Raw genomic sequence first — 57,113 nt, 5'->3', positions numbered from 1 at the left:
TGCAAGGCAGCGGCACGTTTTCGGTCGAGGCGGCGATCGGCACGCTCGTGCCGCGCGACGGCCACGTGCTGGTGCCGAACAACGGCGCGTACTGCGCGCGCCTCGCGAAGATCTGCCGCGTGCTCGGCCGCACGCTCACGACGATCGACTACAGCGAGGACCGCCGCGTCGATCCGGCCGACGTCGAGCGCGCGCTCGCGGCCGATCCGACCATCACGCACGTCGCGCTCGTGCACTGCGAAACCGGCGCCGGCGTGCTGAACCCGCTGCACGACGTCGCGCAGGTCGTCGCGAAGCACGGCCGCGGGTTGATCGTCGACGCGATGAGCTCGTTCGGCGCGATCGACATCGACGCGCGCACGACGCCGTTCGATGCGGTGATCGCCGCATCCGGCAAATGCCTCGAAGGCGTGCCGGGGCTCGGCTTCGTGATCGCGAAGCGCAGCGCGCTCGAACGCTGCGAAGGCAACAGCCACTCGCTCGCGATGGACCTGTACGACCAGTGGGTCTACATGCAGCGCACGACGCAGTGGCGTTTCACGCCGCCGACGCACGTGGTCGCGGCGCTCGACGCGGCCGTTGCGCAATACGTCGACGAAGGCGGGCTCGCCGCGCGCGGCGGCCGCTACCAGCGCAACTATCGCGCGCTGATCGACGGAATGCTCGCGCTCGGTTTCCGGCCGTTCCTCGATCCGGCGATCCAGGCGCCGATCATCGTCACGTTCCATGCGCCGGACGATCCGAACTACGACTTCAAGCGCTTCTATCAGGAGGTCAAGCAGCGCGGCTACATCCTGTATCCGGGCAAGCTGACCGAGGTCGAGACGTTCCGGGTCGGCTGCATCGGCCACTTCGGCGAAGCCGGCATCCCGGGCGCCGTCGCCGCGATCGCCGACACGCTGCGAGCAATGGGCGTGCGTCGCGTGTCGGCGGAAGCCGCCGCCTGACGTGACGCATTGCGACGTGACGTGATGGTCCCCGCCGCATGCACGTTCGCATGCGGCGGCCGATTTTTTGGCAGTGCGCGGCACGGCCCCTTTTCGACGAACCCTCCCATGCGGCCCTTCTGGATCGAACAAGCGCTGTTCAACGACGGCGATCTCGCCCCCGCACTGCAAGGCGAGACGCGTGCCGACGTGTGCATCGTCGGCGGCGGCTTCACCGGGCTCTGGACCGCGATCCAGGCGAAGCAGCAGGACCCTGCGCTCGACATCGCGATCGTCGAAGCGGACCTGTGCGGCGCCGGCGCGAGCGGCCGCAACGGCGGTTGCCTGCTCACGTGGTCCGCAAAATTCCTGACGCTGCGACGGCTGTTCGGCGAGGCCGAGGCGATTCGGCTCGTGAAGGCATCCGAAGCGGCCGTGCAGCACATCGCCGATTTCTGCCGCGCGCACGACATCGATGCCGAGCTGCGGCTCGACGGCACGCTGTACACCGCGACGTCACGCGCGCAGGTCGGCACGCTCGTGCCGGTGCTCGACGCGCTCGCCGCATGCGGCATCCACAGCTACGAACCGCTGCCGCCCGCCGAAGTCGCGCGCCGCTCGGGGTCCGCCCGCAATCTCGACGGCGTCTACTCGCCGATCGCCGCGACCGTGCATCCCGGCAAGCTCGTGCGCGGGCTGCGCCGCGTCGCGCTCGCGATGGGCATCCGGATCTATGAACGCACGCCGATGCTCGATTTCACGCCCGGCCGGCTCGCCGTCGTGCGCACGCCGTCCGGCAGCGTGAGCGCGGGCAAGCTCGTGTTCGCGATCAACGCATGGATGGCGAGCCGCTTCCCGCAGTTCGAGCGCACGATCGCGGTCGTGTCGAGCGACATGGTCATCACCGAGAAATGCCCGGCGCTGCTCGAAAAGACCGGGCTCGTGGACGGCGTGTCGGTGCTCGATTCGCGGATCTTCGTGTACTACTACCGCACCACCGCCGACGGGCGGCTGATGCTCGGCAAGGGCGGCAACACGTTCTCGTGGCGCAGCCGCATCGCGCCCGTGTTCGACCGGCGCTCGCCTTACGAAGCGCAACTCACGCAGAGCCTGCGCGAATTCTTTCCTTCGCTCGCGGGCGTGCCGGTCACCGCGAGCTGGAACGGGCCGTCGGATCGCTCCGTCACCGGCTTCCCGTTCTTCGGCCGCCTCGACGACGCGCCGAACGTGTTCTACGGCTTCGGCTACTCGGGTAACGGCGTGGGGCCGACCTACATGGGCGGGCAGATCCTGTCGTCGCTCGTGCTCGGCCTCGACAACGCGTGGACGCGCAGCCCGATCGTGCGCGGCCCGCTCGGGGCGTTCCCGCCGGAGCCGATCCGCTATGTCGGCGCGCACGTCGTGCGCAATGCGATCCGCCGCAAGGAGCGCGCGGAGGACGAGAGCCGGCAGCCGGCGGCAGTCGACACGTGGCTCGCGAAATTCGCGAGTGCGGCGGGCAAGGCTGACAAGGCGTGACGATGTGTCGACCTGCAGGACCTGCAGGACCTGTGTGACTTGAAGACGCAATGAAAAAGGGACGCTGCGAAGCGTCCCTTTGCTTTGTGCCGCGCGCGGCAACCCGCGCAGGTGTTGCCGGGCGCTTACGCGCGCACGGGTTTTTCCCGCGCCGCCTTGCCCGCCGCGGGCAGCCCCTGCTCGTGCGTGCGGCGCATGCGCTCGAGACCGTGCGACAGGTGCTCGCGCACGAGTGCCACGGCCTGCTCCTCGTCGCCGCTCGCGAGCGCCTGCACGATCTTGTCGTGCTCGGCCGCGGACACCGCGATCGCATCCTCCTCGGCCTCGATCGCCGCCTGGCGCAGCAGGCCGAGCTGGCGCACGAGCCGGCGGTAGGTATCGGTGAGATGCGTATTGCCGACGCCGACGACCATCGCGTCGTGGAACTGCACGTTCAGCTCGGTGTAGCGCGTGACGTCGTGCGTCTTCGCGGCGTCCTTCATCGACTGGATGATGCCCTTCAGCACCTTCAGCGTGTCGGGCGAGATGCGCTTCGCGAGCGCGCGAGCGACCGACTCGTCGAGCATCGCGCGCACCTCGTAGATCTCCTCGGCCTCGCGCAGCGGCACGACGCGCACCGTCACGCCGCGGTTCTTCTCGTTGCGCAGCAGGCCGGCCTGTTCGAGCGCGCGGAACGCTTCACGCACGGGGCCGCGCGACACGTTCAGCTTGGTCGCGATCTCGACTTCGTTGAGCTTCTCGCCAGGGGCGTATTCGCCGGAGACGATCGCGCGCTCGAGCATGTCCTGGACGATCATCGCGAGCGACTGGCTTTGCAGGAGTTCGATGGCGCTGAGCGCGTTCGGGGCTGTCATGGTCGGGCAGGCAGCAAGGCTGCGGTAGAAAACGAGGGCGCCATATCGGCGAATGATCCTTGTATACCCTCGCCCCGACACATTGTCAACAGTCTTCAGTCTCCAAAAACCAATTCCGCCCGCCGGAATGCAACCGAAACGCAGCCGGCAGCCGGCGGTCGCGCGTCGGGCCGACCTCGCCCGCGTCGCGCGACGCGTGCCGACCGTCAGGCCGTCGGGTGCTTCACCGGCCCCGGATCGCTCTGGCTCGGCCGGCCCGTCTCGACGTGGCCCGCGAAACGGCGCACGACCTTGTCGTCGCCGCCGCGCAGCGTCGTCGCGGTGATCGTCAGATCGTACCAGCCGTGGCTCGACGACAGCTCGAAGTGATCCTCGACGCGCTCGCCCGGCTCCAGCGTGTAGGTCCGCGCATGCTTGTGGCTGTATGCATTGTCGACCGTCACGCGGCACGTCGCGCGCCCGCTGTTGCGCAGTTGCAGGTACACGTGGCGGTTGCGCACGTCGTAGCCGATCCGCGCTTCGGGGTTCGCGTGGCGGCCGTCCGCCGCGAGCCGCGTGTTGCCCTGGAACTCGCACAGATAGCCGTTCGGGCCATAAGCCGCGAGATGGTAATCGCCGCGTGCGGCCGACGTATTCCACGTATCGACGAAGCGGTCGTGCGCGGACACCGCATAGCGGCGCGGCGGCGTCGTGGGGTTGCGGCGGTCGTACACGTAAAACGCGGCACCTGCATCACCGGTGTTCGCGAAGTCGAGCGACACGGCGTCGTCGTGCCCGCTCACGCGGCTGTGCACGAACAGCTCGTACGGCAGCGCACGTGCCGGGCGCGTACCGGGCTCCTGTGCCGGCATCGACTGCTGCGCGGGCACCTGGTACGCCTGGCCGGCCGTCGCGATGTGCTGCGGCACCGTGAAGCTCACCGTGCGCGTGTCGGGGCGCGCGGAGAAGTCGAATGCCGACGTGAGGTCGCCGCAGATCGACCGGCGCCACGCGCTGATGTTCGGCTCCTTCACGCCGAAACGCGCTTCGAGGAAACGCAGCACCGACGTATGGTCGAACGTTTCCGAGCAGACCCAGCCGCCCTTCGTCCACGGCGAGATGATGATCAGCGGCACGCGCGGACCGAGGCCGATCGGCTGGATGCCGCCCGGGTCCGCACCCGGCACGAGCGGGCTCATTTCGCCCGGGTACTTGTTCAGGTCGAGCAGTTCGTCGCCGAGGTTCGACAGCAGGTTCGACGACACGATGCCCTGGCCGCCCACGCCGCTCGTGACCGGCGGCACCGGCGGCACGACGTGGTCGAACAGCCCGTCGTTCTCGTCGTAGTTCAGGATGAACACCGTCTTCGCCCACACTTCCGGGTTCGACGTGAGCGCCTCGAGCACCATGTTGATGTAGAACGCGCCGTCGGTCGGGGAAGCCTGCGGGTGCTCGCTGTACTTGTACGGCGACACGATCCACGACACCTGCGGCAGCCGGTTCGCCTGCACGTCGGCCTTCAGCTCGGCGAGCGTGTGGTCCGATGCGCCCTTGTCGACCAGCGGGCCGCTCGCGCCCTCCTTCACCTGGAAGCGCTTGAAGAACATCAGCGAGTTGTCGGTGTAGTTGTCGGTCGGGTCGCCCGGGATGCCCGTGCCGCCCTGGTACACCTTCCAGCTGATCTTCGCGTTCTCGAGGCGTTCCGCGTAGGTCGTCCACGTATAGCCGTTCACGTCGTCGCGCTCGCCGATGCCCGGGCCGTTCGGCGGGTTGCCGTAGATGTTGCGCGGGTCGACCGTGCCGGTCCACAGGTAGATGCGGTTCGGTGCGGTGTCGGCGTGCGCGGAACAGAAGTACGAATCGCAGATCGTGAACGCGTCGGCCAATGCGTAGTGGTACGTGAGATCCTGGCGCTTCAGGTACCCCATCGTCAGCACGTCCTGCTTCTGGTTCACCCACTGGTCCCACTGGCCGTTGTTCCAGGACAGGTGGCCGCTGCTCCAGCCGTGATTGGTGCCCGGCTGGAATTCGGTCGTCTGCTTCGGATCGAGGTAGAACGGCAGCACGTACGGCGCCGACGGATCGAGGCCGCGCGAATGGTAGTTCTTCGTGAACACCGACGCGGGCGGCTGTTGCCACACCGGCGCACCGCTCGGCAGCAGGTGCGGACGCGGGTCGTTGAAGCCGCGCACGCCGCGCAGCCCGCCGAAGTAATGGTCGAACGAACGGTTTTCCTGCATGAAGATCACGACGTGCTCGACGTCGCGGATCGTGCCCGTGCGATAGGCGGCCGGCATCGCCAGCGCATTGCGGATCGCGGGCGGGAAGCCCGCGTAGGCGGCCATCGCGCCGGCCGACTGCGCGGCGAGCCGCAGGAAATCGCGTCGATTGTTCGAGGACATGAAGAGAACCCTGTTGTCGGTAGGAGTAGGGGCGCCAGTCGAGCGGGGCCGGCGGTTTGCGTTGCCGTTATTACCCCGCACCGGCATGTCCCGGGCGTGACCGGTTACCGCAGGTTTCTTTGGGTTACCCACAGGAATTTTTCCGAAGCGGCGCACGACGCGCCTTTCATCCGGCCGACATATGCATGCGCTACGCTGACGCGCGATACAGAGGGGAGAAGCCGAGTCGTGTTCGATCAGCTGAAGGCGTTCCACGCGACCGTCCGGCAGGGCAGCATCACGCGCGCCGCGCGCCACCTGGGCGTGAGCCAGCCGACGATCGCCGCGCAGATCCGGCAGGTCGAGCAGGTGTACGGCGTCGAGCTGTTCTACCGGAGCGGCCGCAAGCTCGAGATCACCGAGACGGGCATCGAGCTGCTGCCGCTCGTCGAGAAGATGATCGCGCTCGAGGCGCAGGCCGACATCATGCTGCGCAACGTCGGCGGCCTGTTCGAAGGCCACCTGCGGATCGGCGCGACGGGGCCGTACTACATCATGGATGCGGTCGGCCGCTTTTCGAACGCGCATCCGTCGATCGCGCTCACGTGCCGGATCGGCAACTCGGAGGAGATCCTGCAGGCGCTGCAGGAATTCCGCATCGACCTCGCCGTCTCGTCGCAGCGCAACGATGCCGACGGCCTCGAACGCAAGGTGATCTCGACCGACCCGCTCGTGCTCGTCGTGCATCGCAACCATCCGCTCGCGCGCTTCGACGCGATCGAGCCGGCGCAGCTCGCCGACGTACGGTTGCTGATTCGCGAGGAAGGCTCGGTCACGCGCCGCTGTACGGAGACGATTCTCGAGGCGGCAGGTGTCGCGGCCGTATCGGTTGCGGAGATCGGCAGCCGCGAAGCGATCCGCGAGGCGATCCTGCACGGCGTGGGCGGCAGCCTGTTTCCGCTCGGCGAGGCCGAACGTCATCCGGATTTGCGCGTGATCGCGCTGCGCGGCGTCGACACGACGATCGACGAATACGTGTACTACCTGAAGGCGCGGCGCCAGAGCCCCGCGATCGACGCATTCCTAGCGTGCATCCTGCCGGCCGGCAGCGACGCGGCCGGAACGGATGACGCCGGACGAACGGCGCGGCGGGTGAACGCGCGCTGAACTGCCGCGCGCTCACCGGGTCCGCACTTTGCTGGCGCTTTTTCCGCGCCTTCCCTCGTTTTTCCTCGTGCCTTCCTTCCGTCGTTGCGCTCACATCATTTCGGCAGTGCCGGAATCATCCACGTCAGCACGTGTTGCTGGAGGAACACCAACACGCCGAGCAGCAGCGTGAGAATCACGCTGTGCCAGAAGGTGCGCGCAAACACGACACCTTCCTGCCCTTTCAGGTCCGTCGTCGATACACCCGTCGCGATGTTCTGCGGCGAGATCATCTTGCCCATCACGCCGCCCGACGAGTTGGTCGCGGCCATCAGCACCGGATCGAGGCCGAGCTGCCGAGCGGCCACGACCTGCAGGTTGCCGAACAACGCGTTGCCCGACGTGTCGCTGCCGGACAGGAACACCGCGATCCAGCCGAGCGACGCGGACACCAGCGGGAACAATGCCCCCGTCGACGCGACGCCGGTGCCGAGCGTGTAGCTGATCCCCGAGTAGTTCAGCAGGTACGCGAGCCCGACGATCATCATCACCGTGACGATCGCGATCCATGTCTGCCGCCAGGTCTTGACCACGCATTCGAAGAAGTCGCCCACGCCGGTGCGCGTCAGCGCGGCCGTGATGATCGCCGAGACCAGGATCGCGGTGCCCGTGCCGAGCGGCTGGAAATCCCAGATCGCCGCATACGGCTTGTGGTACAGCGACACGAACACCGCGTTGTGCAGGCCCGGCCACTTGATCTTCACGTCGCCGATCGCCGCGATGTTCGCATGCACCCACACGATCACGACCACCGACACGACCAGCCACGGCAGCCAGCCGCCGAAGCCCGCGCGTGCGGCGCCGGCCGTTGCCGGCACGCTGCGCGCGAGCGCGTATTGCGGATCGGGCTGCGGCTTCCACACCTGCAGGAAACCGATCGTGACGATCAGCGACGTGAGCGACGACAGCACGTCGGTGAGCTGGTAGCCGAGGAAGTTCGACGTGACGAACTGCGCGATCGCGAAGCTGCCGCCCGACACGAGCAGCGCCGGCCACAGCTTCGAGATCGAGCGCAGCCCGCCGTACGCGCCGACTACGTAGAACGGCAGCAGCAGCGCGAAGAACGGCAGCTGGCGTCCGACCATCTGCGCGAGTGTCGCGGGCGGCAGCGACGTCACCGCGCCGAGCACGGTGATCGGCACGCCGAGCGCGCCGAACGCGACCGGCGCCGTGTTGAACAACAGCGTGTAGGTGAGCGCTTCGAGTGCGGGAAAGCCGAGCGCGATCAAGAGTGCGCTCGTGATCGCGACCGGCGTGCCGAATCCCGAGATCCCTTCGAGCAGGCAGCCGAACGAGAACGCGACGACGAGCAGCACGAGGCGGCGATCGTCGGGCAGGTTGTCGAGCATCCACTGCCGGAACTGGTCGAAGCGGCCCGACTTCACCGCGATGTTGTACAGCAGCAATGCGTTGAAGACGATCCACATCACCGGCACGACCGCGAGCGCCATGCCCGCGCCGACCGCGTTGAACGCGAGCCCCGCCGGCATGCCCCATGCGCCGATCGCGACCGCCAGGCCCGCGACGAGCCCCGCGAGCGACGCCTGCCACGCGGGGCGGCGCAGCACGCCGAGTGCGATCAGCGCAACCGCGATCGGGATCGCGGCGACGAGGAAGGACAGCAGCAGCGAGTTGGCGACTGGCGTCAGCGGCTGTGCGAAGACGATGCCGGGCGGTAGGGCGTCGATGGGGTTCATCGTGTCTCCAGAGTCGACCCGAGCTGGCTACTGGATGCCCCGGGTTCGGTACAAGGCGATGTCCTGCGGTCACGACCGGGATCTAGCGCTTGCGCACGCAACGACGTCGCACGCCCAACCGATCGGTTGCTTAAAAGAGGTTAGGAGGCGCACGGCGCTTGTACAAGGGGGGACAAGCCCGATGCGTGCCGACCCGATACGCCCGCGCCGCCGCCAGCTGACCGGCAGCAGGCAGCCTGCTGTCGTATTCGACAGAAAGCTCCCCCGCGCAATGTTGCACATGCGGCAAAGGTGCCTGACGGCGGGCGGGATGTTTCGTTTGGCGTCCGAAGCCTAGACTGGTCGCATCGATTCCGCCCGCGCCGGCCACGGCAGGCACGGCACCGGAACTTCACGGAGTGAACACGATGAAAAAGATGAAGCAGGCTGCATGCGCGTTCGTGCTGATCGGCGTGGCCTTCGCCGCTCACGCGCAGGCCGCGTCGACGCTGACGCGTGCCGAGGTCCGCCAGGAACTCGTGGAACTGCAGGCCGCCGGCTACCGGGCGAACCTCGCGAGCAGTCCCGACTTTCCGGACCACATGCAGGCGATCATGCGCCGTGCCGCGCAGGCGCGCGGCGAGGACACCGGCTACGGCAGCGAAGGCAGGGCAAACGTGGAATCGGGCAAGCCGGCGCAGCCGCACGCAATCGACCGCGGCACCTACGCGCATCACTGACATCGGACTCAACCGGATCGAGCGCACCACGGTGCGACCCGACCGGCGACGGAGAGACGCATCGCGCACCGCGCCGACCGACGCGATGCACGTGCGCAGACATCACACGCTGAAGCGGTTCAGCGTATAGGCGCGATAGGCGGCGACGAACGCGTCGAACGATCCGGCCTCCTTCGCTTCGAGCTCGGCCTGCTCGGCCAGCGATTTCGCGGCGAGCGCCTGCTCGGTGCGCAGCGTCTCCGCCGACGGCGGACGCGCACGGAAATGCGCGGCATGCGCTTCGCTCTGCGCCAGCGCGAACCCGAGGAACGACTGACCGCGTTCGCGCATCGTGCGCAGCACGCGCGCGGACGGCGTGCGCTCCGGATCGGCGAGCTTCTCGCGTTGCGCGGCGATTGCACGCGCATGCTCGTCGCCGCCGCGGATTTCGTCGAGACGGCGGCCGACGGTTTCGATATCGGCCATCAAGTCGTCTGCCCACGCCTGCAGCGTGACCGTCTCGCCGTCGCGCTGCAGCGTGAGCCCCGGCTTGCGCCCTTCCATCGTCACGCTGCCGAAGTTCGCGTTCGCTTCCTTGTACGCGGGGCAATCGAGCGCCGGGCTTTCGTCGAGCGCACACGCGAGCAGGAACGCGTCGATGAAGCGCGCGGTTTCCAGCGCGATGCCGGTCGGCTCGAACGGATCGATGTCGAGACAGCGCACTTCGATGTACTGCACGCCGCGCGACGCGAGCGCATGCAGCGGCCGCTCGCCCGAATACGTGACGCGCTTCGGCCGGATCGTCGAGTAGAACTCGTTCTCGATCTGCAGCACGTTCGTGTTGATCTGGATCCACTCGCCGTCGCGATGCGTGCCGATGGCCTCGTAGGCCGGATACGGCTCGCTCACGGCCTTCGACAGCGCGTCGAGATAGCCGGGCAGCGTGTTGTAGTCGACGTGCAGCGCGGCCTGCGCGGTCGTGTTCGAGTAGCCGAGATCGCTCATCCGCAGGCTCGTCGCATACGGCAGGTACAGCGTATCGGCATCGAACGTGTCGAGCCTGTGCGGCTTGCCGCGCAGGAATTTCGTGTCGAGCGCGGGCGATGCACCGAACAGGTACATCAGCAGCCAGCTGCGGCGGCGGAAGTTGCGGATCTGCGCGAGATAGCGTTCCGACTGGTAATCGACGAGCGTGGCCGTCGAGCCTTCTTCCGCATGCAGGCGCCGCCACACCTCTTCGTGCAGCGAGTAGTTGTAGTGGATGCCGGCAATGCACTGCATCGTGCGGCCGTAGCGATACGCGAGGCCGCGCCGGTACACCGTCTTCAGGCGGCCGATGTTCGACGTGCCGTAGTCGGCGATCGGGATCTGGTCGTCGGCCGGCAGCAGGCCGGGCATCGAGTCGTTCCACAGCATCTCGTCGCCGAGTGACGCATAGACGTAGCGATGCAGATCGTCGAGACGCTCGAGCGTGATCGCGGCGTCACCTTCCGCGGGCGTGATCAGCTCGATCAACGCTTCGGAATAGTCGGTCGTCAGCGCCGGATGCGTGAGCGCCGAACCGAGCGCGCGCGGATGCGGCGTGAACGCGATCATCCCGTCGCGCGTCACGCGCAGGCTTTCCTTTTCGATGCCGCGCAGGCCGTCGGGCAGATGCTGCCGCGTCGGGCCCGAGCTCAGCGCGTCGAGGCGATTCAGCAGCAGTTCGGACTGGCGGTGAGTCATGGTGTTCGACATGGAGACGCAAGTGCGTGACGGCCGCGCGCAGAACGCCACGCGCGGCCGGCTGGATTGTTGGTCGCTTCGTTGGTAGCGGGCACTTTAACATCTCGCCGAAACACGCGCTTGAGGTGGCGCCGGGCGCGCTGCGCGGGCCGGAGCGGGCCGCCGGGCGGGCCGGTCGCGGCGGTCGCCGCATCTGCGGCCGGTTCCATGCGGCGGCAACGGGCACGCCGGTTACACGAATTCGTCAGACGGAACGTGATGCGCGAACGGGTGGCGGCAGGCGCAACCCTGCCGCCGAACCGATCGCGGAAAGCGGGGTAAGTGGGCATCGTGCGCACGGCATCCGGCCGACGACGGATGCGCGGAATTGCCGTGACGGCCGGTATCCGGTGTCCGGTCTCCGGCGGTTAGCCCTGCGCATGCCGGCACGACCCGCGCAACGAGTTGCCTCGCAGCCTCGCCAGGTCACACCCGGCCGCGAGCCTCGGCGATCCCCGCCGCCCTCACCCGCCGCGCGCGCCGCCCGCCCGGTCGGCCACTTCGTTCCACAAATGCAGCGCCGCATAGGCACGCCACGGCCGCCAGCCTTCGGTACGGTGCTTCTGGGTCGCGAGCCTGTCGAGCGCCGGATCGCGCGCGGCGATCGACTGCATCAGCACGAGATCGGAGGCCGGCCATGCGTCCGGGTCGCGCCATGCGCGCATCGCGATGTATTCGACGGTCCACGGGCCGATGCCGGGCAGATCGAGCCAAGCGCTGCGCAGCGTCGCGAGATCGGCGTGCTCGCGATCGACCGGAACGTCGCCGGCCGCCACCGCGCGCGCCACGCCCGTCAGTGCCGCCACCCGCTTGCCGGGCATCCCGATCTTGTCGAGATCGCAGGCGGCCAGCGCGTCGGGCGTCGGGAAGCGCCATGCGGGCGCGCCGTCGTCTTCATGAACCACACGCTCTCCGGCCCGCTCGACGAGCCGGCCGACGATCGTCGTCGCGGCCTTCACGCTCACCTGCTGGCCGACGATCGCGCGCACGGCCAGCTCGAACCCCGACCATGCGCCCGGCACACGCAGCCCCGGCGCGGCCTCGACGAGCGGCGCGAACCACGGATCGCGCGCGAGCCCGTCGCCGATGGCGGCCGGATCGGCGCCGAGGTCGAACATCGTCGCGACGCGCATCGCGAACGCATCATCGACATGACGCGCGACCGCGCCTTCGACCGTCGCGACCAGGCAGTGCTTGCGCGGATGTTTCGCGACCGCGAGCCGGCCGGCATCGCCATGCAGGTCGACGATGCGGCGATACACGCCGTCCGCCACCTGCTCGACACCCGGAATCGCGCGCCCGCTGAAGAAGCGCAGCACGCGCGCCCAGTCGTAAGGCGCATTGAAGCGCAGTTCCATTTGCGCGGACGGCGGCACATGGCCGCCGTTCACGATGGAGGTGATGGTTGTCTTTGCGATGCTCAAACTGCACTGCCCTCCGCAACGGATTCGGTTTGATCGTCGTGCACATGACGCGCCTCGGACGCGAGCAGCGTCGCCTTGCGGCGCACGCCCCAACGATACCCGGAAAGCGCGCCGCCCTTCTGGACGACGCGGTGGCACGGGATCGCGAGCGCAACCGGATTCGACGCGCACGCGGACGCAACGGCGCGCACCGCGCGCGGCGCACCGAGCGCCTCGGCGATCTCCGAGTAGCTGCGCGTTTCGCCGTACGGAATATGCGTCAGCGCCTCCCACACGCGCTGCTGGAATGCGGTCGGCGCGATGTCGAGCGGCAGGTCGAACGCGTGCCGTGTGCCGTCCAGGTACGCGCGGATCTGCGTGACGAACGGCGCGAGTCGTGCCGATGCCTCGACCAGCTCGGCACGTGCGAACGCATCCTTCAGCTCGCCGACGAGCGCGGCCGGTTCGTCACCGAACGCGATCCGGCAGATGCCTTGTTCGGTTGCAGCGACGAGCACGGTGCCGAGCGACGTCGACGCGGTCGCATAGTCGATCCGGAGACCCGCGCCCTGCCGGCGGAACGCCGACGGCGCCATCCCGAGCTCGCGCGGCACCGATGCATAGAGCCGCGACGGCGAGTTGAAGCCCGCGTCGACGGCCGCCTGCGTGACCGGCTGCCCGCTTTGCAGCGCCTGCCGCAACGCGGCGCCGCGTTGCGCCGCCTGGTACTGCCGCGGCGATACGCCGACCACGCGCTTGAAGAGCCGCTGAAGGTGAAACGGGCTCACGTGAACGGCATCGCTCAGTTGCTGCAGCGTGAGCCGTTCGGCATGTGCGTCGAGCACCGCGCACGCGCGGTTGACGATCTCGAGCTCGCGCGGCAGCCCTTCCGGCTGGCAGCGCTTGCAGGGCCGGAAGCCGGCCGCACGCGCGGCGGCCGTATCGGCGAAGAACGACACATTTTCGCGACGCGGCAGCCGCGACGCACAGGTCGGGCGGCAGAACACGCCGGTCGTGCTCACGGCGTAGAAGAACGCGCCGTCCGCATGCGGATCGCGCTCGGTGACGGCGCCCCAGCGGGCATCATCGGTCGGATAGGCGGTTTTCATCTGAACCTCGCACTCTCTAGTGTAGATGGTGCCTACTCTAGACATCGGCACGTGCCGTCGCGCCCTGAATCTTGCTCTGTGATTCTTGCTCTGACTCGCCCCGAACAATCGGGGACGCATCGCTCAAGAACAAATCCGACAAAATGCGTGCGCCGGCTGCTCAAGCGCGGATTTCGTCATCGTCCCGTCACCCTTTTGCTGCACTGCGGATGCGACAAATCGCCGTTCTGACGTTTTTTTGCATTCGGAATATTGCGTCGCACCATCGCCGTGTGTATAGTTGGAACTGTCTCCTCCATGTCTCCTCCTGATATGGATTAAGCCCGTTCCGCTCTGCGTGAACGGGCTTTTTTTCGTCTGTCGATTGTGCCGCGTTCCGGCCGGCGTCGCAGGCGCGATGCGTCTACACTCGATGCTCGTGCGCTGCGAAGGAGTGCCTGCCCATGAAACCGACCATCCGCGCGATCGATCACATCGTGCTGCGCGTGACCGACATGGCTGCGATGACGCGCTTTTACTGCGACGCCGTCGGCTGCCATGTGGAGAAGGAACAGCCCGATCTGGGCCTTGTACAGCTGCGCGCCGGCGACGCGCTGATCGACCTGCTGTCGGTCGGCAGCCCGATCGACCGTCCCGACAGCGGCTCACCCGGCACGGGACGCAATCTCGATCACCTGTGCCTGCGCGTCGAGCCGTTCGATCCCGACGCCCTGACCGCCCATTTCGCCGCGCATGGCGCACGGCCGGGCGCGCCCGCGGAGCGCTACGGCGCCGGCGGCTACGGGCCGTCGATCTACCTGTTCGACCCGGAAGGCAACATGCTGGAATTCAAGGGGCCGCCGGCCTCGATCGGCTGAACGCGGCCCGCGCGTGGGCCGTCACGCGTCCGCGCGCGCCTTCAGCACCGTCCACTCGACCGCCACCGGATCGTGGTCGGCGCTCGAGATCCACGCGGCGCCGTCCTGCACCGTGCATTGCAGGCGCATCGTGCGCTCCGCGAGTTTCCCGAGCGCGGCTGCGACACCATCGTTCAACGACAGCACCTGCACGTTGCGCAGCCGCTCGACCTTGCTGCGCACGCCCTGCCACCAGATATCCGACGTCTTGCCGCCGTATGCGATCACCGTGACCTGCCCGGCGCGGCCGGCCGCCTTCGAGATGCGCCGCTCGTCGGGCTGGCCGGCTTCGATCCAGACGTCGATCGCGCCCGTCAGGTCCTTCTGCCACAGATCGGGCTCGTCGACGTCCGACAGCCCCTTGCAGAATTCGAGCCGCTCGTGCGCGAACAGCGCGAACGCGACGATGCGCACCATCATCCGGTCGTCGGTTTCGGACGGATGGCGCGCCACCGTCAACGCGTGATCGGCGTAGTAATGCCGATCCATGTCGGCGATTTGAAGTTCTGCTTTGTAGATCGTGGATTTCAGCGCCATGCGGATGCGGCCCGGGCGGGCATTCGGTTCGGTCGGGCCGTGATGATACCGAATGCGCGCCGTCCGGCGCGTGTCATGCGCCACCCACAGCGCAACGGCCCGGCATCTGCCGGGCCGTGTTCGGTTCGCGCCGCCGGCTCATCGGGCCGGCGCGCTCGCGCGTCGTGTGACGGCGCGGTGAAGGGACGGTTACTGCTTGACGAAGCGCGAATCGGTCCAGAGACCCTGCTGGTCGCTGTTGTCGGCGCTGACGAACTGCACGTCGCCCTGGTCGACCGACACCACGCGGAAGCGCTGGCCTTCCGGCACCGACAGGCATCGGTAGTCGTCGAAGTATTGCTGCTTCGCCTGCGACTTGCCATCACGCTCGTGACTCAGTACGGAGTCCAGATTGTCTTTCGACAGGCAGCCCCATGCGTTCTTCGTCAACTGGATTTCCTGCTTCGGCTTGACGGCCGAATCGTCGCCGGCTTGGGCAATCGACACCACGCAAAATGCGCCGACGAGGGCAAAAAGGATACCGGTACGTTTCATCATGTTCTGTCTCCAGGCTTGCGGGCACCAGGCTTCGGTTAGCTATGTGTTTAAAGGTGATCGTGAACCCGCGTTTTTCACTTTAGAAGACCGGCAAGCGATAGCAAGCACATTTGTTGTGCGACCGCAATAGCGGCGGATTGTCGCACCCCGTGCGCAGCCCGTTTTTCACACCCCGCACCGGCACGACGACGCGCGCCGTCCGGCGAACAGGCTCGCGCCGCCGAGCGGAAAGCGTTACTCAGCAAGACTTTCATCAAAGTTACAATACGGCGATTGAACGGTTTGGATAATCCATTTCGCTATCCGGATCATTTTGATGCGCCGCACATAAAGTCATCCGAAACGATTCGACTTTACCGCAGCGCGGAATCGCATTTACCTGATACAAGAAAAATGCCAGGTATAAGCGCATCCGTATTTATCCGTACTTCGCCGCATGGTTTCAGCGCCCGCGAAAGCCCCGCCGCAAGCGCCTTTCGCCAGCGTGTTTACCCTGCTTTATCCAGGGTGACTTGCTGGCGCTCGAAATAATCGCGCTGAAAAATGCACATGCGATAAGCGTTGTGATACGCGCCGTTTCCGAAAAATTCTTCCTTCAATTCGGCCTCGTGCTGGAATCCGCATTTTTCGTACACGTGAATCGCCGCCGCATTGGACGTATCGACGATCAGGTACAGCTTGCGCATGTTCAGCACCTTGAACGCGTACTCGATCGCGAGACGCGTCGCCTGGCCCGCATAGCCGCGCCCCTGGCGTTGCGGCGCGATGATGATCTGGAACTCGCCGCGGCGATGAATGTAGTCGAGCTCGATCAGCTCGACGAGGCCGACGAGTTCGCCTTGCGCGTCGACCGCGACGAAACGGCGCTCGCGCTGGTCATGCACGTGGCGGTCGTACAGTTGTGACAGTTCCGAGAAGGTTTCGTACGGCTCCTCGAACCAGTAGCGCATGATCTTGGCGTCGTTGTTCAGTTCGTGGACAAAGCGCAGGTCCTGGCGCTCAAGCGGCCGCAGCGCGAGCGTGTTGGTATCGTTCTGGAGTTGCATGTTCATGTCCTTTTGATGCCGGCGCATGTGCGACAAGGCCGCATCCGGGCCTGTTTCGCACTGTAAGAAATTGAACGCGGGCGAAGTTCAGAGCCTAGAATGGGAGCAAGGGTTCCTGCCACCGCAAGGAGGCTATCGTGTTCGAGCAAGTCATACTCGGAATATTCCTCGTGCTGCCGCTCGTGATCGTCGCGGCGCTGTTTTCCGACGAACTTTGGCAGGAACATCGGCGCCAGCATCCGCGCGACGAAAACGCACCGCACATCGACTGGAAGCATCCGTGGCGCCGCGTGCGACGCGGGCATTGAGTCGATTGCCGTTCAGTCGCGGGATGCGCCGGCCTGGCCGCCTCGGAACGCGAACGCGTGACGCACCCTGTTCAGCACCCGAATTTCGCCTCGATCCGATTCCCACTTGATCCGCTCACTCCGCGAGACGCCGCCGTGAACGACCAGCCCGCCCAGCCTCCCCATGACATTCCCAGCGAAACGATCGACCTGCAGATTGCCGACGTGCTGGCGGCCGTCCGCTACCCGGCCAACAAGGATGCGATCGTCGATGCCGCGCGCAACGCCGGCGCCAGCAACGAAGTGCTGTCGATGCTCGACGGCCTGCCTGAACAGGACTATGCGGACGTGAACGCCGTCACGCAGTGGGTCGCCGGCAACTTCGGTCCCGGCCTCGGGGTTTGAGCGCGCCCCCATAACGCGATAGGATCGGGCCGCAGCCGGTCGCGCAGCGACCGGCTGCGTGTCGCCCGGCGCAAGACCGGGCGTTTCCGCCTACGTGCCCGGGGAACTCCATGGAAGGCATCCTGATCCAGCACACGACACGCCGTCAGCTCTGGTTCGGCGCACTGACGGCGCTCGTCATCGTGCTCGCGCTCGGGATCGCCGCGCCGCACGCGAACGTCCCGCTGCCGGCCATCGAGCCGTTCATGCCGATGTGCGCGCTCACCGTGTTCACCACCGCGAGCATCGCGGCGTTCTTTCTCGGCGCGCAGTTCACCGTGACGCGCCAGCCGGTGCTCGGCGCGCTCGGTGGCGCCTACGCGTTCACCGCGCTCGCCGTCGCATTGCAGCTGCTCACCTTTCCCGGCGTGTTCGCGCCGCACGGGCTGTTCGGCGCGCAACCGCAGAGCGCCGCGTGGATGTGGATCTTCTGGCATGCAGGCTTCCCGGGTTTCGTGATGGTCGCGCTGCTCGCGCGCGAGCGGCTGGCGCGCGGACCGATCGGCGCGCAGCAGACACGCAGGTGGACGGTCGCGCTGATCGGCGGGCCCGCTGTCGTCGCCGGGTTGCTGTGCCTGTTCGCGCTGAACGTGTCGCTGCCACCCGCGTTTCATCCGCCGGGCGACGCGGCCGTGCTGCCTGTCAACGCCGTCGCGCTGATCGTGTGGCTGCTCAATGCGCTGGCGCTCGTGGCCGTCCTGGCCACCGGCCGGCTGCGCACGACGCTCGACCTGTGGCTCGCGATCGCGGTGCTCGCGTGCCTCACCGACACGACGCTGAACCTGATGAGCACCAATCGCTTCACGGTCGGCTGGTACCTCGCGCGCGTGTTCAGCATGTTCGCGCCGGGCGTGCTCGTGTGCGTGCTCGCGTGGGAAGTGACGATGTTGTACCAGCGGCTGTTCGAAGCGCACGCGACCCTGATCCGTTCGTCCGCACGCGACGGCCTGACGGGCGCGTTCAACCGCAGCCACTTCAACGATCATTTCCACACGCTGTTCCTGCAGGCGCGGCGGCAAGGCGAACCGCTGTCGCTGCTGATGGTCGACGTCGACCACTTCAAGGCGTACAACGACGCGTTCGGTCACGTGAAGGGCGACGCATGCCTGATCGCGGTCGCGAATGCGCTGGCCGGCGCGGTGCGGCGGCCGGCGGACATCGTCGCGCGTTACGGCGGCGAGGAGTTCGCGATCGTGCTCCCGAACACGGGAGCGCGCGGCGCGCGGGTCGTGGCCGAGGAAGCGCGCGAAGCGGTGCTGCGGCTCGATCTCGCGATGCCGACGTCACCCGCGGGGCGCGTGAGCGTGAGCGTCGGCTGCGCGACCGTATCGGCCGATGATCTGTCGACACCCGATGCGCTGATCGAAGCCGCCGACTCCGCGCTGTATCGTGCGAAGGATACGGGGCGGAACAGGGTCGTCACCGCCTCATAACGTCTGCTGTTTGGCAATTTGTTACGGTCATTGTGACCGGAATAATCCGCCGTTACGGATTGCGGCGCGGGGAAACGATCGCTTACAGCCTGGGCCGGAGCCGCTCGCTATGCTGGGTTTCATATTGAACCCGAGCAGGTGAACGCGATGAAGAAGACCCTTTTGCTGATTGCCAGCGTCGCCGTGTTGTTGAGCGGCTGTATCGTGGTGCCTGACGGCGGCGGGTATTACGGCGACGGGTATTACCACCATCATCGTCATTGGGATTGAACGTCCGGCCTCGCATCGACGGGCCTCCTCACTTCGTCATCAGGCTTGATACCGACGCAGGATCGGCCTGATGACGGCGAGGACAAAGGCACCCTCTGCCCGTGTTAACATGCCCCGCTGCATACCGATTCAAGGGCCCCGGCCTTTCGATACAGAAGCAAGAGAAAGCTGTCTACCCAGTTGTGAATTTAAAGCATTTTTATGAATTCGCTTTTAGTGCTTGGACATAAACTTGGACATAAAACCAGACGGCTTTCAGTGTGCTTCGGTAGAGCTTGATAGGCAAGAAACCTAGTATTCATGCGGGTTTCAAGGGGTTTAGTGGACCTTGATGGAGCCCGGTGGACGTCAGGTTACGATACAAAACCTAGCAAATTCTCCACAAGCCTTTACCGGCAAGGCACCCAGAGACAGAACAGCAATTTGTGTACCGTCTTGTGTACCTAAAACACCATGCGTCCAAGTTATCCACAGGGCACTTGATATCGCGCGATTGAGTGCTTGCACTACAGCTTGACCTGCTCAAATCGCCCTTTTCCGGAAAAGCTATAGGGGACCTTGAACGCCGCGCCGCCTTGCATCCCCTCCGACTGTTCGATGATCCTCGGCCACCAGCGCACGATGTTGTGGGCTATGTCCCAGAAAGTGCGCTTCGACCAACTCTTGTCCAAAAAGAAAACAATCAGCCCGGCACGACTCAGTACTTCGCGCTCCAATCCCTTGTTCAGCCTGTCATGTGTGATCACCGACCAGCCGCCTTCTGTCGATAACGACTTGATCCAATCCTCGTCCTTGCAGCCCTGGTCGAATTTCTCGCGCAAATGCACCACGGGGTGTCCGCGGGAGTCGCTCAATGCATGGAGGGCCCTTGCCAGGGCGGGAGGAAGGTTGTTGTCGACGAAGAACTTCACGCAGCCAGACTTTCTTCGAAGGCGATCGCCGCATCTACTGCGGCAACGGGCACTTCGTAGAGTCTTGCTACAAGGTTCTTGTCGCCCTCCACGTTGAACGCCTCGGACAGGATCGATGTCCTGACGGAACCGTGCGTGACAATGGGCTTACCGAACGCGATCGCAGGGTCTAGCACAATCGCCTTGCTGCGCGGAGATGGGTACCACCGGGAAGCCAACCGGTCTGCGCCGAACTCGATACCGGTGCGCAGCGATGGCTCAATGATCTTCCGGAACGCGTACTGCTGCTTCACCAGATCGAGCAGCTCTGTTTCCCCAGTTTCCTCGATGGCCGATGCAAAAATCGTTCGGCCATCCGTGCGGAACTGCTGTGAGGTGAACGGGTAATCCGTATTGAAAAGCTCGCGTGCACGCTGGCTCGCGACGCGAATCGTCTGCAGACTGACACCGTGCTCGCGGAACGCATGTACGAACCGAACTTCCAGGAGGTCGTGAAAGCTGATGCCGTCGAGGTCATCGCCGGCAAGTGCCGTTTCCCAGAGCGGGTCAACGGAAATCGATTCGTGCTTCTTGTCCCGGTAGGAATATCCGTCCAGCCAGCGGCGTAGGTCCCTGACCGGTATTTTCGTCAGCAGAGCCGCCTCATGGAAGGTGTACAGGCCGATGCCAGTAAGCTGCATAACCCCTCCCTCCAAAAAGTTGACCCGCCGGGAGATACCCGGTCCCTAAGCAATCCAATTCTACCTAAATTCGCCGACCGCTCTTCCGCCGCACAACCAGCATCGCTCGCTCTGGCCATCGCGCGAGCGTACCGACGCATCGCCAAACGCAGAGGGTCACCTTGCCGCGTCCAAAGCCTGGCAGGCTGCCCGCAAAGCCGCAGTCTCTTCGGCGAACGCGCTCGCAATTACAACCCTCTCTGCCCGGTGAAATGCCCCAACAATCTCATCCGAGGCAAGCATTCCTGCGATCTTTCTCATAGCTTCAATCGCAGCACTCACCTGCCGCACCGCATCCGCCGAATCGACCTCATGTAACGGGATCTTGCAGAGCGCATCGAATGCGAACCGGACTTTCTGGAGGTCGAGTGATGCGAACAAGTCGAATTGCTCGAAACCTTCCGGAACCTCCAAGCGTTGCGTCACCGACTGCACCGCGAGCTCGACGACTGCCTGAATCGCCCGGAGCCGACTTCTCCGCTGGAGCCCGGCCTGATAATGCAGTAGCCAAGCGCTAGCGCCAATCGCGGCGATCGTCCCGAATGCTTGCACCCACGCCGCCCAATCTGAGCTTGAATTTGGTGTCCAGCGCCCAAATGCCGTGGCACCAACGCCCAGAAGCAATGCCCCCGCAAATATCGCGCTGCCCTTCAGCATCGCGCCTCCCGAGTTTGGTCGGTAGCCTCCTATACGGAGGCCGTTCCACGGTCAATTTGATAGACGATGTAGGCACATTGGGCTGACCCAGCAGCGCTTAGCCCGCTGGCCTTTTACAGGCAATCACCATCGAACGCTCGTTGGTCTTCGCTCCGAACAAGCCTCCACCACCGGCCCCAACGGTCGCGGCGCTTTCGTCGCTTCGATCGAGCACATCGTAGCCGGCTGTCTTGCAGAGATTGCCTGCAGCCTCAAAACACTTGTCCCACCCTCGCGCAAGGCCGCTGCAATTCAGCGTGTAGGCGGGACGGCCATCGGGTGCGTAACTCTCATGGACAGAGGCACAGGATATGAGCGCCAGACACAACAGGAGGGAACACGTCCTTTTCATTATTTCCCCGCTTGATTCGACAATCATGGTGTCTCAAACTGCCGCGCATACCGTATCAAAGCTGACTGATGACCTTGGCCTTGATGGTTTCGTATTCGGAATCGCTGATGAGCCCTTGATCGAGCATGGCCTTGGCCTTTTGTAGCCGCTCCGTCGGACTTTCACCGGCCACGGCTGCAGAGTCACCGAAGCTCCCCTGAAACCCGCCGGATTTGGCACGCATCTCCTCAAGCTCGCGCTGCCGGCGCTTTTCGCGCCACGCCTGCTCCTGCGCCTGGCAGATACGGTAGATTGCTTGTGCCTCTGCTTTGCGCAAGCCGGAGAACTGGAACCCACGGAGGGCGCCACCACTTGCCAAGTCAGGTTGAGTCAGGGCCGTAACGGTCAGTGTGCTACCGAAGATACCAGCCTTGATATGGGCTGTCTTGATGTCCTGCCAGCGAAGGTCAACGGGCGAAAAACCTCCCAACAGGCCGCGTGTCATCCCGATTAGCCGACCGGACGTCGCTGCCACAAGCGCGCGTCGATGCAAAAGCGCAAACAATCGGCGCTGCACCGTGCTCTCCTGAACGGCCTCCCCGGTAACGAGCATCGAGTCCAGATACGACCATGCTTTCGGCATCTCGGCGGCAAGGCCGGTTGAATTGTTGTCTGCCATCGCATTCCCCGAAAAACGTGATTGTGTTGCCGCAGTCATCGTGCTGCGGTTTGGAAAATCCTAGCAGATTTAAGGGACGACGCCCCGCCAGCCACCACTAGTTCAAAGTCCTGCTCCCCTATAGGGCACGTCCTTGCGGACCTGACGCCCATCTCCAAGATTGCCATCAAGGCAGATCAATCTCCTTGGCTCTGGTTGCGTCATCCGTCCAGCAACTGCTGATGTTCCGCTCTTTGCACCGCACATAGGCCTTCTCACCTAGCCACTTGCGCGTCTTTTCGAGATTTTCCTCCGTCACGTGTTTACCGGACGTCGTGTTGTCCCGCCAACCGCAGAACCAGATTTTTTCCGACTCCTCGACGTTTCTTCGATACGGAGCCAAGTCGCGCGGCGCGGCGCGACGGAACCTCACTCCTTTCATTGCTTCATTCACATGCGCCAGGAAAGCGCTTGGAGTGAACCGAGGCCCCGATCGGCCCAGCCCAAGAATCTCGCAGAGCTTGTAGTACACGTCTGTTGCAAACACACCGGGCGTCTCAAGCGTTCGCGGATTGACCGGCACCTCAAAGTAGAAATTCTTTCCGATGGCACCAAACGCCAGAACATAGGGATCGACGTCAATGAAGACGAACGCATCGAACTCTCCCCGATGTAGCCCGAAGCGAAAGTGACAACGATCGACCTCGACGGCCTCCATCCTGGGGAGAAGTTCAGACAACGAGGTTAGTTTGAAATATGCCATTGATTACTCGCTCTTCTTTCATGTGCATGAACCGGTTACCTATACATCGGCAGCTATCGAAACTATCTGAAGTCCCCGTAGTGCATCGGGTCCCTCAGATACGCATGGATCTCGTTGTTCTTCCACACCGTGCACCGCGGAGATAGTTGAATAGGCCGAGGTGCCCGTCCGGCCAAACAGAGCTTTCGCCATGTCTCACGGCATACGCCCACGAACGGCGCGATTTGCCTCCAGCGCGAGTGGCCAACCTCTGGCAGCGTGTCGACGTGCTTATGCATGCCCCACCTCCGCACCGGCCAGCGCCTCACGCCCATAGACGCGTTCCACCCATGTCCCGCGTCCATCCCCGTGGCCTAGCCACGTTGACACGCCGGCAGCCGCTTCTCGGCGCGATACGCCGGCTGCCTTCTGCCGCTCGAGGTGTTCGGTCGCATACGCATATCGGAGGCTATGCGGTGCACGCTCATCGGTCATTCCGACCTTGCGCACGACATAGTGGTAACGCTCCATCGCTCGCTTCAGATCCGGCTTGCGGACCAGCTTCCCGCCGTACTCGTTCGACAGTCCGATCGCCCGCTCCACCAGCTCAGCAGCGCACTGCCGATCCAACGGTGGGCTCCGACGCGTCTTGCCTCCCTTCGTCCCGTGGATGATGGTCACGAAGCCATCCCCAATCGAGCTCGAAAGCGCGCGCCGCCATTCAGCCAGTGACTTGATGCTTTGAACCGCCTCCCTGGCACGCAGTCCCAGTTCGAGCTGTAGCTCGAGCACAATCGCAATGCCCGGGTCGATCGCAGCAACGGCGGCGCGGTACGGTTCCAACTCATCACGCATCATCGGCCGCTTCGTGCCGGCCCGACTTGCACCCGACAAACCGAGCGCAGCATTGCTCATCTTGTCGGCAAACGGTCGGCGACCGATCCCTTCGAGCGCCGTTCGGATGTGGGTCATGTTGTTGATTGCTGTCCGCTTCGAACGCCCGCGCGCCAACATGTCGCCCGACCATGCGAATAGATGCTTTTCCTTGAGCTGGCCGGTTGTGTGAACCTGAAAGCCCAAGTCCCACAGAAACCGAGCGAAACGCGCGAGCGACTTCTCCCGACCGTTGGAGGTCGAGTTTGCCTGTTTGCCACGCGCCCCGCGCGCAGCACGGCACAGGTCGGCCGTGAGAGATTTGTGCGACATGCGTACCCCGCATCCATGACGTGAGGCTCGACCCCCAGTTGCCTCCCTATCCGCTGGACGGAGCCGCTCAAACGCAGCTGGGAGACAACAAACGGGGGCACGAGCCTCGGCCTGGTGAGATTGGGAGCGTTCTACGCCAGCAAGCTGGCGCAGCCCGGCGCACATCAACCCGATGAGGGTCGGCACGCGGCGGGAGGACGCTTCCCCCGTTTGATCCGTGTTTTGGCTTTGCGACCGATCGGGGGCGCCAATGCCCCGACCGCGCGAATTGATGCGTGCCGAGCGAGTCGACACGAGATTCCAGACGCCGAGGCCGAGCGCGCCGCCAGTCGTCACGAGGACGATTGAGACGGACGCAGCAAGGCATGGCGTTAGCGCTGGGGAGCGCACGTCACGGATTGATTGCCGCGGGAGCGGCATACGGGGATTGCACATCGCGCCTTTCGCAGGAAGCAAAAGGCGATGGAGGGCTTCACCTAGCGGCGAAGCAGTCACGAGCCCATCAGGAAACGATGGGCGGATTTTGGGCGTAGGCCCTACTCAGTTCATTCGGTGATCAAGTCACCGTGCCCGCAGAGCGAGCTTTTCAAACAATTGCCGATCAGTTTCGGCGCACTTCGGTCGATGCCTTACCCAGGCGGGGTGTGAAGCAAGATTAGCGACGCCTGCACCGCTTGGCAACAGTTTTTCGACGGTCCCCGTCTTGCACTGAAGAATGGTGGTCACGTCTACAGAGTGACGCACGCAACATCTCAGGATGCGCCTCGCTTTGCCAGCTGATTCGCAAAGTGACGCCGCGGTCGACGACGAAATTACACGTTGCAGTTTCGACACCGGCTTCGCTGTTATTTTGCTGTTACCAGCCAAACGGGGAAATGCGCCGTCTGTTTTCTCTCTGTTATCAGACGGCGCGCGGTACTACCATTTGCTGCGTTAGCGGCCACCGGTCACATGTGCATGTACGGCTGCGTCGACTGCATCGGCGGAGCTTGAACGGCAGGTCGCCCGAATCCGAATGGAGCGACGGGCGCGGGTGCTGGCCCTGCTTGCTGCCGATTATGAGACGCGGCGAGGAGGCCGAGACCAGCAAGACCCGCTGCACCGAGCATCCAGGGCGCCGGACTGAAACCACCCATCGTTGCGCCACCAATCGGCGCTGCGCCGTTCACCGCTCCCGAGAGGCCGCCGCCGAGCGCGCCGCTTTGTGTTGCACTCATCCCGCCACCAGGAAGGAAACCGCCGAACAGCCCCGTAGGCGCGAAACCGAGCGCGCCTCCGAGATTGCCGCTCATCGCTGAGTTGAGCGCCGAGCCGTTCGGCGTAACGCTTCCCGTCAGGCCCGTATCGCCGTACGCAGCGGGGCCGTTGAAGAATCCATTGAGCCCGCCAACGCCCGGGCCGGATGTTGGGTCGCTTCCAAAACCAAAGATTGCCATTTCCAAGCTCCTTATCGCCGAAGATCTTCCCAGGTCGTCCCTTCGGGGACTTCCTCAAAACCACTTTGCCCAAGACGCCAAATGAGGCGGGGGGTGTTTTCCATATCCTCCAGGCCTGTGATCACAATGGTGTCCACGGCATACGACTCAGGCTGCCGTTGTTCGAGGCGCTCAACGCGCGTTCTGAGGTTGATGTTTGCCATTGCATTGCTCTCCAATGATCATGATTCAGCTTGTCGTCCCGCGTTGGTTACGGCAGCAGCCCTCACCTTGCGAACGAGAAACCTGCCTGGCACACGTTGACGCTTGATTTCCGCGATCAACTGTTGCTCCAATTCGGATGCAGACTGACCGGCCGCGCACGGCATATAGGCCCCATTGACCGTAACGCCGTCAAAACCGCTTTCGTTATCCGAAGCGATAATCCGGCGAATGATGATCGGCTGGTCACTCGTGCCCAGTCGTTGTTCCAAGCACGCAACACGTGCCTTAAGATTGCTGTTGCTTGTCATCGCCGTTGCCCTCCAAAGCCTCGATGCGTTTCACAAGATCATCGACCTCGACAATCCTCATCTGCGCGGTAACGACCTGCATCACCGCGGCTGCTTCGTCGGGCGTAATCTCTCCCGCCGCCATTGCCCGCAAAACCGTTTCGCCCATCTGTGCTGGCGAGCCATTCAAGCTCTTGAGGCTGATTGGCTGATCCTTTGCCTTGATCGCCGGGATGCACCGGTCGATGCAAATCCGTAGCGCCGTCGTGTCGCCGGCCAGCGCGAGCTCCACGGCCTTCTTCACCAAATCAGCGGCGTGCGGCTGGAGCAACTCGCGCAGCGCCGTGCGCTTGTCACGCGTACCCTTCGGTTTCCCGGCCGGATTGCCGCTCTGCCCTTTCCTGAACTGGGTCATTGCCCTGATTTCCTCCTGCTAAATTCAGCCTCGTCGCTTCGCGTCATTACCGACTCCATCCCTGCTGCCAACTGCTCGAGCTCAAGTCCAGATATCGCGCGCCGCCAGCTCGTACGTCGCGAAACTGCAAGCTCGCCGCGTCGAACCAGAGGCGCACGGTGCCTTCCCATGTGTGGTGTCGTTGCTTCGCACAGATCAGCGCTGTATCGGCCTGCTGCTCGGCCTCCTCACGCTTCTCGTCGGAGATCGTCTCTTTACGCAGCAGCGCCTCTTTGGTCTTGTTCCGATGCACGATCAGCACGTTGTCGACCAAGTCCGTGATCTCGCCGGCACCCTTCATATCGAACTTGTCCGGCACGACGGCTTCCTTCTCGCCTTTGCGCGCGTGGTGTACGAGGTGGATGTGCACGCCGGTGTCGCGCGCCAGCGAGCACAGCGCATCGACGAAGGCCTTCTGGCCGGCGTAATCGTCCGGGGCGATACCGCACTTGAGCAGGCTGTCGATCACGACGTGGTGCACGCCAAGCTCCTTGCGGCAGTACCGCGCGACGGCGAGCATGCGCGTACGCTCGACCGTGCCGACGTGGGCGTACAGCCATAGCCGCTCGTCCGTCCAGCAACCGAAGCTGCGGATGAATTCAGGCGCCGGCTTATCGGTGGCCGCTGCCTGGCGCGCGAGGCGCTCCATCGTCGCGATCGGGCGCATTTCCATCGACGCGATGCACACGCGGTCGCCGGCCGACATCGCGTGCAGCATCACCTCGCCGAGGACGGCAGACTTGCCGTGGCCGTTCACGCCGCCCCAGAGCGTCACTTCGCCCTCGCGGAAGCGGAGCGAATCGCCGACGCTAGTCCAAGGCGACTCGGTACCGGGCGCGACTTCCTTCGGACTGTGCAGGTGCTCGACCAGGCTCTCGATGAACTCGCTCGCACGGCGCACGTCCGCGCGGCCGTCATCCTCGTCTCTGGCGTAGGCTGCCCAGTCGATCGAATCGGGAATCGTTCGGGCCATCAGGCCACCTCCTTGGCATTCTCATGAGCTTCGGCGACCACCTGCATTGCGAGGTTGCAGGCGTCGTCGTACGGATTCGGAATCGTGTCGCCCAATACGTCAATCAGACGTCGAGCCAGTACGTGCGAGGCCGGCCAACAGATCGGCGCAATTGCCATGGGAAACCAGTCAAACAGCGCAAAATCCTGTCCCGGGACAACATGTGCTTCACCGCAGTGAACGCGCGGACCTTCGCGAAAGGTCAGCACGAGCGTTTCAGGAACCGCTGCGGCAATATCCGACAGCGTGCGCAGGAGGTCGCCCCAAGGCACGTTTGCCGAGGCGAACACCTCGACGTCGAGCGCAGTAATCGGTCGCCAGTCGTAACGGCCACTTGCGGTCGCGCCAAGCGTCACGTTTCCCCATGGCAGCGGGCCGGCAAGCGTGACCAGCACCGGGAGTTCCGGAACGTTGCCGCTCTTGCGCATGGCGATCAGTTCGGCTGAGTTCCGCGGATAGCGTAGGTTCATGGTCATCATCCGAAAATCCCCTCGGCCTGGTGCCCATTAGCGCGTCCGGACGGCTCGCCCAACCACGATGCGTTAAAGCCTCCCCATCCGCGAATCACGCAGGTACGCAAAGCGTCGGCCATCGAGATCCCAGCCTTGTCGGCCTCGGCCTTGGTGTCGTCGAATGCCGTCGCCGTCGGTGCCAGACGCTTAGCTTTACGCACCGCAAGCCAGTCCTTCGCGATCTCAGGCGGAACGCCGAAAGACTCGAGATGCGCCTGCGCATCGAAGCGCGGAGCGCGTTGTTTTTGTTTGTTTGAAGACGAAGATGAAGATGAAGATGAAGAGCCGTCATCTAAGCGGGGCTTTGGTGAAGCTTTGGTGCCATCACCCAAGGGGGGCTTTGGTGCTGCCTTCGGTGCGTCGTCGTCCTCGCTTTGGAAGCGCGAGGATTCACCCCGAACCGAACGCACATGCTCGTCCTTTACCATCCGCGACGAGTACCAGATCGGGCCCTCTTGCTCGGCAACCAGCGTCACCGGCTCGCCGTCACGACGGCCGGATCGCGGAACGTAGATGCACGCGGCGCACGTCTGCCCGTTGTCAGCCCCCTTCAATACACCCTTGCTGGTGATGGCCTTGAGCATCGACAGCGGTGCACCGATCGCCTGCGCGATCTCCTTGAGCGGCCAGCGCAATACGCCGTATTCCGCCGAGTCGTGCAGCAGACACATCACGTCGATCCACACGCCCTTCTCGGCATGGGTACAGCGCCGCAGGTTGCTGTTCGCCTGCCAGTCGCCTGGGTAGAACTGGAACGATGGACGCGTCATGCCGCCACCTCCCGCATCAGGTGGTAGCGCGCAACGCGATGCCAACCACCTTCGGGCGTAGCTTCCTGAGTCCATATGGTCGAGATCTCGACCCCGATGCGCCGCAGTTCAAGGATGCGCGCAGCCGGATGCAGGACGTCAATTTTGTGTCGCGCATCTAACGTCGATAGCGAGCCGTATTGGCGCAGGAAATCGAGAATTCGGTGCCGTTGAGCCGCGGCATCGTTGCTGCTATAGTGAACTTGAGCTTTGTTTTTAGCCGCACCTTCAAGGGTTGCGGCTTTTTTATTGCTTGTCATCGACGCCCCCTTACGCAGCCATCGCTTGCGCTTGGTAGGCGGCTGGATTTTTCATCCAGCGGTGCACTTCCTCATTGCTGTAAACCGTGCACCGTTCAGTCCAGCGCTGCGGCTGCGGAGCGCGACCTTCTTTCACCAGCTTGCGCCACGTTTCACGGCTGACCGGAATGAACAGCTGAAGCTGATTCCAGCGCGAGAAGCCGACCGCGGGAAGCGTCGCGAGGGCCTTGTTGGTTTCGGCATTTGCACGCATGCTTTGTCGCTCCTTGGCGTCGTTTGCATGCTTAACAAGATGTCAGACTCTATTCGGGCGATGAAGTGAGGGAACTTCACATTCCCTATCGAAGCCTTGCCAGACAAGGATCAGCTGGCGACGATGGGGATTCTGTGAAGTTTGGTGACGTCGATAGCCGGATGCCGGTTTGAATACCGGATGGACGCAAGGTACTCTGCGCACCGCTCCGCACCTAGCAAGAATTTGACGAATTGTTGCGGATCACTGGCATTCGGTCCGCGATCGGTCGCCGCGTTTATGATCAGGTGCGCCATCCAGAAATGCAGGACGGTGGCAAACTCGCGTTTCGCATCTTCGAAGTACTTTCGATCCATCTGGTCCGAATCTAGGTCTGGGTAGACATCCGTAAGACGCTTCTTCGTGTCCGCGTAGTTCGCCCGCTTGAACTCTTGCGCTTTGCGATAAGCCTTCGCAAGCGACGGCTTGGAATCGGCGGGGGCCTGGAACATATCTACAAACGGCCAAGCGGCCGCCATGCCACGTCTCGTTGCCTTCTTAACTCGCTCCAATATCTCTGGGCGGGACACCTGAGAGCAGGAAGTTAGAAAGAGGTAGTCGGCCGCAGATAACTCGACACTCTCCCCGCGGAGTGCCGCCCGATCGTGACGAAGGTATAGACCGAAGGCTCTACGCGCTGCGTCATCAGCGGGAAAAGCCATCAATGCGGCGAGATCATCGGAATCGACGTTGGCTACAGTTGCACGCATGCGATCACCTAGTATCGGTCATCGTTTGCTGCTTCGCGAACCTCGAAGCGCCGCATCTGCCACCCGCGGATCTGCACCAGAGCGCGAGCCCATTGCGCCGGGGAAAGGACGCGCCAACCAGGTTCGGGGCGGGGCCACAGACGCTTTACGCGGAATGCCATGATGTCCGACCAATTGGGGTTGGCTGGATTCGCCGCATCGGATAGCGTGTATAAAGCGACGTAGGCGGGCACATCGGCAAGCTGCGCGAGATGCTGGATTACGCCGGCAGGCTTCTCCTGTCCGATGTCGCGAGCCACTTCGACCAACGCCAATGGAACCTTGGCGCCGTTGTCGTACTCCGTGAACAGCACCGAATCGAGGTCGACCATCGTCAGCGATTCGGCTTGAGTCGCCTGCAAATATCGGCGAATCGACGGCGCACGGTGCCACACACCGTATGCACGGTCGCGCACTTCGTATTGCTCGAGCCTCATAACCGGCTCCTCAAATGAAAACGGCGCTCAAAAGCGCCGAGGTAACGGGTTATTGTTGGAAGGTGTCAGTACGCACCGCTGAAGGGGCCGTGATTTTGATGCCGCGTTTGTCCAGCACGTCATCAAACGAGCCGCACGGACTACCGCCCATCGCTCCCAAGGCCGCGTCTAGCTTGCCACCGATTAACGGCAGCAGCTCATGCATCATCTCGCAAGTAGCCCAATCCGTTCCATTGTCGAGAGCCTTTTCGACTATGGTCCACAAGGTGTGCAGGCTGCTCACTGCATCGCTTACGCTTCGTGTAGCGGCGGCGACAAGCTCGGTAGAATTGCTGTTATCCATGATGAACCCCGCTTACGTCGAAGCCTGCCTTTACGGCCCTCTCGCGAATCCCATCGATGTCGTTCGCCTGCAGGTCCGCTTGCAGAGCGCCGTGCTCACATAGAGCCCTAATTTCGCGGTCGTCCGTCAGCCGAGAAATGCTGCGAAAGATTGCACTCATCGCCTCAGCCTGCTCGTAGGTGATGTTTGCGGTGTATTCGATGTCGTCGACGGACACGGGTACAAATCCGTCTATGAGCACGCGTTCGGTAGAATTGGCAGTAGCCATGATACGAACCTCCACTAAAGGTCGTGTTTTGGTCAGGCGGTCTTGGTGCGCCAACACCTTGGCCGCCGCTCTTCGTTACTAGATTCGCCCGAAATGGCCTTCGAAATAACCTAGGCCGCCTGGGTCGCCGATGAGAATCTCCGTGCAGTTTTCAGCATCGCGCGCCGCCGAGCGCAGCAACTCCCGCAAGAGGACGAACGTGGGCGTGTCGTCTTTTGACGGATTGCCGATTTTCTCGGCGCAAAGGTCGTGCATTGCCACAAGTGAGTGGAACAGATATTCAATACGGGTCGCCACTTGTGAGACTTCCTCGTCGGTAGCTGCCGACCTACGAGCGATACAATCAGCTTCAGCCATGATTCAAGCTCCTTCAAGCTTGGTTGTGGTCAGGCGGCGCGAAGTGTTCCAGCACCCGCGCCGCCGCTCCGCCTGATACCGTCAGGCATCGGTCATGCAATCTATGCGGCCGTGCCACCAAAGCTGCCGATCACGACCTTCTTCTCTCCACCGACCTGAGCCTCCACAAACTCGGCCCACAGTTGGAGGATCTTCCGACGTTCGTCTGCGTACTCGGCCCGGTTGTACACACCCTTGATGCCCTTGATCGAGTGCGCCAGCGCCTTCTCGATCGCGTCCGACGACATGCCCATTTCGTGCAGGTGCGTTGATGCGGTACGGCGGAAGTCGTGCAGTACGAAGTGCTGAACGTCGAGGCTGAGCGAACGCACCGCCTGATTGAGCGTGCTTTTCGCAATCGGTTTGTCGCCGCGGCCGCGCGTCGACGGGAATACGTGCTCGTGGTTGCCTGTCTGCTCGTACAGTTCGCGGAGCATCGCAACGGCCTGCGAGGACAGGTAGACCCAATGCTCCTTGTCCTTCTTCATCCGATCGGCAGGAATGCGCCAGATGCCGACGTCGAGATCGAACTCCGACCACCGAGCCTCGGTCAGCTCGGACTTCCGGACCATCGTCAGGATCAGCAGGTGGATCGCGAGCTTGAGCGCGCGGCGGATATCTGAGGCGTAGACGGCGCGCAGCACCGTACCAATCTCGTCAGGGGAGAGAACCCGCGTGCGGCTATCTTGGGTGGCGACGAAGCGCGCGACGACTGCATGAGCCGGATTCGTCGGCGCAAGCTGGCGCGCGATCGCGTATTCGAACAGTCGTTTGATGACGTTCCGGGTCGAGAGCGCCATCTTGGGCGCGCCGCGGGCCTTGATCCGGTCGCAGATCGCCAGCACATCGCCAGGCGTCACGTCCGGTAGCGGCTTGTTGCCGATCGCCGGATAGATGTCCTTCTCGAGCGCGCGCTTGATCGTCCGAGCGTACTCAGGCGACATTCCTGCGATCTGGGTTGTGTACCAATCGTCACCGAACTCGCGAACCGTATCGAAGCGCTTCACGGCGCCGCGATCCTTCTTCGCATCGGCGATAGGGGAAACGCCTTTGGCGACGATCTCAGCGTATCGGCGGGCCTTCTCGCGCGCCTCCTGCAGCGTGACCGCGGGATAGTCGCCGATCGTGACCATCGGCTGCCGTTCGCCGTGCAGTGTGTACCGGTAGCGCCAAACCTTCGAACCCGACGTCATGACCTCCAGCACGAGGCCGCCACCGTCCGAGATACGGTAGCGCGCCGCCTTCGGCTTGAGCGCCTTGATGCGGGTGTCATTCAGCGGGACGACGGATTTCGGCATGGTTGGTACACATCGATTGGGACACAACGTCCTTGTGTACCTAAATGTGTACCATCAAAGGCTGGATGTCAATAGACAACCTTGGGCAACGCTAGGCGACCAATCCTAGCGTTTTCAAGGGTTTCGGAGGGATGATTGGACGACCTTGGACAACCTTGGGCGACTGGTTATTTTCCGATACAAAACCTGCTGAAAATCACCCCCAGCAGGTCATCCGAAGTGAACTCCCCGGTAATCGAATTAAGCTGTTCCTGCGCGAGCCTCAGCTCCTCGGCAAACAGATCGAGCGACTGCGCCCTTTGCTCCGCATGATCCGCGGCCTGCGCGAGATGCTCCTGCGCGGCCCGCAGCGCGATCAGATGCCGCTCCCGCGCCAGATATACCCCTTCCGCCCCCGCCTGCCACCCTGCAATCCGCAGCAGCTCCGCGCGCAGCATGTCGATCCCGTCGCCGCGCTTTGCCGACAGATGCACCTCGGTCAGATCGCCTTCCGCAGCCGGATGCTCGACACACGCCGCCACACCGGTCAGATCCGTCTTGTTCAGCACGCGCACCACCGGCACGCCGCCCGGAAACCGCGCCGCGATCGTCTCGTCATCCGCCGTCATCCCGCTGCGCGAATCCAGCAGATGCAGCACGACATCCGCGCGCTCGATCTCGCTCCACGTGCGCGCGATACCGATCCGCTCGACCTCGTCCTCCGTCTCGCGCAGCCCGGCCGTATCGATGATGTGCAGCGGAATCCCTTCGACCTGGATCGTCTGCGCAACCTTGTCGCGCGTCGTGCCCGCGATCGGCGTGACGATCGCCAGCTCCGCGCCGGCCAGCGCATTCAGCAGCGACGACTTGCCGACGTTCGGCTGCCCCGCGAGCACAACCGACAACCCTTCGCGCAGCAACGCCCCCTGCCGCGCATCACCCAGCACGTGCGCGAGCTGCGCGCGGATCTTCGCGAGCTTGCCGCGCGCGTCGGCCGCTTCCAGGAAATCGATCTCTTCTTCCGGAAAATCGAGCGTCGCCTCGACCAGCATCCGCAGCGTGATCACGTCGTCGACGAGCGCATGGATCTGCCGCGAGAACGCGCCGTCGAGCGAACGCCCGGCCGAACGCGCGGCGGCTTCGGTGCTCGCCTCGATCAGGTCGGCAACGGCCTCAGCCTGCGCAAGATCGAGCTTGTCGTTCAGGAACGCGCGTCGCGTGAATTCGCCGGGCTCCGCAAGCCTCAGCCCGAAACCGCGCCCCGCATCGAGGCAACGCTGCAACAACAGTTGCATCACGATCGGCCCGCCGTGCCCCTGCAGCTCGAGCACGTGCTCGCCCGTGTACGAATGCGGCGCCGGGAAGTACAGCGCGATCCCGCGGTCGAGCGGCGCGCCGTGCTCGTCGAGGAACGGCACATAGCTCGCATGGCGCGGTGCGAGCTTCTGCCCGCACAACGCGTCGATCAGCGGCAACGCGGCCGCCTCGCCGCCGCGCCCGAACGACACGCGGACGACCCCGATGCCCCCCCGGCCGGCAGCAGTGGCAATGGCGACGATCGGATCGGAATCGGTAGCGAGCATGGGAATCGGATGAATTGGATGAATCAGGTAATCGGTGATTATGGTGCGCCCGCGCAACACTTCGGGCATCGGAACGCCGGCATTGTAGCCTGCCGTCACACACGTCACCGACCGCCGCGCAAGCTTCGGACGCGCCCGAATTTATCCCGCCGGGGATAAGCCAAGTATCATTCTGGCGCCATGTCGCCGCCACCGTTTCGGACGAGTATGCCTGCTGGAGCGGCGCAACGCTGCGGCCCTTAATTCCACCACCCACCCCGATCAAGACCGGGATTCGTCCAAACAAGATACGTTTAGCCTGAATGGTTGTCTGAGACGCGGTGGTGGAATTGCACAATCTCCCCCATGCCGACATCCGAAGAAAAAGCCGCGTTCTCGGAACGCCTGAAATTCGCCCTGCGGCGCAGCCCGGAGAAGGTCACCGGTGCGACGGAGCTGGCGAACCGATTCAATCTGCGCCACCGCGGAGCGCAGCCCGTTTCGCCGCAAACCGCGCACAAATGGCTGACGGGCCGCACGATTCCGACGTCGGACAAACTTGCCACGCTCGCCGAATGGCTGCGCGTCGAAGTTCACTGGCTGCATTATGGCCCGTCGCCGAGCGTGATCGAACACCCGACGCCGCAGCCGCTGCCGCGCGACGAACGCTATCCGCCGACGCCCGAGACGATCGAACTCGCGTCGAAGATCGAAGCGTTGTCGCCGCATCATCGCTACCTCGTGCAGGAACTGGTCGAGCAGTTCTACGGCGACTCGGGCGAAGCGAAGAAGGGCTGAGCCCACACCGGATCCGCAAAAAGCAAAAAAGCCGCATGGGCGAACCATGCGGCTTTTTTTCGTGCATCGCGAGGCGAACGCGCCGCCCCGCGTATACAACAGGCGTCAGGCCGGTTTCTTCTTGGCCCCGCCGAGCTTGCGCGTGATGTAGTACTGCTGCGCGATCGACAGCACGTTGTTCACGACGTAGTACAGCACGAGGCCGGCCGGGAAGAAGAAGAACATCACCGAGAACGCGATCGGCATGAACTTCATCATCTTCGCCTGGACCGGGTCCGGCGGCGTCGGGTTCAGGCTCGTCTGCACGTACATCGACACGGCCATCAGCACCGGCAGGATGAAGAACGGATCGCGCTGCGACAGGTCGTGAATCCACAGGACCCACGGCGCGCCGCGCATTTCGACCGACGCGAGCAGCACCCAGTACAGCGAGATGAACACCGGGATCTGGATCACGACCGGCAGGCAGCCGCCGAACGGATTGACCTTCTCGGTCTTGTACAGCTCCATCAGCGCGGCATTCATCTTCTGCGGATCGCTCTTGAAGCGTTCGCGCAGCGCCTGCATGCGCGGCGTGATTTCCTTCATGCGCGCCATCGACTTGTAGCTCGCAGCCGACAGCGGGAAGAACACGGCCTTGATCAGGATCGTCAGCAGCACGATCGACCAGCCCCAGTTGCCGACGTAGCTGTGGATCTTCTCGAGCAGCCAGAACAGCGGCTTCGCGATGATCGTCACCCAGCCGTAGTCCTTCACGAGTTCCAGGCCCGGTGCAATGCCTTCGAGCATGCGCTCTTCTTCCGGACCGGCGAACAGGCGAGCCTGCACGTCGGCCGACTGGCCCGGCGCAATCGCGGCGACCGGCTGCTTCACACCGACGCGGTACAGCGTCGGATCGATCTTTTCAGCGTAGATGTCGCGCTTCACGCCCTGCTGCGGAATCCAGGCCGACGCGAAGTAGTGCTGCACCATCGCGACCCAGCCGTTGTCGGCGGAGGTCACGTAGTCGGCCTTGTTCTTGTCGAGGTCGCTGAAGTTGATCTTCTGGAAATGCTTCGCGTCCGTGTAGACCGCCGGCCCGAGGAACGTGTGCGAGAACATCGGCGTTTCGACGGCCGTGTTGTCGCGCACCAGTTCCATGTAGACCGTCGGCGTGACAGGCGCCGTGCCGACGTTGTCGATCTTGGTGTCGACGCCGATCACGTAGCTGCCGCGCGTGAACGTGTAGGTCTTCACGACCTTCACGCCGCCCTTCACCGGCGATTCGAACGACAGCTTCAGCGCGTTCTGGTCACCCGTCAGCGACGTCGAGCCGGGGTTCAGCTGCGTGTAGACGTCGTTGTGGTTCGGGAAATCGCCGCCGAGCAGGCCCGAGCGCGCGAGATACGTGTGGCCGGCCGTGTGGTCGAACAGCGTGATGTACAGGTCGGGCTGCTTGCCGTCGCCCTGCTTCTTCAGCGTCAGCTTCGCGAGCGTGCCGCCGCGCGTGTCGATTTCGCCGTCGTACACGTCGGTCGAGAACTTCACGAGCTGCGCCTGGGCGGCCGGGGCCGTCGTCGACGGTGCGGCGCCGGCTGCGGCGGCAGGCACTTCACCTGCGGTCGTCGTCGCGCCCGTGCCCGATGCACCGCCGGCAGCGGCCGCGGGGGCCGTCTGCGTGGCACTCGGGAAGAACATCGACGGGCGTCCATGGTCCCGCTGCCAGTTGTCGTACAGCATGACAGCTGACATGAAGAAGATCACCCATAGGACGGTGCGTTTGATATCCATGCGTTGTCTCAGAGTCGATGGGACCGCGCGTCGGCTTCGCCGCGAGCGCGAGTGTCGGAGTTGGGCGGCGGGACGAGGTCGATGCCGCCCGCGGAAAACGGATGGCATCGGCACACGCGCCTGACGGCGAGATACGTGCCGCGCGCGGCGCCATGATACTGGATTGCCTCGCGCGCGTAATCCGAACAGGAAGGATAAAAACGGCAACGGTTGCCGAGCATCGGGCTCACGGCAACCTTGTAGAAGCGCAGCAAGGCGATCAATACCGTTTCCATACCTTGGGCGACGCCGTTGGGCGCCGCGTCAAAACCGGCCGGGCAGGCGCGAACGCCGCACCGCGGACGGATGCGTCACTCGGACGCGGGCTTCGACGCACGGCGGGCAATTTCCCGGACCGCCCTGTCGAGCAGTTCGCGGATCTCGGCCGCACACATCGCCGCGAGCGGGGCGGAAGCCGCGCTCGGCAGCGCTTTCTTGTCGAAGCGCGTGTGCTGCCGCAGCAGCAGGTCGTAGCCGGCGAATTCGGCGCGGCGCAGGCGAAACTGATCGCGCGCCAGCCGCTTCACGAGGTTACGGGTAACCGCACGCGGCGCATACTTCTTGCCGACGACGAGCCCCAGACGCGCGGGCTGACCGGTCGGCTTGCCGTAAATCACGAAGTGCGCGGAGCGCCGCCAGGGACGCAAACGAAAAACGGATGAAAATTCATCCGTTTTCAGAAGTCGCGCAGCTTTCGGGAAGGCGGCTTTCGTCTGCGACGGATTCGCACCCGGCTCGACGGCACCTTCCGCAGGACTGCGGACGGCGGACACAGCGCGCAACCTGCCTTAGATGGCGAGGCGCTTGCGGCCCTTCGCGCGGCGAGCGTTGATGACCTTGCGGCCACCTGCCGTCTTCATGCGGACACGGAAGCCATGGGTGCGCTTGCGGCGCGTCACGGACGGTTGGTAAGTACGTTTCATGATGTTCTCACTTGTTCGAGAATGTCGAAATTCAGGGGACCGCGTGCCCTTAACCGGAGGCATTCGGGCGAACGCAATCGCCGGGAATACAGGATTGGTTTTCGCGGAACCCGCTATTTAAACCGTTTTTCCGTTGACGGTCAATACTTTAGGAGTCGATCGCCTGTGCCCGCCCCGAGCGATCCGGCCCCGCACCCCACACAACCGGCCTGTGGATAACTCGCTCTGTGGCCGCGTTTGGCGGTAGAATCTCGCCTTATCTCCAAGAATCCCGCACGCCGCCTCGGCTCGCGCCTGCCCCTCCAACACTGTGATGCAGGCGTCCGAGGCACGCTCGCACGACCGCTTCGGGCCTTGTTGCACCACCGCGACAAGGGCGCCGGCGAGCCGCGCTGTGCACGCAAAAAACGACAGTTACTTGATGAACGATTTCTGGCAACACTGTTCCGCACTGCTGGAGCGCGAGCTGACGCCCCAGCAGTACGTGACGTGGATCAAACCCTTGGCCCCGGTGGCCTTCGATGCGTCGGCGAACACGCTGTCCATCGCCGCGCCGAACCGCTTCAAGCTGGACTGGGTCAAGAGCCAGTTTTCGGGACGGATCAGCGATCTGGCCCGCGAATTCTGGAACACGCCGATCGAAGTCCAGTTCGTCCTCGATCCGAAGGCAGGCATGCGCAGCGCCCCCGCCGGTGCAGCGCAGGCCACGCCGCGTGCGCCGCTGGCCCCGACCGGCCCCGCCGCGACGGTCGCCGCAATCGCCGCCAACCTGACCGCGAATGCTTCGGCCGCACCCGCCGCGCCGGCCGACGTGCCGATGACGCCGTCGGCAGCCGCCGCGCATCACCTGAACGCCGACGACGCCGACATCGACCTGCCGAGCCTGCCCGCGCATGAAGCGGCCGCCGGCCGTCGCACGTGGCGCCCGGGCCCCGGTGCCGCGCCGGCCAACGGCGGCGAAGCCGATTCGATGTACGAACGCTCGAAGCTGAACCCCGTGCTCACGTTCGACAACTTCGTGACCGGCAAGGCGAACCAGCTCGCACGCGCCGCCGCGATCCAGGTCGCGGACAACCCGGGCATCTCGTACAACCCGCTGTTCCTGTACGGCGGCGTCGGCCTCGGCAAGACCCACCTGATCCACGCGATCGGCAACCAGTTGCTGCTCGACAAGGCCGGCGCGCGGATCCGCTACATCCACGCCGAGCAATACGTGTCGGATGTGGTGAAGGCGTACCAGCGCAAGGCGTTCGACGATTTCAAGCGCTACTACCACTCGCTCGACCTGCTGCTGATCGACGATATTCAGTTCTTCTCCGGCAAGTCGCGCACGCAAGAGGAATTCTTCTACGCGTTCGAGGCGCTGGTCGCGAACAAGGCGCAGGTGATCATCACCAGCGACACGTATCCGAAGGAGATTTCGGGCATCGACGATCGCCTGATCTCGCGCTTCGACTCGGGCCTCACCGTGGCAATCGAGCCGCCCGAGCTGGAAATGCGCGTCGCGATCCTGATGCGCAAGGCGCAGTCGGAAGGCGTGAACCTGTCGGAGGACGTCGCGTTCTTCGTCGCGAAGCACCTGCGCTCGAACGTGCGCGAGCTCGAAGGCGCGCTGCGCAAGATCCTCGCGTATTCGAAGTTCCACGGCCGCGAGATCTCGATCGAGCTGACCAAGGAAGCGCTGAAGGATCTGCTGACCGTGCAGAACCGGCAGATTTCGGTCGAGAACATCCAGAAGACCGTCGCCGACTTCTACAACATCAAGGTCGCCGACATGTACTCGAAGAAGCGCCCCGCGAACATCGCGCGGCCGCGGCAGATTGCGATGTACCTGGCGAAGGAACTCACGCAGAAGAGCCTGCCGGAAATCGGCGAGCTGTTCGGCGGGCGCGACCACACCACCGTGCTGCACGCGGTGCGCAAGATCGCCGACGAACGCAGCAAGGACGCGCAGCTCAACCACGAACTGCACGTGCTGGAACAGACGCTGAAGGGCTGAGCGCGCGGCGCGCTTGATATTTCGGCCTCCGCCCCAATTTAAGGGGGGCGGTTCGGTTTTGAGGCACAATACTGGTTTGACCGCCCCGGTGGTGGCGGGCCAAGAGCCCGGCCGGCGGGGCGCTGCGAGGCTGCTGCGCTGCAGGCCGTTACTCAACGAAGGAACTCTATGCAACTGGTCAAGACCGAACGAGACACCCTCCTCAGGCCGCTGCAAACGGTCAGCGGCATCGTCGAACGCCGCCATACGTTGCCGATCCTCGCCAACCTGCTGATCACCAAGAACGGCTCGGACGTTTCGTTCCTGTCGACCGACCTGGAGCTGCAGATCACCACGCGCGCCGATTTCGGCGTCGGCGGCGACCAGGTCGCGACCACCGTCGCGGCGCGCAAGCTGCTCGACATCCTGCGCGCGATGCCTGACGGCCAGGTCACGCTGTCGCTCGCCGACAAGCGCCTCACCGTTCAATCCGGCAAGAGCCGTTTCGCACTCCAGACGCTGGCGGCCGACGAGTTCCCGACCGTCGCGCAGGCGAAGGATTTCGGCGCCACGCTCACCGTCCCGCAGAAGTCGTTCCGCCAGCTGCTCGGCATGGTGCACTTCGCGATGGCGCAGCAGGACATCCGCTACTACCTGAACGGCATGCTGCTCGTCGTCGACGGCGACCAGCTGATGGCCGTGGCCACCGACGGCCACCGCCTCGCGTTCTCGTCGATGAAGCTCGAAGGCGGCACGTTCGGCCGCCAGGAAGTCATCGTGCCGCGCAAGACGATTCTCGAGCTGCAACGCCTGCTCGAAGACATCGACGACACCGTCACCATCGACATCGCGCAAACCCAGGCCAAGTTCACGTTCGGCCAGGTCGAGCTCGTGTCGAAACTCGTCGAGGGCAAGTTCCCCGACTTCCAGCGCGTGATCCCGAAGGCGCACAAGAACACGTTCGAGATCGGCCGTGAAGAGCTGCAGCGCTCGCTGCAGCGCGCGGCGATCCTGACCTCGGACAAGTTCAAGGGCGTGCGCTGCATCATCGCGCCGGGCCAGCTGAAGATCATGTCGACCAACGCCGATCAGGAAGAGGCGCAGGAAGAACTCGAAATCGCCTACCAGGGCGATACCGTCGACATCGGCTTCAACGTCACGTATCTGCTCGACGTGCTCGCGAACCTGAAGGTCGACACCATGCAGGTGAGCCTCGGCGACGCCAGCTCGAGCGCGCTGATTACCGTGCCCGAGAACGACGAGTTCAAGTATGTCGTGATGCCGATGCGCATCTGACGCGCGCGACATCACGACACACACCAGGGGGCGGCAAGCCCCTTTGGCGTTTTATGGCGAACCGACAACCCGCCCTTTTAGTGCCTTTTCGGCACTTGGGGCGGGCCAGGAAACTGGAGCGGCCCGGCGATTTCTCGCTGAAACGCACCGCGCCGCCACGAGAGTGGCCCCGCAGAACCGGAAGATATCCATGAGTGAACAGCACAATTCGCAACCCGATAACAGCAGCTACGGCGCCTCGTCGATCCAGATCCTCGAAGGTCTGGAAGCGGTGCGCAAGCGCCCCGGGATGTACATCGGCGACACGTCGGACGGCACCGGTCTGCACCACCTCGTGTTCGAGGTGCTCGACAACTCGATCGACGAAGCGCTGGCCGGGTACTGCAACGACATCCACGTGACGATTCACGCCGACAACTCGATTTCCGTGACCGACAACGGCCGCGGGATTCCGACCGACGTGAAGATGAACGACAAGCACGAGCCGAAGCGCAGCGCGGCGGAAATCGTGATGACCGAGCTGCACGCCGGCGGCAAGTTCGACCAGAACAGCTACAAGGTGTCCGGTGGCCTGCACGGCGTGGGTGTGTCGTGCGTGAACGCGCTGTCGAGCTGGCTGCGCCTCACGGTGCGCCGTGACGGCAAGAAGCGGTTCATGGAGTTCCACCGCGGTGTTGCGCAGGATCGCGTGCTCGAGACGGTGGACGGCGTGGAAGTGTCGCCGATGCTGGTGACCGGTGACACCGAGAACCGCGGCACCGAAGTGCACTTCATGGCCGATCCGACGATTTTCGGTACGGTTGAATATCACTACGACATCCTCGCGAAGCGGATGCGCGAGCTCTCGTTCCTGAACAACGGTGTGCGGATTCGCCTCACCGACCTGCGTTCGGGCAAGGAAGACGATTTCGCGTTCGCCGGCGGTGTGAAGGGCTTCGTCGAGTACATCAACAAGACGAAGACCAACCTGCACCCGACCGTGTTCTTCGCCAACGGCGAGAAGGATGGCGTGGGCGTCGAAGTCGCGATGCAGTGGAACGACAGCTACAACGAAAACGTGCTGTGCTTCACGAACAACATTCCGCAGCGCGACGGCGGCACGCACCTGACCGGCCTGCGGGCCGCGATGACGCGCGTCATCAACAAGTACATCACCGACAACGAAATCGCGAAGAAGGCGAAGGTCGAGACGACCGGCGACGACATGCGCGAAGGGCTGTCGTGCGTGCTTTCCGTGAAGGTGCCGGAGCCGAAGTTCAGCTCGCAGACGAAGGACAAGCTGGTTTCTTCCGAGGTTCGTGCGCCGGTTGAAGAAGTTGTGGCGAAGGCGCTCGAGGAGTTCCTGCTGGAAACGCCGATCGACGCGAAGATCATCTGCGGGAAGATTGTCGAGGCTGCTCGTGCGCGCGATGCTGCGCGGAAGGCACGTGAGATGACGCGCCGCAAGGGCGTGCTCGACGGCGTCGGCCTGCCCGGCAAGCTCGCGGACTGCCAGGAGAAAGACCCGGCAAAGTGCGAAATCTACATCGTCGAGGGTGACTCGGCAGGTGGCTCGGCCAAGCAAGGGCGTGATCGGAAGTTCCAGGCGATCCTGCCGCTGCGCGGCAAGGTGCTGAACGTCGAGAAGGCCCGCTACGACAAGCTGCTGTCGTCGGAACAGATCGTCACGCTCGTGACCGCGCTTGGGTGCGGGATCGGCAAGGAAGACTACAACCTCGACAAGCTGCGCTATCACCGCATCATCATCATGACCGACGCGGACGTCGACGGTGCGCACATCCGGACGCTGCTGCTCACGTTCCTCTATCGCCAAATGCCGGACATGATCGAGCGCGGGTACGTGTATATCGCGCAACCGCCGCTTTACAAGATCAAGGCGGGCAAGGACGAGCGGTATCTGAAGGACGACGTGGAGCTCAACGCGCACATGCTGCGGTTGGCGCTGCAAGGGTCGGAGCTGGTGCCGGGTGAGAATGCGGCGGCGATTTCGGGTGATGCGCTTGGCGAGCTGGCGCGGTCGTATCTGCTGTCGCAGAGCGTTATTGAGCGATTGAGCCGGTTGTATGACCCGGCCGCGCTGGAAGCGGTCATGGACGGCGTGGTGATCGATCTCTCCAACGAAGAGTCGACCGAGGCTTCGGCGAAGGCCCTTCACGCTGCGTTGCATGATGAAGCGCTGAAGAACGAAGTGCGCGTGGTGCCTTCGTATGATCCGGTTCGGGAACAGCGCGCACTGCATGTCGAGCGGACGCATCACGGCAACGTGCGCGTTTCGGTCATCGACCAGGAATTCCAGCACACGGCGGATTATCAGCAGCTCGTGACCACCGCGAATACGTTCAAGGGGCTCATCGGGGAAGGTGCGGTCATCAAGCGCGGTGAGCGCAGCATGGCCGTGGCGGACTTCAAGAGCGCGATGAAGTGGCTGCTGGCGGATGCTGAGCGGAACGTTTCGAAGCAGCGGTATAAGGGGCTCGGTGAGATGAACCCCGAGCAGCTATGGGAAACGACGATGGATCCGGCAGTGCGGCGTCTGCTGCGTGTGCAGATCGAAGACGCGATTGCTGCGGATGGGATCTTTACTACCCTCATGGGGGATGATGTCGAGCCGCGGCGGGCGTTTATTGAGAGCAATGCCTTGAGGGCGGGGAATATTGACGTTTAAAAATTAAAAATATACGAATTTCAAAAGCCCCCCACGCGGGGCTTTTTTAACATTAAGACACAGAAAATCAGCCACCTTTGATTTGCAAAAACATCGGCATTATCGATGCTCTCCGGCGGTTATCCGCAAAATGTTAGCCTTCAACTCCTTCGCCAGATATTCGCCAACCTTCGAAGCTTTATCGGTAGAAGACAGCTCGCATTCCCAGACAATGAAAATCCTCCAACCCAGTCGCTCCAACTCAACTTTTACACGAGCATCTCTTGCCACATTCCTTTCAAATTTCTCAACCCAAAACTGAGTGTTGCTCTTTGGAAGCGTGGCAATTCGACAACCCTCGTGACGGTGCCAAAAGCAGCCATGAACAAACACAACCGACCTATACCTAGGAAGTACGATATCAGGCTTCCCAGGAAGTTTTTCATTATGCAGCCGGTAACGAAATCCCATGCGATGAAGAATTTTGCGCAAGGTTAATTCGGGAAAAGTGTTCTTCCCCCGAATCCTGGCCATTCTCTCCGAGCGTTCCTTACGCGATAGAAAATCGACCACCTTGCGCCTCTCGTGAAATTAATTTCTCACAAGCTCATAAAACGGCAAGCCCTTAATTACGTCACCAGAGACACCAGCCGTCTTGTAAAGACAATGGTGATTTTTAAGCGTCTTCACACGCTCCGAAAGCTCCCCAAGATCTGCGGTAAAACCCAGGGCGCCGAGCTCAGCAGGAGTGACATTAGGTACCTTATGAATGAACCACGTAAGCAACGGGTCCCTATAGTCCGTCACACCCGCCTTGAAATGTCTAAGGTATTGTGACGCCAAAATAACTCCAGCACCAAATTCCCGCCCCTGCAAAAGCAATTTACGAAGCACATCGAACTCATAACGCATGATGTTGTCCGCCTCATCGACAAGCAGATATGAATCAATCACCCTCAATTGTGGATCATTTCCGACAAATGGCCTCTTTGGGGTTTTGAGCATGTTCTCGTAGAACATGTTCAACATGATCGCAACCAGCATGTTTTTACTACGATCATCTTGCCCCATCGCATCAAGTGACACTACAACAATTCCATCCAAAAAATCGTCAAACGATTTAGTTTTATCTGGGTCTTTTTCAAAGACCTCCATATCCACAAGATCATCAATAATTGCCATCGGCGAGTCTGATTTTCCACCGAGAAGATCACGGTACTCCGAATGGATATCGTAGATAGTGGGCTGCCGCCCCAATCCTGAACATACATTATATGCATTGCGGACAGCACCCTTCAACTTATCTCGCTGCACTGGGCCTATACCCGAATACACTTTATCCAGAACATCGGCGAAGAATCGAAAGCGATCTAACCAAGGAGCCACTGACTCACCCATTGACGAAGTGTCAAACAGATTAAGTGGCAATCCGGTCGGCCTCACAACACGTGCTCCTGTTGCCTGCACGAACTCTGGATTACTGTAGTCACGCTTGTAATCGAAAATCAAAAATCGCGGCTTTATACCACGATTTTCGCGCGTGGCCGTTGCGATCTGAAAAATGAGAGACTTTAGCAACTGAGTCTTCCCCGTCCCCAAATCACCCACCACACCAATGTTCAAATGATTTAGGCGCGTATCAGATATATTCAAAGAGAGAGGGCGCGGCTCGAATCCGTCAATGGTTTTCCCAATCGAAAGGATAATTCCTTGATCACCCACTTCATCGGCGACGACAGTTCCCAACGAAACATTTTCGTACAGGTTAGCATCTTGACCTTTCAGCCCCTCTTTCATTGTCGAGACTTCTTGAATTCCCTCCAACGAAGTGGAAGTAATTTCCAGTGCCGCGCCCTCTACAACTGCCTCGATTGTCGGCTCGACCTCTGTCTCGGACTCACCATCATCAGCATTACATACTGGAAAAAGCTGCCAATTTCCTATTTTTGCACGCACGGCATCATAAAACGCCTGAGCATCGCCAGCAACCATCCTCCCAGCATCTCCCGACGATATAGATATGCTTTCTGAGAAACCGTCTCCATCATAATCCACAGCATCGCTTGTCGACGTGCCATCTACAACAATTAGGCGCCCCTTACCATCGACGGTAATTTCTGGGCACGGTCCGGATAGTATCGCCGCAGCAATACGTTCATGGTAGTTCGCCCAACGTCCAGCGTGCTCTTTGACGAGTTTGTGTTGACTATACACACGCAGGCCGAAGCCAATCATCGATAGCAAGAGATGCTGATAGGCAAGTTTCCATATCAAGGACTTCCCTGCACGCTCTTCCATTGAGCTAAATAACGTGGACAACGCTCTAGCTTGGCCAAGTGCATCTCTCGCATCGTTTGGACTGAGTACCGCGCTCTGCTGACGACACTTCACCTCAACAGGAGTGATGTGAATGCGCACCGAATCCTCGCAAAGCTTAACGCCTACCACGAGAAGGTCGGGACGAGAAAGCGATGCGTCCTTACGCTCCTTGCCGATCGATCGAGCCATGTCCGCGAGATAACCTCTGAACGGATCCACCGGAATGATGATCGCTATAGACGCATCCTCCGGTGAACCAGACAACACCGGTAGGATGCTATTCAAATCGCCTGATGTTCGGAATTGATCTTGTAGCAACCGAACCGCAAGAAACAGGCCGAGATCTCCGGTTGCCCCAGAGTCATCAGCAGAAAGGCCGCGGACCGTGGGAATTCCTCGTCGAGCGACCTCGAGGAGAATCTGTTCAATGTGGTCACCTGACAGATTTTTGCAATCAGGCAGTGGGTCAAGAACCCTTTGCAGAGAATCGCGATCTGCGTCCCGAACCTGAGACAACAAGTAGTAGCCACTTGTGTCGCCAGCACGATGCGAATACGACGGCAAGTCATAATCCCAAAGATAGGTGCCCTTGATCCATCCCCCCAGGAAGCAGGCCGGATCAATCGCGGAAGACGACACTGCGACGAAACCTGCTTTCTTCTCCTCAAGCATGTTTGAAACGGCGTGTACATTAGGCGCGAACTGCAATCCCGTCGCGTCGTCGATCCCACCTTCAAGTAAGGTAATGCAATGAGCGACCTTATCTGCAAGGATCTCGCCGGAGGGTGGTGCCGGGAATGCTTGCCGTGATTCGCTTAGGAAAGCTCCATGTAGCTGGCGCCTAATCCTATGCCTAATGAGGCCTCCAATCCCAAGAGGGGAACGTATTCCTACATCCGCAGACTCCGGCTGAGCAGAATCCAGCTGGGCAATAATTCCAAGGTCAGGTTTCGTTCCGGGAGGCTGTTTGTCAAACCAACGGACACGATTGCCGGTATCTTCGGACAGGTTCGCGATACTAGGTTGGTCAGGGCGCGAACTAAGCGGCCGCGTGTCGAATACCTCGAGCATCCTGGGGCCAATGCTTGGCCTGATAGCAGATACATCACCGTTACCAAAACGGCGGGTACACCAATTGGCCAGCCCCTCATTGCAAGCATCAGATGCCCCTCCCCCACTGGACAAAACCAAGCTGACAACCGGTTTCGCGGCAAGCAGGTCAGAGACGTCCTCCAATGCACGAGCCACCTGAGCTGGGCTAAAACCACTCGAAATGCCCCCCACCACGAGCCCAAACGCATCGTCAAATGGAGGTTGCCTCGATTTGTCCGCAATCTGGCCTAGACGCGATCCGTTCCATAGCACCGACCAGTAGTCAGAGTTGCACTCAACCGACAAGAATGGGACCCGATCGACACCCGCTGGCCCCCCTGGGGCTTGTAAAGACATGATCAGGAGGTCGGGTACGCAATCAGGATCTAAAATACTGGCAGCGGGACAGGATAGCGAGGCATCACCATCGGTCGCATTGAACAGTACTTCCTGCGCGAGACAATGCCAAGCTAAACGCAAGGGGTGCAACGGTGACAGGAGAATCGCGTCTGGAATGCGTGCAAGTGTATGACCATCGGCCTCCCTCGGGCATACTGCGACGACATCGACCCAACAAGCAACATCACGGTCTACAGCAATCCACGACACGTACGCGTCAAGATACTGCTCGACCAGGGCACGGAAAACAGCATCACGTGCAAGCCAGGCTCCCAAAGGCGCAGACTCTAGAAGACCAGCTTGTTCGCTTGTCTGCCTTATGCGGCTCGCGATCTCTCGTCGCGCGTCCACGAACCCAGGTGGCGGTACAAAAAGCGACGCTTCAGGCCTTGGGTCATGAAGAAAGCGTGCTCCCGACAGAACGGGACCAACGGGTAGCTCCCAATCGGGGGACGCCCATTTCGCGGCGTAATCGTCTGAAAGGACCAATGGGACAAATGACCTACCTACATTCTGCTCGTCAAGCATCCATGCCTGCAGACTCGACGAGCGAGCGTGACGATCCAGCTGTACCACGGCCTTAGCATCGAATTTCTCTAGATGTCGCCGGTTGAGCTTAATGAGCCGCTCAAATTCACTCCGACACCCTTCTTCTTTAACTTCCTCACAGGTGACAAATACTCTACAAGTCTGCTCACGGTCTCCTGATCGTTGGAACGAGACTTCGAGCTGGCAATTGCTCTCAGCATCGACCTCTACTTGATAGTCACCATCCTTCGTGACATGAAGCTGAAGAGCTTGCGGAGGATCCATGACTTGCTCAGTAGCGTCGTCAGAAATTGCTTCGGCACGAGCAACCGAGACTCCCGGAGAAACGAAAAAAAGAAGCTCGTAGCGGCCGGGGCCTGGAACAGAAAGCGCAGCTTCCCAATCAACGCGAGCACTGCCTTTGCGTGGCTTCTTAGGTAGTAACACCTTGGTTGCCAAGCGTGATGTGACAATAATGCCGGGCAACCAGCTTGAAAGCGAAACAACTCTTGCCGTAGCGGATTTATGGTCTGCGGCGGTCACCTTATAGCTAGCTGGAGAACGTTGACCGCTTGACGGCAAGATATCCTGACATATCGCCACCCCGTCGACATTGATTTTGGTTCCAGTCTTTCCGTAGGATCCTCCAGTGAGACAAACTTCTACTTCACCTTCGGTACTGGAGAGACCAGTCGCAATTGAAAGTTCAACGCCGGATCGAACAATCGCTGGTACTCCTTTTGCTGGTGGCAAGATCGTGTTTATACAAGCAATCGTGAGATCGCCTGACTGCCCGTCCGGCTCCTCGGCAAGAAGATCCGCCCAGCACTCAGTCGAGAGAACTTGCCACCACGACGGTGGTGGCTGCAACTCTAGGGTATCTGATGTCAGGTAAAACGCCGGTGCAGCACGCTCAAATGTTGTGGGTACTTCACACGTTGCCTGTATGTGCCTAAGAAAATCCTCGAGCGCCTGCTTCACCGGCCCTGTTGTTGTTGTTGTCACCAAACGCTCGAGGGCCGTCTTGAATCCGTCTGCCATTTCGTCGGCGAGTTGCTCCAGAATGCCCAATTGCGTTTTAGAAGAAATCCCGCCGTCAGACATTTGAGGCACGCCACATGCAAGCGCTAACGCCGCCCCCGACGACAATCCGCCTTTATCTTCCTGAATTGAATAGAGTCGCGACAGCAGGCGCCAGGTTCCCGCGCCAGGAGCCACCTCGTCCACAGCAGCAGCCGCTTTTCCGACAAGTTGTCTTGCATCATCGAGCCAACTCTCCGGGATGCCTGCATCTTTTAACGCTCGTGTCACCAAATTCTGGATGAAGCCGTCTTCCCACCACGTCTCAAATGCGACGTGACTGGTGCTGTTGGAGGCATTCATACCGAACTCCTCCGTCGTCGATGCTACGGACCTGTTGCTATGCTGCTCAGGCGGCATCAAGGCAACAAAACTCGCCAAGTTTGGGTCGTTGCGAATATGCAGGAGATGGCTTTCGTCACAACGCCCCGACTCCCCAATTCCCGGATTGCGGACGATTGCACGACCGGCCGGCAACTGCAGCAATACTGGGAGAACTGTCTCTTTGTCGTCCGGTCCAAGAACATTTATCCCCCCGGAAAGAGCAAGTTCTTCGAAAATCTGCTCGAGAATCTCTAGCGGAGGCCCATGAAAGACGAATCTGGCCTCAAGCTTGTCACCCAATTGCCCGCGTACCGCGGCCGTTACCTTTTCCCGAATAATATTCGCAATGGTTTGTACGAGTTTAGTCATGCCTTATTGTCCATGGCCGGAGTGATAGGAAAGGGAGGCAATAACATCATCCCACTCTCGGCATCGGGGCTATCGAGCACGAGACCGAGCATCCGTAGTTGGTGCCCCAAATCATTTCGAGCAATGTCCTGCTGATCCAATGCGAGTCCATAAGTCGCGAGATGCAAGCCGAGCTTATGGATCGATCGGGGACCGCCAGCACCCGCTAGAGCACAATGCACAAACGCAAGTACCGCAACCGGTCCGAGCGACACGACCCAAGGACTGGATGGACTGCTTCCCTTCTTCTTCAGTACGTATCCCTGGTCATATCCTCTAAGCAGCTGGACAGCCGTCTGGCGCTGGCCGAGCGCATGTCGTGCGAACTCAAGTAGGTTTGCACCAATTCCCTTCTTGCAGCTCAGTGCCCGAGCCTCCTGTTCACGGATCTCCGCCAAGGCCGTAGAGATCCCCATCTCTGCTAACGCATGTCGATTGTCACGAATATGCTGACATAGACTAGAGATACCCGAGCTTGACGAAATATCCCCGTTGTATGGAGCACCCAAATCCGCCAGTGCCCATAAGATTGCGTTTATGTTTAGGCGAGCAGATAGGTAACTGGACGCCCTGTCCTTCAACCCATGCAAAGCCTTGCCACCGTATGTCATGTACTGGGCCGCCTCGGGGAACACGAAGCTTCTCGTATCGTCGGCTCCTACAGGGCCATTCCCGCCAAGAGCATCGGAAAAGCAACGCCAAGTCCTCGCATGCACTTCACACAGCCAAGTAACGTGCGCGACCGCAGCAAGCCTAAGAACTGCCTCGAGCAAGCTCGTCCATTGTCGACGCGTCATAGTTGGCTTGGCTTGAATAAGCGCTTTCAGATCCTTAGCGAATTGCCGAGCCGGCATGAATCCCACTTCGTCAAAATCGTCGAGCGAGAGATTTGCAACATCTCCTCGCGAGACTGGCGCAAGCTTCCAAGACGCATGATTGGCCCAGACATTTGTTTCCTGCTCAAGCCATCTCGCAAAAACATCATCGTGGTCGCTAACGCTCAGCGCCGAAAACAATGATTCCCAGAGCTCCTGAGCTGCGTCATGGCCTCTTGAGCCGAGCCAAACCATTCTCCTCACAAGGCTTCCAGCGGGCCACGAATTGCTACTCAGACGAGCCGATCCAGAAAAAAGCGCAAGAGACGGAACAAGTGGGGTTACTTGTAAAAATCTCTTTGCCGATTGATTGGGCAGCTTTGGGCTTTCAAGCACACCATGTAGAACTGTATTCCAATCTTCTACACAGACCGTTGCCCCGTTAGGTGGCCCCTGTCTCTTGTCGCGCAGCTTCTGTAGTCGCTGCTCGAGGTCTCGTCCAGCCTGAGGAACCCCACCCTCCCCGACAGATTCAAAACCAATGGTGCGATAAAGCGCTGCGACAAGCACCTCTGAACTTGCATATTCCGGCGCAGGGCTTATGGCGAGCGCAGAGTCCTTATATGCAGGATGCGATGTCTTCCAGGGTGCTTGTTTAAATTCAGCGAGTGCCATACTTACACTCCTCCATGGACCGAGAAGAAACTACCGTCCCAAGCCTTCCCGATTTCCGTACCGTCTATACCGATCCGAATCTTCGCGTCTGCGAGCACATCTGGATCTCTCACAATTGGGCCAGACAATCTCGCCTTGGTCGCATCAAGCAGCGCAACAACGGTTCGAGGTAGTGCAGCCGGAGACAGACCTCGCTCCAACTCCTTGACCGCCTTGAATAAGTCGTAAGTTAGCGCGATATTTTGCGTAGATTGTCCATTTCCGACTTCAAGAAAGCAGATAGGGGAGCGAGGCCGCCCCGCCGTGGATAATTTAGGAATACGGACTTTTCTAACATCAACAACAAGCGTCGCTTGTCTCAGTTGAGGCGGAAGCGGTTGCCCAAATGTAGTCGCCAAAGAGACTTCAAAATCCTTTCCGTTATTCAACAGATCTTTTACCTGCGCGGCCACTTCGAAAAGTCGTTGGCCCTTGTCATCGTCCTCCACAACTTTCTGGAACGACTCAAGAATTTCGATGTCTGCCACGACAGATGCTCGAGTACAAATACTGCGCCGAACAAAACGACAAGCGAAGTCACGCAAAACTCTCTGAATGCGGCTCGCAGCTGCAGGATTTTTCCGACGAATTGCAGATGAGGATAGTAGATTGTCTGCCCTTTCTAGCTTCCGCAGCAAGTTGATTTCATATTTCGCAAGCACCTGATACTTACGAATGAATTCTATGCCCCCGGTAATGGAGCGACTAAATCTCGTATCCAACTCGCCTAGCTTTACTCTACTCCGCGCGCTAACGGCGACCTCGATATCGGGACTTGCCATTGCCGGATCCAGAAGCTCCACTTGACTTTCTAGCAAAGATTCAATCGTAGCTGGCAGATACGAATCCTTCCGTTCGTGGAGAAAATATTGGAGGCCCAAAATTACGCGGACGTCATTAATTTCCTTTCCCAGACCAAGATCTTTTAGGCCTTGACGCAATGCGCCGACTGCTTCGGGGTTCCAACGGTGGAATAGCGCGTGCTGATAGCCAGATGTTGCGAGATCGAACGGTGCCGTGAGGTGCTGGCGCTTAGGATTACTCATTTGATCACCTTCCTCAGTTAACCGCTTGAGGTTGGCAGCCCAATGACATGAGTCTCGATGCTTGCTGTGCTCCGAAGGACTACGACCAGCAAGTAAATATGAAATTAGAGAGAGTAAATCTCGAAAGCTCCACCGCTTACCGGTAGCCAATTCGTACCACCGGAGAATGCGCAACAATGCAGCACGATTATCTTCGCGCGCAAGCAATTGCTGGCTATGGCAGAAAGGGCACTCTTCACCTGCAGGACATTCGCCAGTATTAGGCCAATAAGTGGGATTAGTGGCATACGTCAAAAGCGTCGATGCAGGAGGAACAAGCTCGCCCCCGGGGCTGACCAGTAGAGACTCGACGTCCATGGGCCAAACGGCCACCCCTGGAAAGCCTTCGAGCGGCCAACACGAAGGAGCTGTCGACGAGAGACTAACCGATCGTGTAATAGTTTCGAGAAGCGTGCAAACTCGATTATGTCCATTATCAAGCGCGTAAATCAGCGCATCATCAAGAACACCCCTATTTACGCAACATAGATAATATTGCTCGCTTGATTCGCGAAGCAGTTCATCAAGCTCCTGAAGTAGCAATTGTGGTGCCGTGCTTCCTTCTTTACCGGCTGTCGCAGACGCATCCTGAACAATTGAAAGAGACATTGGACGCGAATTTGATGTGAGACTACCCACATCCACCGATACAACTCTATCGACAGCTTTCCCAGGAGGTGGACGGAAAAGTCGAGAGAGCGCATCTGTGATCTCGCGCTCCGCTCCAATGCATTTCCCTAGGTGACGGATCGTGTGCTCGATAGCCTCAGTTTTCCCATTCCCAGGCCCGCCGACGAGCAACAATATCCTCGGCGTGTCTTGTGCACCAGAGGCGACATCCTCAGCCCATGTTTCCAACCGCGAGATCAGATTCGTTCTGAGCAGCTCCTTACCTGGCCGGCCGCTACCAGGGTCGAAGAGGCGCTTCACCCCACCGGAATGATGTCCGGCCCATTCGAGCAGATCCCTGGGGAATCTGGGATCCGCCGTCGATATATTATTCATTATTCCCCTTATTGGTCTCTTATGCCACTGCCCTCAGCGAGTCTTGTTTACGCCCGGCAACGTGATTTTTTTGAAACAAAAATATCCGCTCAAGCTTGTCTAGAACAGCAATAGCTGCAAGGCCAATTGCCTCTGCAAGTAATGGCGGAACTGCATTACCCACCTGAGTATACCTGGGACACTCCTTCGTCCGCCGATCTCCTCCCGTCGTGAATTTTCCGCGGAATCGAAACCAGTCCGGGAAGCTTTGCAACCGAGCACTCTCCCTGACCGTAAGAATTCTTGGCTCCGAAAAGTGGAGGACGTCGTCGGGCAACGTTGTGATAGTAGGCGCTGGCTCCGACGGAGACATTACGTATATCCGATGCTTCTTAAGACCAAACTTCGCGCGACTCTTCTCGTTCATCCGAACACCCTGTTCGCATTCCTTGATGATCTTCTTGAATCTCGCTCGAACGTCATCCCGGTGCCTCGCCAGGCGCATACTATCCATGTCATCAATTCGGCAATGCCGATGCATTAGCCGCTGATAATTTGTCAGTGGTCCGAGATAACGAGCTTCTTCAAAGCCGTTTGCGGAAAATGGATCGATACACGGTTGTTTGACAGTTCGCCCAACCAAAAGATCTGATATCGCATCCTCAGCTGTTATGAGGCGGGTCTTGGGTAGACCGTGCTTAGCAAGTAGCTCAGTTCGTATGACCTCAAGCATCTTGAATACATGCATGACACCATCTTCGAGGTGGGACGCTAGAGATCTCTCTATACCGATAACGATAAGTCTCGAGCGACGCTGCGGCACACCGAAGCGAGATGCATCGACAATCTCTCCGTGGACATCATAACCAATTGCCTCGAGACTTTTCTTCAATTTCTCATAGAACGATTCGCTCGCGGACTCTTCATCTAGCGTCTTGCTCGCATGTGCAACCTTCATTCCTGGTACATTTTCAAGTACCAAAATAGATGGTCTGATGGAATCGACAACCTCAACATATTTCTCAAATAACTGATTTCGAGGGTCGTCAGCCTGTCGGCGGCCAGCAAAGCTAAACCCCTGACATGGAGGCCCGCCCGCAAGTATTTGCACCTCCCCCTTCAGGTTAGCCAGGTCGTCACGGTGTGCATCCAACAGATCGTCGATACCCCATGCCCTCTTTTCCAACCAGGACGGCCAATCGAATTTTTCGATCGGAACCCTTCTATCTCCGAGAAAATTGTCGGAGAACGTATCAAATGCCATGGCATCTCGCTCCACAGCAAATCGCCCTTGAATTCCCGCCATAGAGAGGCCTAATGACAAGCCGCCACAGCCTGAAAAGAGATCTACAAATTTGTAATTGGGCATGTCTTAAGTTACTTTCCTGGCTTCGTGCCGCCTGTCGCGGGTGGATTAGAAACAATTACTTCAGTACTGCTCATAGTCGTGACCAGGACTAAATTTTTTCGCGAATACTTCGCCGACAGATCTCGTCACCGGCTTGCTTTGGGACAGCCTCTTCATGAAGCCGCCTCGGGCATGCTATGTCGCGGAGATCGCCGGCCAACAGCTCGATTTCTTCGAACTTAATCACGTAACGACTCCCTTCCAATCGCTTGTGCCATCCAAGATGGGAGAATCGCGCGCGCTGATGCCAACGCTTGCCACTCCGGCGGAGGCAAAGTACGTCGCAATGCTGCCAAGGCGTTGCCCGCACGTGCTGGACCAATCCATGCTAGAGCTCGTACGGCCGTACCTGCCGGGCTGGTACCGAGCGCAAGCATCCAATGTGGTGCATGGACCACGAGAACTTCCACACCGCCCAACCTCAATTTTCTTGTCCGCCCAGACGTCAGGTAGATTTTCCGGGGCGGTGCCCGCGTCGTTAAGCCGAGGAGATTGGCGGCGCTTGCTCCGTGATGTGCGACGACTTCTCCTGTTTGTTCAGCCATCGCCTCGACGACCTTGTCCAGGGCAGGTGGACGCGCACCTGAGCGAGTGACCAAAGGGGCAACGTACGTGCCTCTCGTTACGCGTAGGAGCTTCCCGTCCTTCGCAAGACGTGAAAATGCCTGATCAACTGCGGCCCTACTTCCCAAGTGCAGAAATTCTTTAGGCGAGAGTACGCCACCCTCTGAAAGGGATTGCGCGTGCTGCAGTATTGATTCTGGTAACGTATTCATATCGGCGCTTCAGGGTGTGAGAATCTTACGCCAGTTTCTGACATACGTCTCCTCGGATGTCACCAAGGGCACGTGGCCATTCCGTCGCCCCTAGGCCGTTTGGTTAATCGGCATTCTGTCGGCCCATTAGAGCCCTATCTTCCCTTAAACTAAAACAGCACCACCGCAAAAAAGCGCGGGCCGCATGGGCTGCCACCCATACGACCCGCTGACCACAACCAACTCATTGCAGGAGTCGGAAGATGGCTAACGCCTATAGTAAGTCACGTCCCAAGAAGCTCAAACAGTATCCCGAGGTTGAGCTGACCCTCGGCAACAAGCCGGACCTTCCCCAGGATGGCCAACCGTACATGCCATGGATGCGCGCCATCGACGCGCATTTCGAGATGTTCGGATTCAAGCCGGGTGATCGCGTCTATCTTCGGTTCAACTTTGATTCCCGAAGGGTCATCATCACGCCCGACTACAGCGCGCTGAACTGGCGAGAGCAGCCCTATGGTGCAGCTGCGCAAGAAGAGGACGAGGAGCTGGAGCGCGCAGCGCTGGCCCCTTTGCGCCGCTCTGTTGACTGGTGATGGCTCGGCGTGAAGCACTTCGGCGCGCGCCTTGATGCAAATGGTCCGCGGCGGCGCTGCAAGTAACTTCAACAATCGTCACAACAGACGAAAAGTTGCGTTCCGCTCACTCGACATTCGACGGCATCGCATGCAGCACGACAAGCATCCATGCCGAGTACTCCACACGCATTTCCGTCGCCGAAATGCAAAAACCCCCGCCTTTCGGGCGGGGGTTCTTGGCTTAGGGAGCCTGACGATTACCTACTTTCACACGGGAATCCGCACTATCATCGGCGTAGAGTCGTTTCACGGTCCTGTTCGGGATGGGAAGGGGTGGGACCGACTCGCTATGGTCATCAGGCAAAGAGGGTTGTCACGTTGCTTCGCAACGCGACCAATCTTGGAAGAAGCAGTAATTTTTTGAGTTGTGTGTATCACACACGAGAATCCAACTTGTCGCTTGGATCTTGCTCAGTGCTTGCGCACCTCGCCGATCTACAAGGCAGACTTGTTATAGGATCAAGCCTTACGGGCAATTAGTATCAGTTAGCTGAACGCATTACTGCGCTTACACACCTGACCTATCAACGTCCTGGTCTCGAACGACCCTTCAAGGGGATCTAGTCCCCA

The 57,113-nt window shown here is 61.3% G+C and carries 55 protein-coding genes and 2 rRNA genes (1 of these 57 running past the window's edge); 14 read left to right on the top strand and 43 right to left on the bottom strand.

What is annotated here, in order from left to right; genetic code table 11:
• A protein-coding gene (locus C5O79_RS35345; protein ID WP_046196339.1) for a 2-aminoethylphosphonate--pyruvate transaminase crosses the window boundary here: on the top strand, positions 1-947 show its 3' portion. 184 nt of this gene lie to the left of the window's left edge; the window shows 947 of its 1,131 coding nt (coding positions 185-1,131); the start codon falls outside the window, past its left edge; it ends in the stop codon at positions 945-947.
• Positions 948-1,055: 108 nt separating this feature from the next.
• Complete coding sequence (locus C5O79_RS35340) at positions 1,056-2,444, top strand: FAD-dependent oxidoreductase (protein WP_122474460.1); 1,389 nt, start codon at positions 1,056-1,058, stop codon at positions 2,442-2,444.
• 125 nt (positions 2,445-2,569) lie between these two features.
• On the opposite strand, the gene C5O79_RS35335 is transcribed toward C5O79_RS35340, so the two are convergent.
• Both C5O79_RS35335 and C5O79_RS35330 read right to left on the bottom strand, forming a co-directional pair.
• On the bottom strand, positions 2,570-3,298 hold the full coding sequence (locus C5O79_RS35335) for a phosphonate utilization associated transcriptional regulator (protein WP_046544155.1): 729 nt from the start codon (positions 3,296-3,298) through the stop codon (positions 2,570-2,572).
• Between the two features lie 206 nt (positions 3,299-3,504).
• On the bottom strand, positions 3,505-5,679 hold the full coding sequence (locus C5O79_RS35330; RefSeq protein WP_047852370.1) for a phospholipase C, phosphocholine-specific: 2,175 nt from the start codon (positions 5,677-5,679) through the stop codon (positions 3,505-3,507).
• Between the two features lie 228 nt (positions 5,680-5,907).
• On the opposite strand from C5O79_RS35330, the gene C5O79_RS35325 reads away from it, so the two are divergent.
• Entirely contained in the window at positions 5,908-6,825 is a 918-nt protein-coding gene (locus tag C5O79_RS35325; RefSeq protein WP_047852371.1) for a LysR family transcriptional regulator, read from the top strand.
• A 95-nt stretch (positions 6,826-6,920) separates the two neighbouring features.
• On the opposite strand, the gene C5O79_RS35320 is transcribed toward C5O79_RS35325, so the two are convergent.
• Positions 6,921-8,561: an L-lactate permease gene (locus C5O79_RS35320; protein WP_046544152.1), complete on the bottom strand. Its 1,641-nt coding sequence runs from the start codon at positions 8,559-8,561 to the stop codon at positions 6,921-6,923.
• Positions 8,562-8,968: 407 nt separating this feature from the next.
• On the opposite strand from C5O79_RS35320, the gene C5O79_RS35310 reads away from it, so the two are divergent.
• Positions 8,969-9,280, top strand: a complete 312-nt coding sequence (locus C5O79_RS35310; RefSeq protein ID WP_047852695.1) for a DUF4148 domain-containing protein — start codon at positions 8,969-8,971, stop codon at positions 9,278-9,280.
• Between the two features lie 102 nt (positions 9,281-9,382).
• Here C5O79_RS35310 and gshA read toward each other — a convergent pair whose 3' ends face one another.
• From gshA to ada, 3 genes are all read right to left on the bottom strand, one after another.
• The gene (gshA, locus tag C5O79_RS35305) at positions 9,383-10,996 is read right to left on the bottom strand and encodes a glutamate--cysteine ligase (RefSeq protein ID WP_047852372.1); all 1,614 of its coding nucleotides are present in this window, start codon (positions 10,994-10,996) and stop codon (positions 9,383-9,385) included.
• Positions 10,997-11,487: 491 nt separating this feature from the next.
• Entirely contained in the window at positions 11,488-12,447 is a 960-nt protein-coding gene (locus tag C5O79_RS35295) for an AlkA N-terminal domain-containing protein (RefSeq protein WP_122474463.1), read from the bottom strand.
• Positions 12,444-13,535, bottom strand: coding sequence for a bifunctional DNA-binding transcriptional regulator/O6-methylguanine-DNA methyltransferase Ada (ada, locus tag C5O79_RS35290; protein ID WP_046544148.1), 1,092 nt, complete (start codon positions 13,533-13,535; stop codon positions 12,444-12,446). Before ada ends, C5O79_RS35295 begins: the two co-directional genes overlap by 4 nt.
• 443 nt (positions 13,536-13,978) lie before the next feature.
• Here ada and C5O79_RS35280 point away from each other — a divergent pair, with 443 nt between their 5' ends.
• Complete coding sequence (locus tag C5O79_RS35280; RefSeq protein WP_046544147.1) at positions 13,979-14,392, top strand: VOC family protein; 414 nt, start codon at positions 13,979-13,981, stop codon at positions 14,390-14,392.
• Between the two features lie 21 nt (positions 14,393-14,413).
• Here C5O79_RS35280 and C5O79_RS35275 read toward each other — a convergent pair whose 3' ends face one another.
• The 3 genes from C5O79_RS35275 to speG form a co-directional block, all read right to left on the bottom strand.
• Positions 14,414-14,968, bottom strand: a complete 555-nt coding sequence (locus tag C5O79_RS35275) for a YaeQ family protein (RefSeq protein WP_039364653.1) — start codon at positions 14,966-14,968, stop codon at positions 14,414-14,416.
• Between the two features lie 189 nt (positions 14,969-15,157).
• Positions 15,158-15,505 (bottom strand): hypothetical protein, encoded by a 348-nt coding sequence (locus tag C5O79_RS35270; protein WP_046544146.1) that lies wholly within the window; start codon positions 15,503-15,505, stop codon positions 15,158-15,160.
• A gap of 488 nt (positions 15,506-15,993) precedes the next feature.
• Positions 15,994-16,551 carry a spermidine N1-acetyltransferase gene (gene speG, locus C5O79_RS35265; protein WP_047852696.1) on the bottom strand — a complete coding sequence of 186 codons (558 nt, stop codon included), beginning with the start codon at positions 16,549-16,551 and terminating at the stop codon, positions 15,994-15,996.
• 137 nt (positions 16,552-16,688) lie between these two features.
• Between speG and C5O79_RS38325 the strand changes: the two genes are divergently transcribed.
• The 4 genes from C5O79_RS38325 to C5O79_RS38895 all read left to right on the top strand — a co-directional run bounded on the left by C5O79_RS38325 (position 16,689) and on the right by C5O79_RS38895 (position 18,985).
• Positions 16,689-16,859 carry a hypothetical protein gene (locus C5O79_RS38325; protein ID WP_039364617.1) on the top strand — a complete coding sequence of 57 codons (171 nt, stop codon included), beginning with the start codon at positions 16,689-16,691 and terminating at the stop codon, positions 16,857-16,859.
• Positions 16,860-16,994: 135 nt separating this feature from the next.
• Positions 16,995-17,243 (top strand): DUF2795 domain-containing protein, encoded by a 249-nt coding sequence (locus C5O79_RS35260; protein WP_122474465.1) that lies wholly within the window; start codon positions 16,995-16,997, stop codon positions 17,241-17,243.
• 110 nt (positions 17,244-17,353) lie between these two features.
• Positions 17,354-18,715: a sensor domain-containing diguanylate cyclase gene (locus C5O79_RS35255; RefSeq protein ID WP_122474466.1), complete on the top strand. Its 1,362-nt coding sequence runs from the start codon at positions 17,354-17,356 to the stop codon at positions 18,713-18,715.
• Between the two features lie 147 nt (positions 18,716-18,862).
• Positions 18,863-18,985: a hypothetical protein gene (locus C5O79_RS38895; RefSeq protein ID WP_257791817.1), complete on the top strand. Its 123-nt coding sequence runs from the start codon at positions 18,863-18,865 to the stop codon at positions 18,983-18,985.
• Between the two features lie 506 nt (positions 18,986-19,491).
• Here C5O79_RS38895 and C5O79_RS35250 read toward each other — a convergent pair.
• From C5O79_RS35250 to mnmE, 22 genes are all read right to left on the bottom strand, one after another.
• Positions 19,492-19,896: a DUF5615 family PIN-like protein gene (locus C5O79_RS35250; RefSeq protein ID WP_122474467.1), complete on the bottom strand. Its 405-nt coding sequence runs from the start codon at positions 19,894-19,896 to the stop codon at positions 19,492-19,494.
• Positions 19,893-20,576, bottom strand: coding sequence for a DUF433 domain-containing protein (locus C5O79_RS35245; protein WP_098550236.1), 684 nt, complete (start codon positions 20,574-20,576; stop codon positions 19,893-19,895). The genes C5O79_RS35250 and C5O79_RS35245 overlap by 4 nt, the downstream gene beginning before the upstream one ends.
• A 156-nt stretch (positions 20,577-20,732) precedes the next feature.
• Positions 20,733-21,272, bottom strand: coding sequence for a hypothetical protein (locus C5O79_RS35240; RefSeq protein WP_131932199.1), 540 nt, complete (start codon positions 21,270-21,272; stop codon positions 20,733-20,735).
• 446 nt (positions 21,273-21,718) lie between these two features.
• Positions 21,719-22,321 carry an SHOCT domain-containing protein gene (locus C5O79_RS35235; protein ID WP_122474469.1) on the bottom strand — a complete coding sequence of 201 codons (603 nt, stop codon included), beginning with the start codon at positions 22,319-22,321 and terminating at the stop codon, positions 21,719-21,721.
• A gap of 166 nt (positions 22,322-22,487) precedes the next feature.
• A complete protein-coding gene (locus tag C5O79_RS35230) occupies positions 22,488-23,063 on the bottom strand; it encodes a DUF6037 family protein (protein WP_131932197.1) in 576 nt (191 codons plus the stop codon).
• Positions 23,064-23,333: 270 nt separating this feature from the next.
• Positions 23,334-24,248: an integrase domain-containing protein gene (locus C5O79_RS35220; protein ID WP_122474471.1), complete on the bottom strand. Its 915-nt coding sequence runs from the start codon at positions 24,246-24,248 to the stop codon at positions 23,334-23,336.
• A gap of 947 nt (positions 24,249-25,195) precedes the next feature.
• A complete protein-coding gene (locus tag C5O79_RS35215; RefSeq protein ID WP_131932195.1) occupies positions 25,196-25,684 on the bottom strand; it encodes a hypothetical protein in 489 nt (162 codons plus the stop codon).
• Positions 25,685-25,695: 11 nt separating this feature from the next.
• On the bottom strand, positions 25,696-25,887 hold the full coding sequence (locus tag C5O79_RS35210) for a hypothetical protein (RefSeq protein WP_122474472.1): 192 nt from the start codon (positions 25,885-25,887) through the stop codon (positions 25,696-25,698).
• An 18-nt stretch (positions 25,888-25,905) separates the two neighbouring features.
• Entirely contained in the window at positions 25,906-26,157 is a 252-nt protein-coding gene (locus tag C5O79_RS35205; RefSeq protein ID WP_131932193.1) for a hypothetical protein, read from the bottom strand.
• A gap of 16 nt (positions 26,158-26,173) precedes the next feature.
• The gene (locus C5O79_RS35200) at positions 26,174-26,590 is read right to left on the bottom strand and encodes a DUF5681 domain-containing protein (RefSeq protein WP_205746239.1); all 417 of its coding nucleotides are present in this window, start codon (positions 26,588-26,590) and stop codon (positions 26,174-26,176) included.
• A 46-nt stretch (positions 26,591-26,636) separates the two neighbouring features.
• The gene (locus tag C5O79_RS35195; RefSeq protein ID WP_122474473.1) at positions 26,637-27,602 is read right to left on the bottom strand and encodes an AAA family ATPase; all 966 of its coding nucleotides are present in this window, start codon (positions 27,600-27,602) and stop codon (positions 26,637-26,639) included.
• Positions 27,602-28,111 carry a histidine ammonia-lyase gene (locus C5O79_RS35190; RefSeq protein WP_163008987.1) on the bottom strand — a complete coding sequence of 170 codons (510 nt, stop codon included), beginning with the start codon at positions 28,109-28,111 and terminating at the stop codon, positions 27,602-27,604. Before C5O79_RS35190 ends, C5O79_RS35195 begins: the two co-directional genes overlap by 1 nt.
• Positions 28,112-28,116: 5 nt before the next feature.
• Entirely contained in the window at positions 28,117-28,923 is an 807-nt protein-coding gene (locus C5O79_RS35185; protein WP_122474475.1) for a hypothetical protein, read from the bottom strand.
• Positions 28,920-29,222, bottom strand: a complete 303-nt coding sequence (locus C5O79_RS35180) for a helix-turn-helix domain-containing protein (RefSeq protein ID WP_122474476.1) — start codon at positions 29,220-29,222, stop codon at positions 28,920-28,922. The genes C5O79_RS35185 and C5O79_RS35180 overlap by 4 nt, the downstream gene beginning before the upstream one ends.
• Before the next feature lie 10 nt (positions 29,223-29,232).
• On the bottom strand, positions 29,233-29,475 hold the full coding sequence (locus tag C5O79_RS35175) for a transcriptional regulator (protein ID WP_163008988.1): 243 nt from the start codon (positions 29,473-29,475) through the stop codon (positions 29,233-29,235).
• A 110-nt stretch (positions 29,476-29,585) separates the two neighbouring features.
• Positions 29,586-30,224 (bottom strand): hypothetical protein, encoded by a 639-nt coding sequence (locus C5O79_RS35170; RefSeq protein WP_131932191.1) that lies wholly within the window; start codon positions 30,222-30,224, stop codon positions 29,586-29,588.
• A gap of 8 nt (positions 30,225-30,232) precedes the next feature.
• Positions 30,233-30,700, bottom strand: a complete 468-nt coding sequence (locus C5O79_RS35165) for a hypothetical protein (RefSeq protein ID WP_122474478.1) — start codon at positions 30,698-30,700, stop codon at positions 30,233-30,235.
• Positions 30,701-30,749: 49 nt separating this feature from the next.
• Positions 30,750-31,043: a hypothetical protein gene (locus tag C5O79_RS35160; protein ID WP_122474479.1), complete on the bottom strand. Its 294-nt coding sequence runs from the start codon at positions 31,041-31,043 to the stop codon at positions 30,750-30,752.
• The gene (locus tag C5O79_RS35155; RefSeq protein WP_122474480.1) at positions 31,036-31,311 is read right to left on the bottom strand and encodes a hypothetical protein; all 276 of its coding nucleotides are present in this window, start codon (positions 31,309-31,311) and stop codon (positions 31,036-31,038) included. The genes C5O79_RS35160 and C5O79_RS35155 overlap by 8 nt, the downstream gene beginning before the upstream one ends.
• A gap of 78 nt (positions 31,312-31,389) precedes the next feature.
• Positions 31,390-31,668, bottom strand: coding sequence for a hypothetical protein (locus tag C5O79_RS35150; protein WP_131932189.1), 279 nt, complete (start codon positions 31,666-31,668; stop codon positions 31,390-31,392).
• A gap of 101 nt (positions 31,669-31,769) precedes the next feature.
• Positions 31,770-33,005, bottom strand: a complete 1,236-nt coding sequence (locus C5O79_RS35145; protein WP_122474481.1) for a tyrosine-type recombinase/integrase — start codon at positions 33,003-33,005, stop codon at positions 31,770-31,772.
• Between the two features lie 167 nt (positions 33,006-33,172).
• The gene (mnmE, locus tag C5O79_RS35140) at positions 33,173-34,567 is read right to left on the bottom strand and encodes a tRNA uridine-5-carboxymethylaminomethyl(34) synthesis GTPase MnmE (RefSeq protein ID WP_047852704.1); all 1,395 of its coding nucleotides are present in this window, start codon (positions 34,565-34,567) and stop codon (positions 33,173-33,175) included.
• A 345-nt stretch (positions 34,568-34,912) separates the two neighbouring features.
• Here mnmE and C5O79_RS35135 point away from each other — a divergent pair, with 345 nt between their 5' ends.
• Complete coding sequence (locus C5O79_RS35135) at positions 34,913-35,344, top strand: transcriptional regulator (protein ID WP_047852380.1); 432 nt, start codon at positions 34,913-34,915, stop codon at positions 35,342-35,344.
• Positions 35,345-35,449: 105 nt separating this feature from the next.
• Here the strand turns inward: C5O79_RS35135 and yidC are convergent, their stop codons facing one another.
• From yidC to rpmH, 4 genes are all read right to left on the bottom strand, one after another.
• A complete protein-coding gene (yidC, locus tag C5O79_RS35130) occupies positions 35,450-37,114 on the bottom strand; it encodes a membrane protein insertase YidC (protein ID WP_047852381.1) in 1,665 nt (554 codons plus the stop codon).
• An 8-nt stretch (positions 37,115-37,122) separates the two neighbouring features.
• On the bottom strand, positions 37,123-37,389 hold the full coding sequence (gene yidD, locus C5O79_RS35125) for a membrane protein insertion efficiency factor YidD (protein WP_006750110.1): 267 nt from the start codon (positions 37,387-37,389) through the stop codon (positions 37,123-37,125).
• A 75-nt stretch (positions 37,390-37,464) separates the two neighbouring features.
• Entirely contained in the window at positions 37,465-37,926 is a 462-nt protein-coding gene (rnpA, locus tag C5O79_RS35120) for a ribonuclease P protein component (RefSeq protein ID WP_039364627.1), read from the bottom strand.
• 15 nt (positions 37,927-37,941) lie between these two features.
• Complete coding sequence (gene rpmH / locus C5O79_RS35115; RefSeq protein ID WP_004198824.1) at positions 37,942-38,076, bottom strand: 50S ribosomal protein L34; 135 nt, start codon at positions 38,074-38,076, stop codon at positions 37,942-37,944.
• A gap of 421 nt (positions 38,077-38,497) precedes the next feature.
• On the opposite strand from rpmH, the gene dnaA reads away from it, so the two are divergent.
• The 3 genes from dnaA to gyrB all read left to right on the top strand — a co-directional run bounded on the left by dnaA (position 38,498) and on the right by gyrB (position 44,015).
• Positions 38,498-40,075 carry a chromosomal replication initiator protein DnaA gene (gene dnaA, locus C5O79_RS35110; protein WP_039364630.1) on the top strand — a complete coding sequence of 526 codons (1,578 nt, stop codon included), beginning with the start codon at positions 38,498-38,500 and terminating at the stop codon, positions 40,073-40,075.
• Between the two features lie 168 nt (positions 40,076-40,243).
• On the top strand, positions 40,244-41,350 hold the full coding sequence (gene dnaN, locus C5O79_RS35105; RefSeq protein WP_131932187.1) for a DNA polymerase III subunit beta: 1,107 nt from the start codon (positions 40,244-40,246) through the stop codon (positions 41,348-41,350).
• A gap of 190 nt (positions 41,351-41,540) precedes the next feature.
• Positions 41,541-44,015 carry a DNA topoisomerase (ATP-hydrolyzing) subunit B gene (gene gyrB / locus C5O79_RS35100; protein WP_046544142.1) on the top strand — a complete coding sequence of 825 codons (2,475 nt, stop codon included), beginning with the start codon at positions 41,541-41,543 and terminating at the stop codon, positions 44,013-44,015.
• A 99-nt stretch (positions 44,016-44,114) separates the two neighbouring features.
• Here gyrB and vsr read toward each other — a convergent pair whose 3' ends face one another.
• The 6 genes from vsr to C5O79_RS38750 all read right to left on the bottom strand — a co-directional run bounded on the left by vsr (position 44,115) and on the right by C5O79_RS38750 (position 55,926).
• Positions 44,115-44,567: a DNA mismatch endonuclease Vsr gene (vsr, locus tag C5O79_RS35095; protein ID WP_131932185.1), complete on the bottom strand. Its 453-nt coding sequence runs from the start codon at positions 44,565-44,567 to the stop codon at positions 44,115-44,117.
• An 18-nt stretch (positions 44,568-44,585) separates the two neighbouring features.
• On the bottom strand, positions 44,586-50,105 hold the full coding sequence (locus tag C5O79_RS35090) for an ATP-binding protein (protein WP_131932183.1): 5,520 nt from the start codon (positions 50,103-50,105) through the stop codon (positions 44,586-44,588).
• Positions 50,102-51,634, bottom strand: coding sequence for a hypothetical protein (locus C5O79_RS35085; protein ID WP_131932181.1), 1,533 nt, complete (start codon positions 51,632-51,634; stop codon positions 50,102-50,104). The genes C5O79_RS35090 and C5O79_RS35085 overlap by 4 nt, the downstream gene beginning before the upstream one ends.
• Positions 51,635-51,636: 2 nt before the next feature.
• Entirely contained in the window at positions 51,637-53,763 is a 2,127-nt protein-coding gene (locus C5O79_RS35080; protein WP_131932179.1) for a hypothetical protein, read from the bottom strand.
• Between the two features lie 19 nt (positions 53,764-53,782).
• Positions 53,783-55,111 (bottom strand): DNA cytosine methyltransferase, encoded by a 1,329-nt coding sequence (locus tag C5O79_RS35075; RefSeq protein ID WP_131932177.1) that lies wholly within the window; start codon positions 55,109-55,111, stop codon positions 53,783-53,785.
• A gap of 218 nt (positions 55,112-55,329) precedes the next feature.
• Positions 55,330-55,926, bottom strand: a complete 597-nt coding sequence (locus C5O79_RS38750) for a DUF6088 family protein (protein ID WP_131932175.1) — start codon at positions 55,924-55,926, stop codon at positions 55,330-55,332.
• A 242-nt stretch (positions 55,927-56,168) separates the two neighbouring features.
• On the opposite strand from C5O79_RS38750, the gene C5O79_RS35065 reads away from it, so the two are divergent.
• Positions 56,169-56,501: a hypothetical protein gene (locus C5O79_RS35065; RefSeq protein ID WP_131932173.1), complete on the top strand. Its 333-nt coding sequence runs from the start codon at positions 56,169-56,171 to the stop codon at positions 56,499-56,501.
• A gap of 230 nt (positions 56,502-56,731) precedes the next feature.
• On the opposite strand, the gene rrf is transcribed toward C5O79_RS35065, so the two are convergent.
• Positions 56,732-56,844, bottom strand: a 5S ribosomal RNA gene (gene rrf / locus C5O79_RS35060).
• Between the two features lie 154 nt (positions 56,845-56,998).
• A 23S ribosomal RNA gene (locus C5O79_RS35055) occupies positions 56,999-57,113 on the bottom strand; the annotation flags it as partial.

The sequence above is a fragment of the Burkholderia sp. SRS-25 genome (genome assembly GCF_004343765.1).
Classification (GTDB): domain Bacteria; phylum Pseudomonadota; class Gammaproteobacteria; order Burkholderiales; family Burkholderiaceae; genus Burkholderia; species Burkholderia contaminans.
Note: the sequence above shows the minus strand (reverse complement) of the source record. Positions and strands in the feature narration are given on the sequence as shown.

Bases quoted from the DNA above. Each gene is read 5' to 3' on its own strand.
- C5O79_RS35340 (WP_122474460.1), top strand. From the start codon at position 1,056: ATGCGGCCCTTCTGGATCGAACAAGCGCTGTTCAACGACGGCGATCTC.
- C5O79_RS35335 (WP_046544155.1), bottom strand. From the start codon at position 3,298: ATGACAGCCCCGAACGCGCTCAGCGCCATCGAACTCCTGCAAAGCCAG.
- C5O79_RS35330 (WP_047852370.1), bottom strand. From the start codon at position 5,679: ATGTCCTCGAACAATCGACGCGATTTCCTGCGGCTCGCCGCGCAGTCG.
- C5O79_RS35320 (WP_046544152.1), bottom strand. From the start codon at position 8,561: ATGAACCCCATCGACGCCCTACCGCCCGGCATCGTCTTCGCACAGCCG.
- C5O79_RS35310 (WP_047852695.1), top strand. From the start codon at position 8,969: ATGAAAAAGATGAAGCAGGCTGCATGCGCGTTCGTGCTGATCGGCGTG.
- gshA (WP_047852372.1), bottom strand. From the start codon at position 10,996: ATGTCGAACACCATGACTCACCGCCAGTCCGAACTGCTGCTGAATCGC.
- ada (WP_046544148.1), bottom strand. From the start codon at position 13,535: ATGAAAACCGCCTATCCGACCGATGATGCCCGCTGGGGCGCCGTCACC.
- C5O79_RS35280 (WP_046544147.1), top strand. From the start codon at position 13,979: ATGAAACCGACCATCCGCGCGATCGATCACATCGTGCTGCGCGTGACC.
- C5O79_RS35275 (WP_039364653.1), bottom strand. From the start codon at position 14,968: ATGGCGCTGAAATCCACGATCTACAAAGCAGAACTTCAAATCGCCGAC.
- C5O79_RS35270 (WP_046544146.1), bottom strand. From the start codon at position 15,505: ATGATGAAACGTACCGGTATCCTTTTTGCCCTCGTCGGCGCATTTTGC.
- speG (WP_047852696.1), bottom strand. From the start codon at position 16,551: ATGCAACTCCAGAACGATACCAACACGCTCGCGCTGCGGCCGCTTGAG.
- C5O79_RS35255 (WP_122474466.1), top strand. From the start codon at position 17,354: ATGGAAGGCATCCTGATCCAGCACACGACACGCCGTCAGCTCTGGTTC.
- C5O79_RS38895 (WP_257791817.1), top strand. From the start codon at position 18,863: ATGAAGAAGACCCTTTTGCTGATTGCCAGCGTCGCCGTGTTGTTGAGC.
- C5O79_RS35245 (WP_098550236.1), bottom strand. From the start codon at position 20,576: ATGCAGCTTACTGGCATCGGCCTGTACACCTTCCATGAGGCGGCTCTG.
- C5O79_RS35240 (WP_131932199.1), bottom strand. From the start codon at position 21,272: ATGCTGAAGGGCAGCGCGATATTTGCGGGGGCATTGCTTCTGGGCGTT.
- C5O79_RS35235 (WP_122474469.1), bottom strand. From the start codon at position 22,321: ATGGCAGACAACAATTCAACCGGCCTTGCCGCCGAGATGCCGAAAGCA.
- C5O79_RS35230 (WP_131932197.1), bottom strand. From the start codon at position 23,063: ATGGCATATTTCAAACTAACCTCGTTGTCTGAACTTCTCCCCAGGATG.
- C5O79_RS35220 (WP_122474471.1), bottom strand. From the start codon at position 24,248: ATGTCGCACAAATCTCTCACGGCCGACCTGTGCCGTGCTGCGCGCGGG.
- C5O79_RS35215 (WP_131932195.1), bottom strand. From the start codon at position 25,684: ATGGCAATCTTTGGTTTTGGAAGCGACCCAACATCCGGCCCGGGCGTT.
- C5O79_RS35210 (WP_122474472.1), bottom strand. From the start codon at position 25,887: ATGGCAAACATCAACCTCAGAACGCGCGTTGAGCGCCTCGAACAACGG.
- C5O79_RS35200 (WP_205746239.1), bottom strand. From the start codon at position 26,590: ATGACCCAGTTCAGGAAAGGGCAGAGCGGCAATCCGGCCGGGAAACCG.
- C5O79_RS35195 (WP_122474473.1), bottom strand. From the start codon at position 27,602: ATGGCCCGAACGATTCCCGATTCGATCGACTGGGCAGCCTACGCCAGA.
- C5O79_RS35190 (WP_163008987.1), bottom strand. From the start codon at position 28,111: ATGAACCTACGCTATCCGCGGAACTCAGCCGAACTGATCGCCATGCGC.
- C5O79_RS35185 (WP_122474475.1), bottom strand. From the start codon at position 28,923: ATGACGCGTCCATCGTTCCAGTTCTACCCAGGCGACTGGCAGGCGAAC.
- C5O79_RS35180 (WP_122474476.1), bottom strand. From the start codon at position 29,222: ATGACAAGCAATAAAAAAGCCGCAACCCTTGAAGGTGCGGCTAAAAAC.
- C5O79_RS35175 (WP_163008988.1), bottom strand. From the start codon at position 29,475: ATGCGTGCAAATGCCGAAACCAACAAGGCCCTCGCGACGCTTCCCGCG.
- C5O79_RS35170 (WP_131932191.1), bottom strand. From the start codon at position 30,224: ATGCGTGCAACTGTAGCCAACGTCGATTCCGATGATCTCGCCGCATTG.
- C5O79_RS35165 (WP_122474478.1), bottom strand. From the start codon at position 30,700: ATGAGGCTCGAGCAATACGAAGTGCGCGACCGTGCATACGGTGTGTGG.
- C5O79_RS35160 (WP_122474479.1), bottom strand. From the start codon at position 31,043: ATGGATAACAGCAATTCTACCGAGCTTGTCGCCGCCGCTACACGAAGC.
- C5O79_RS35155 (WP_122474480.1), bottom strand. From the start codon at position 31,311: ATGGCTACTGCCAATTCTACCGAACGCGTGCTCATAGACGGATTTGTA.
- C5O79_RS35150 (WP_131932189.1), bottom strand. From the start codon at position 31,668: ATGGCTGAAGCTGATTGTATCGCTCGTAGGTCGGCAGCTACCGACGAG.
- C5O79_RS35145 (WP_122474481.1), bottom strand. From the start codon at position 33,005: ATGCCGAAATCCGTCGTCCCGCTGAATGACACCCGCATCAAGGCGCTC.
- mnmE (WP_047852704.1), bottom strand. From the start codon at position 34,567: ATGCTCGCTACCGATTCCGATCCGATCGTCGCCATTGCCACTGCTGCC.
- C5O79_RS35135 (WP_047852380.1), top strand. From the start codon at position 34,913: ATGCCGACATCCGAAGAAAAAGCCGCGTTCTCGGAACGCCTGAAATTC.
- yidC (WP_047852381.1), bottom strand. From the start codon at position 37,114: ATGGATATCAAACGCACCGTCCTATGGGTGATCTTCTTCATGTCAGCT.
- yidD (WP_006750110.1), bottom strand. From the start codon at position 37,389: ATGGAAACGGTATTGATCGCCTTGCTGCGCTTCTACAAGGTTGCCGTG.
- rpmH (WP_004198824.1), bottom strand. From the start codon at position 38,076: ATGAAACGTACTTACCAACCGTCCGTGACGCGCCGCAAGCGCACCCAT.
- dnaA (WP_039364630.1), top strand. From the start codon at position 38,498: ATGAACGATTTCTGGCAACACTGTTCCGCACTGCTGGAGCGCGAGCTG.
- dnaN (WP_131932187.1), top strand. From the start codon at position 40,244: ATGCAACTGGTCAAGACCGAACGAGACACCCTCCTCAGGCCGCTGCAA.
- gyrB (WP_046544142.1), top strand. From the start codon at position 41,541: ATGAGTGAACAGCACAATTCGCAACCCGATAACAGCAGCTACGGCGCC.
- C5O79_RS35090 (WP_131932183.1), bottom strand. From the start codon at position 50,105: ATGACTAAACTCGTACAAACCATTGCGAATATTATTCGGGAAAAGGTA.
- C5O79_RS35085 (WP_131932181.1), bottom strand. From the start codon at position 51,634: ATGGCACTCGCTGAATTTAAACAAGCACCCTGGAAGACATCGCATCCT.
- C5O79_RS35080 (WP_131932179.1), bottom strand. From the start codon at position 53,763: ATGAATAATATATCGACGGCGGATCCCAGATTCCCCAGGGATCTGCTC.
- C5O79_RS35075 (WP_131932177.1), bottom strand. From the start codon at position 55,111: ATGCCCAATTACAAATTTGTAGATCTCTTTTCAGGCTGTGGCGGCTTG.
- C5O79_RS38750 (WP_131932175.1), bottom strand. From the start codon at position 55,926: ATGAATACGTTACCAGAATCAATACTGCAGCACGCGCAATCCCTTTCA.
- C5O79_RS35065 (WP_131932173.1), top strand. From the start codon at position 56,169: ATGGCTAACGCCTATAGTAAGTCACGTCCCAAGAAGCTCAAACAGTAT.